This is a genomic window from Streptomyces cinnabarinus (assembly GCF_027270315.1).
Classification (GTDB): Bacteria; Actinomycetota; Actinomycetes; order Streptomycetales; family Streptomycetaceae; genus Streptomyces; species Streptomyces cinnabarinus.
This window is the reverse complement of sequence record NZ_CP114413.1, coordinates 397,416-453,228: the sequence shown is the minus strand read 5'-3', so window position 1 is coordinate 453,228 and position 55,813 is coordinate 397,416. Positions and strand designations below refer to the sequence as shown.

53 protein-coding genes and 1 pseudogene (2 of these 54 only partly in view) are annotated in these 55,813 nt (G+C 72.3%); 19 read left to right on the top strand and 35 right to left on the bottom strand.

The genetic code is table 11. The annotated features are described in order from the left end of the window. The 4 genes from STRCI_RS02100 to STRCI_RS02085 form a co-directional block, all read right to left on the bottom strand. Positions 1-224 carry the beginning of a geranyl diphosphate 2-C-methyltransferase gene (locus STRCI_RS02100; RefSeq protein WP_269657061.1) on the bottom strand. Its footprint begins 652 nt before the window's first position, so the window shows 224 of its 876 coding nt (coding positions 1-224); the start codon lies at positions 222-224; its stop codon lies off the left edge, out of view. Positions 225-268: 44 nt separating this feature from the next. After that, positions 269-1,312 (bottom strand): family 2 encapsulin nanocompartment cargo protein terpene cyclase, encoded by a 1,044-nt coding sequence (locus STRCI_RS02095; RefSeq protein WP_269657060.1) that lies wholly within the window; start codon positions 1,310-1,312, stop codon positions 269-271. Positions 1,313-1,334: 22 nt separating this feature from the next. Then, positions 1,335-2,765 carry a family 2B encapsulin nanocompartment shell protein gene (locus tag STRCI_RS02090; protein WP_269657059.1) on the bottom strand — a complete coding sequence of 477 codons (1,431 nt, stop codon included), beginning with the start codon at positions 2,763-2,765 and terminating at the stop codon, positions 1,335-1,337. A 281-nt stretch (positions 2,766-3,046) separates the two neighbouring features. Beyond that, the gene (locus STRCI_RS02085) at positions 3,047-4,054 is read right to left on the bottom strand and encodes a zinc-binding alcohol dehydrogenase family protein (RefSeq protein WP_269664471.1); all 1,008 of its coding nucleotides are present in this window, start codon (positions 4,052-4,054) and stop codon (positions 3,047-3,049) included. A 145-nt stretch (positions 4,055-4,199) separates the two neighbouring features. Between STRCI_RS02085 and STRCI_RS02080 the strand changes: the two genes are divergently transcribed. Both STRCI_RS02080 and STRCI_RS02075 read left to right on the top strand, forming a co-directional pair. Further along, positions 4,200-5,000: a VOC family protein gene (locus STRCI_RS02080; protein WP_269657058.1), complete on the top strand. Its 801-nt coding sequence runs from the start codon at positions 4,200-4,202 to the stop codon at positions 4,998-5,000. A 34-nt stretch (positions 5,001-5,034) separates the two neighbouring features. After that, entirely contained in the window at positions 5,035-5,715 is a 681-nt protein-coding gene (locus tag STRCI_RS02075) for a ribonuclease H family protein (RefSeq protein WP_269657057.1), read from the top strand. Between the two features lie 6 nt (positions 5,716-5,721). Here STRCI_RS02075 and melC2 read toward each other — a convergent pair whose 3' ends face one another. Continuing rightward, the gene (gene melC2, locus STRCI_RS02070; RefSeq protein WP_269657056.1) at positions 5,722-6,546 is read right to left on the bottom strand and encodes a tyrosinase MelC2; all 825 of its coding nucleotides are present in this window, start codon (positions 6,544-6,546) and stop codon (positions 5,722-5,724) included. 35 nt (positions 6,547-6,581) lie between these two features. After that, a complete protein-coding gene (melC1, locus tag STRCI_RS02065) occupies positions 6,582-6,956 on the bottom strand; it encodes an apotyrosinase chaperone MelC1 (RefSeq protein ID WP_269657055.1) in 375 nt (124 codons plus the stop codon). Positions 6,957-7,301: 345 nt separating this feature from the next. On the opposite strand from melC1, the gene STRCI_RS02060 reads away from it, so the two are divergent. Genes STRCI_RS02060 through STRCI_RS02050 form a run of 3 tightly spaced genes read left to right on the top strand, consistent with a single transcriptional unit; the run spans position 7,302 to position 10,072 of the window. After that, positions 7,302-8,546, top strand: a complete 1,245-nt coding sequence (locus STRCI_RS02060) for an FAD-dependent monooxygenase (RefSeq protein WP_269657054.1) — start codon at positions 7,302-7,304, stop codon at positions 8,544-8,546. 13 nt (positions 8,547-8,559) lie between these two features. Further along, positions 8,560-9,543 carry an aldo/keto reductase gene (locus STRCI_RS02055; protein ID WP_269657053.1) on the top strand — a complete coding sequence of 328 codons (984 nt, stop codon included), beginning with the start codon at positions 8,560-8,562 and terminating at the stop codon, positions 9,541-9,543. 37 nt (positions 9,544-9,580) lie between these two features. After that, entirely contained in the window at positions 9,581-10,072 is a 492-nt protein-coding gene (locus tag STRCI_RS02050) for a DUF6328 family protein (protein ID WP_269657052.1), read from the top strand. Here STRCI_RS02050 and STRCI_RS02045 read toward each other — a convergent pair. Continuing rightward, entirely contained in the window at positions 10,054-11,079 is a 1,026-nt protein-coding gene (locus STRCI_RS02045) for a hypothetical protein (protein ID WP_269657051.1), read from the bottom strand. The genes STRCI_RS02050 and STRCI_RS02045 overlap by 19 nt on opposite strands. A 149-nt stretch (positions 11,080-11,228) precedes the next feature. On the opposite strand from STRCI_RS02045, the gene STRCI_RS02040 reads away from it, so the two are divergent. Next, positions 11,229-12,629: a serine hydrolase domain-containing protein gene (locus STRCI_RS02040; RefSeq protein ID WP_269657050.1), complete on the top strand. Its 1,401-nt coding sequence runs from the start codon at positions 11,229-11,231 to the stop codon at positions 12,627-12,629. Here STRCI_RS02040 and STRCI_RS02035 read toward each other — a convergent pair. From STRCI_RS02035 to STRCI_RS01985, 11 genes are all read right to left on the bottom strand, one after another. Next, on the bottom strand, positions 12,621-14,144 hold the full coding sequence (locus tag STRCI_RS02035) for a serine/threonine protein kinase (RefSeq protein WP_269664470.1): 1,524 nt from the start codon (positions 14,142-14,144) through the stop codon (positions 12,621-12,623). The genes STRCI_RS02040 and STRCI_RS02035 overlap by 9 nt on opposite strands. Positions 14,145-14,276: 132 nt before the next feature. After that, complete coding sequence (locus STRCI_RS02030; protein ID WP_269657049.1) at positions 14,277-15,305, bottom strand: polyprenyl synthetase family protein; 1,029 nt, start codon at positions 15,303-15,305, stop codon at positions 14,277-14,279. Further along, positions 15,302-16,336 (bottom strand): tetratricopeptide repeat protein, encoded by a 1,035-nt coding sequence (locus STRCI_RS02025; protein ID WP_269657048.1) that lies wholly within the window; start codon positions 16,334-16,336, stop codon positions 15,302-15,304. Before STRCI_RS02025 ends, STRCI_RS02030 begins: the two co-directional genes overlap by 4 nt. Before the next feature lie 178 nt (positions 16,337-16,514). Further along, positions 16,515-17,192 carry an AIM24 family protein gene (locus STRCI_RS02020; protein ID WP_269657047.1) on the bottom strand — a complete coding sequence of 226 codons (678 nt, stop codon included), beginning with the start codon at positions 17,190-17,192 and terminating at the stop codon, positions 16,515-16,517. A 55-nt stretch (positions 17,193-17,247) separates the two neighbouring features. Further along, the gene (locus STRCI_RS02015) at positions 17,248-18,549 is read right to left on the bottom strand and encodes a CAP domain-containing protein (protein WP_269657046.1); all 1,302 of its coding nucleotides are present in this window, start codon (positions 18,547-18,549) and stop codon (positions 17,248-17,250) included. An 87-nt stretch (positions 18,550-18,636) separates the two neighbouring features. After that, entirely contained in the window at positions 18,637-19,839 is a 1,203-nt protein-coding gene (locus STRCI_RS02010) for a serine hydrolase domain-containing protein (protein WP_269657045.1), read from the bottom strand. Positions 19,840-19,976: 137 nt separating this feature from the next. Continuing rightward, on the bottom strand, positions 19,977-22,916 hold the full coding sequence (locus STRCI_RS02005) for a helix-turn-helix transcriptional regulator (protein ID WP_269657044.1): 2,940 nt from the start codon (positions 22,914-22,916) through the stop codon (positions 19,977-19,979). A 44-nt stretch (positions 22,917-22,960) separates the two neighbouring features. Further along, the gene (locus STRCI_RS02000; protein WP_269657043.1) at positions 22,961-23,311 is read right to left on the bottom strand and encodes a UBP-type zinc finger domain-containing protein; all 351 of its coding nucleotides are present in this window, start codon (positions 23,309-23,311) and stop codon (positions 22,961-22,963) included. Further along, on the bottom strand, positions 23,308-24,780 hold the full coding sequence (locus STRCI_RS01995; RefSeq protein WP_269657042.1) for an ATP-binding protein: 1,473 nt from the start codon (positions 24,778-24,780) through the stop codon (positions 23,308-23,310). Before STRCI_RS01995 ends, STRCI_RS02000 begins: the two co-directional genes overlap by 4 nt. Beyond that, positions 24,777-26,453 carry an NAD(P)/FAD-dependent oxidoreductase gene (locus STRCI_RS01990; protein WP_269657041.1) on the bottom strand — a complete coding sequence of 559 codons (1,677 nt, stop codon included), beginning with the start codon at positions 26,451-26,453 and terminating at the stop codon, positions 24,777-24,779. The genes STRCI_RS01995 and STRCI_RS01990 overlap by 4 nt, the downstream gene beginning before the upstream one ends. A 264-nt stretch (positions 26,454-26,717) precedes the next feature. Next, positions 26,718-27,071, bottom strand: coding sequence for a VOC family protein (locus STRCI_RS01985; protein ID WP_269657040.1), 354 nt, complete (start codon positions 27,069-27,071; stop codon positions 26,718-26,720). Between the two features lie 61 nt (positions 27,072-27,132). Here STRCI_RS01985 and STRCI_RS01980 point away from each other — a divergent pair, with 61 nt between their 5' ends. Then, positions 27,133-28,011 carry a universal stress protein gene (locus STRCI_RS01980; protein WP_269657039.1) on the top strand — a complete coding sequence of 293 codons (879 nt, stop codon included), beginning with the start codon at positions 27,133-27,135 and terminating at the stop codon, positions 28,009-28,011. A gap of 1 nt (position 28,012) precedes the next feature. On the opposite strand, the gene STRCI_RS01975 is transcribed toward STRCI_RS01980, so the two are convergent. From STRCI_RS01975 to STRCI_RS01960, 4 genes are all read right to left on the bottom strand, one after another. After that, complete coding sequence (locus STRCI_RS01975) at positions 28,013-29,254, bottom strand: DUF4032 domain-containing protein (RefSeq protein ID WP_269657038.1); 1,242 nt, start codon at positions 29,252-29,254, stop codon at positions 28,013-28,015. Between the two features lie 40 nt (positions 29,255-29,294). Next, entirely contained in the window at positions 29,295-30,041 is a 747-nt protein-coding gene (locus STRCI_RS01970; RefSeq protein WP_269657037.1) for an MBL fold metallo-hydrolase, read from the bottom strand. 68 nt (positions 30,042-30,109) lie between these two features. Continuing rightward, positions 30,110-30,520, bottom strand: a complete 411-nt coding sequence (locus STRCI_RS01965; protein ID WP_269657036.1) for a hypothetical protein — start codon at positions 30,518-30,520, stop codon at positions 30,110-30,112. A 94-nt stretch (positions 30,521-30,614) separates the two neighbouring features. Further along, positions 30,615-31,241, bottom strand: a complete 627-nt coding sequence (locus tag STRCI_RS01960) for an alpha-ketoglutarate-dependent dioxygenase AlkB (protein WP_269657035.1) — start codon at positions 31,239-31,241, stop codon at positions 30,615-30,617. Between the two features lie 115 nt (positions 31,242-31,356). On the opposite strand from STRCI_RS01960, the gene STRCI_RS01955 reads away from it, so the two are divergent. Continuing rightward, positions 31,357-31,983: a TetR/AcrR family transcriptional regulator gene (locus STRCI_RS01955; RefSeq protein WP_269657034.1), complete on the top strand. Its 627-nt coding sequence runs from the start codon at positions 31,357-31,359 to the stop codon at positions 31,981-31,983. A 16-nt stretch (positions 31,984-31,999) separates the two neighbouring features. Next, a complete protein-coding gene (locus tag STRCI_RS01950) occupies positions 32,000-33,673 on the top strand; it encodes an FAD-binding dehydrogenase (protein WP_269657033.1) in 1,674 nt (557 codons plus the stop codon). Between the two features lie 8 nt (positions 33,674-33,681). Here the strand turns inward: STRCI_RS01950 and STRCI_RS01945 are convergent, their stop codons facing one another. Continuing rightward, positions 33,682-34,029 carry a DUF488 domain-containing protein gene (locus STRCI_RS01945; RefSeq protein WP_269657032.1) on the bottom strand — a complete coding sequence of 116 codons (348 nt, stop codon included), beginning with the start codon at positions 34,027-34,029 and terminating at the stop codon, positions 33,682-33,684. Between the two features lie 60 nt (positions 34,030-34,089). Here STRCI_RS01945 and STRCI_RS01940 point away from each other — a divergent pair, with 60 nt between their 5' ends. From STRCI_RS01940 to STRCI_RS01930, 3 genes and pseudogenes are all read left to right on the top strand, one after another. Continuing rightward, positions 34,090-34,824 (top strand): L,D-transpeptidase family protein, encoded by a 735-nt coding sequence (locus STRCI_RS01940; RefSeq protein ID WP_269657031.1) that lies wholly within the window; start codon positions 34,090-34,092, stop codon positions 34,822-34,824. A gap of 17 nt (positions 34,825-34,841) precedes the next feature. Next, positions 34,842-35,535: pseudogene (locus tag STRCI_RS01935) on the top strand (response regulator). After that, positions 35,532-37,358: a sensor histidine kinase gene (locus STRCI_RS01930; protein WP_269657030.1), complete on the top strand. Its 1,827-nt coding sequence runs from the start codon at positions 35,532-35,534 to the stop codon at positions 37,356-37,358. Before STRCI_RS01935 ends, STRCI_RS01930 begins: the two are co-directional and overlap by 4 nt. A gap of 11 nt (positions 37,359-37,369) precedes the next feature. Here the strand turns inward: STRCI_RS01930 and STRCI_RS01925 are convergent, their stop codons facing one another. Further along, a complete protein-coding gene (locus tag STRCI_RS01925; protein ID WP_269657029.1) occupies positions 37,370-37,618 on the bottom strand; it encodes a WhiB family transcriptional regulator in 249 nt (82 codons plus the stop codon). Between the two features lie 109 nt (positions 37,619-37,727). Further along, positions 37,728-38,942: a saccharopine dehydrogenase family protein gene (locus tag STRCI_RS01920; RefSeq protein WP_269657028.1), complete on the bottom strand. Its 1,215-nt coding sequence runs from the start codon at positions 38,940-38,942 to the stop codon at positions 37,728-37,730. Positions 38,943-39,063: 121 nt separating this feature from the next. Between STRCI_RS01920 and STRCI_RS01915 the strand changes: the two genes are divergently transcribed. Further along, the gene (locus tag STRCI_RS01915) at positions 39,064-39,765 is read left to right on the top strand and encodes a TetR/AcrR family transcriptional regulator (protein ID WP_269657027.1); all 702 of its coding nucleotides are present in this window, start codon (positions 39,064-39,066) and stop codon (positions 39,763-39,765) included. On the opposite strand, the gene STRCI_RS01910 is transcribed toward STRCI_RS01915, so the two are convergent. Continuing rightward, a complete protein-coding gene (locus tag STRCI_RS01910) occupies positions 39,762-40,664 on the bottom strand; it encodes a LysR family transcriptional regulator ArgP (protein WP_269664469.1) in 903 nt (300 codons plus the stop codon). The two genes, STRCI_RS01915 and STRCI_RS01910, sit on opposite strands and share 4 nt — an antisense overlap. A gap of 69 nt (positions 40,665-40,733) precedes the next feature. Here STRCI_RS01910 and STRCI_RS01905 point away from each other — a divergent pair, with 69 nt between their 5' ends. After that, complete coding sequence (locus STRCI_RS01905) at positions 40,734-41,348, top strand: LysE/ArgO family amino acid transporter (protein WP_269657026.1); 615 nt, start codon at positions 40,734-40,736, stop codon at positions 41,346-41,348. Between the two features lie 104 nt (positions 41,349-41,452). Next, positions 41,453-42,733, top strand: a complete 1,281-nt coding sequence (locus STRCI_RS01900; protein WP_269657025.1) for an MFS transporter — start codon at positions 41,453-41,455, stop codon at positions 42,731-42,733. A 32-nt stretch (positions 42,734-42,765) separates the two neighbouring features. Here the strand turns inward: STRCI_RS01900 and STRCI_RS01895 are convergent, their stop codons facing one another. The 3 genes from STRCI_RS01895 to STRCI_RS01885 form a co-directional block, all read right to left on the bottom strand. After that, the gene (locus STRCI_RS01895; protein ID WP_269657024.1) at positions 42,766-43,221 is read right to left on the bottom strand and encodes a cyclic nucleotide-binding domain-containing protein; all 456 of its coding nucleotides are present in this window, start codon (positions 43,219-43,221) and stop codon (positions 42,766-42,768) included. Between the two features lie 268 nt (positions 43,222-43,489). Further along, positions 43,490-44,965: an aminotransferase class I/II-fold pyridoxal phosphate-dependent enzyme gene (locus STRCI_RS01890; protein WP_269657023.1), complete on the bottom strand. Its 1,476-nt coding sequence runs from the start codon at positions 44,963-44,965 to the stop codon at positions 43,490-43,492. A gap of 46 nt (positions 44,966-45,011) precedes the next feature. Further along, entirely contained in the window at positions 45,012-45,233 is a 222-nt protein-coding gene (locus STRCI_RS01885) for a hypothetical protein (protein ID WP_269657022.1), read from the bottom strand. Between the two features lie 146 nt (positions 45,234-45,379). On the opposite strand from STRCI_RS01885, the gene STRCI_RS01880 reads away from it, so the two are divergent. The 4 genes from STRCI_RS01880 (at position 45,380) to STRCI_RS01865 (ending at position 48,023) form a co-directional block, all read left to right on the top strand. Continuing rightward, entirely contained in the window at positions 45,380-45,781 is a 402-nt protein-coding gene (locus STRCI_RS01880) for an ATP-binding protein (protein WP_269657021.1), read from the top strand. Positions 45,782-45,845: 64 nt separating this feature from the next. Further along, the gene (locus STRCI_RS01875; protein ID WP_269657020.1) at positions 45,846-46,682 is read left to right on the top strand and encodes an ANTAR domain-containing protein; all 837 of its coding nucleotides are present in this window, start codon (positions 45,846-45,848) and stop codon (positions 46,680-46,682) included. Between the two features lie 56 nt (positions 46,683-46,738). Next, positions 46,739-47,569 (top strand): DUF1206 domain-containing protein, encoded by an 831-nt coding sequence (locus STRCI_RS01870; protein WP_269657019.1) that lies wholly within the window; start codon positions 46,739-46,741, stop codon positions 47,567-47,569. Positions 47,570-47,597: 28 nt separating this feature from the next. Next, entirely contained in the window at positions 47,598-48,023 is a 426-nt protein-coding gene (locus STRCI_RS01865) for a hypothetical protein (protein WP_269657018.1), read from the top strand. Between the two features lie 17 nt (positions 48,024-48,040). Here the strand turns inward: STRCI_RS01865 and STRCI_RS01860 are convergent, their stop codons facing one another. The 6 genes from STRCI_RS01860 to glgB form a co-directional block, all read right to left on the bottom strand. Beyond that, positions 48,041-50,254 carry an FUSC family protein gene (locus STRCI_RS01860; protein ID WP_269664468.1) on the bottom strand — a complete coding sequence of 738 codons (2,214 nt, stop codon included), beginning with the start codon at positions 50,252-50,254 and terminating at the stop codon, positions 48,041-48,043. A gap of 23 nt (positions 50,255-50,277) precedes the next feature. Further along, entirely contained in the window at positions 50,278-51,651 is a 1,374-nt protein-coding gene (locus tag STRCI_RS01855) for an NAD(P)/FAD-dependent oxidoreductase (protein WP_269657017.1), read from the bottom strand. A gap of 161 nt (positions 51,652-51,812) precedes the next feature. Beyond that, positions 51,813-52,217: an ATP-binding protein gene (locus STRCI_RS01850; protein WP_269657016.1), complete on the bottom strand. Its 405-nt coding sequence runs from the start codon at positions 52,215-52,217 to the stop codon at positions 51,813-51,815. Between the two features lie 73 nt (positions 52,218-52,290). Beyond that, on the bottom strand, positions 52,291-54,189 hold the full coding sequence (locus STRCI_RS01845; protein ID WP_269657015.1) for an AMP-dependent synthetase/ligase: 1,899 nt from the start codon (positions 54,187-54,189) through the stop codon (positions 52,291-52,293). A gap of 184 nt (positions 54,190-54,373) precedes the next feature. Continuing rightward, entirely contained in the window at positions 54,374-55,465 is a 1,092-nt protein-coding gene (locus STRCI_RS01840; protein WP_269657014.1) for a glutamate--cysteine ligase 2, read from the bottom strand. Between the two features lie 106 nt (positions 55,466-55,571). Beyond that, a protein-coding gene (glgB, locus tag STRCI_RS01835; RefSeq protein WP_269657013.1) for a 1,4-alpha-glucan branching enzyme crosses the window boundary here: on the bottom strand, positions 55,572-55,813 show its end. It continues 1,966 nt past the right edge of the window; 242 of the gene's 2,208 nt are visible here — the last part of the coding sequence; its start codon lies beyond the right edge, outside the window; it ends in the stop codon at positions 55,572-55,574.

Below are 55,813 nucleotides of genomic sequence, written 5' to 3'. Positions count from 1 at the left end.
AGTTCGGCCGTGATCCGCTCCTCGCGCAGCTCGGGGTCGGCGTCGTCGAGCACCGACCAGTCGACGTCACCGACGCCGTAGTGGTGGTGATACAGGTCGTCGATCTTTCCGAGTTCGAGGTTGACCGGGTTCTCCTCGGCGTTCCAGTAGTCCGCCACACTGTTCTGGTACCTGGACTGGGGCGGCACCGCTGCGGACACGGTGTCGACGTGGGGGGAGCTCAACGCGGATTCCTCCTGGTGCTTCTGACGTGCTGTCAGGGTGGGGGTTACCAGTAGTCGGGCAGGTGGTAGCGGTGGGTGTTGGTGGCGTGCCATTCGTGGTTTCCGGCGACCCAGGCCGCGAGGCCCTCGGTGTAGCGGCCGACGAGGGGTGACAGGGCGGCGACGACTTCGGCCTCCTCCTCGAAGGCGGCCATGACCCGGTTGTGGATCTCGACGGACTCCAGATAGGCGTCCTTGAGACCGCACCGCTCGTTGGCGGCGACGACCACGGGCAGATTCAGATGCGTCGGATCGCTCGCCAGCTCCTTGGTGAACGAGTACAGGTCGTTGACGATCGTGGTGGCGTTGCAGGCCAGCGCCGTCACCCGCTGGATCTCGGGCCGGGCGTACAAGGGCTCGGGCAGCTCGTAGCCGTCGACGGCGTCGACGAGCGAGAGACACGGACGGAAGTTGTTGAACTGCCGCATCGTCAGGTACTCCCACACCCGCGGCATGTACCCGGTCTCCGCCCAGGCGGCCTCCCCGAGATACCCCAGGTGCAGCCGCGCGATGTCGTGCACGAACCGGGAGGTCTGGCTCGGGGTGGCGAAGGCGGCGTAGTCCTTCAGGGCCCAGTGGTAGGAGCGCAGCGGCCCGTCCGCCTGGACGCCGAGCCGCCAGCGCTCCTCATGCTCGGGGTCGCCGTGGTAGGGGTCGAGCGCCGACTGGGCGATGACGAGCCGTCCGCCCAGACCGCGCGCCGAGGCGCCCCGGCCCTCGGAGACCTCGCAATAGCAGCTGTCGACGACGTTCTCCGCGAGCAGCAGCTTCCCGGCCGCCGTGAGGCGCTCCAGGTCGGCGGCGCCCGGATGCTGGAGCACCACGGCCCGGCCGAACTGGAACCCCGCGAAGTCACCCGACCACGCCGTGGGGAACAGATCCAGCTCGCGGGCCCATGCCTCCAGCCGTACATCCACCTCCTTCACCTTCTCGGGGTCCGCCGGAACCGCGGGCCGGTACAGCAGGCCGGGCACGGCTGTGCCGCGCCGGTCCCGGACGGAGCGGGCGAGGTTCGGCGGGCCGGGCGCCCGGAACGCAGTGGAAGTCATGTGGGTATTCCGTTCCGTCCCGTCAGTCGGCCGTCCGGCCGATCTGGACGTTCTCCAGGATTCCGGCGGCGTCCGGCACCAGGATCGCCATGGAGTAGTAGGCGGTGACCAGGTAGCGCAGGATCGCGGCGTCGTCGATGCCCATGAACCGCACGTTCAGGCCCGGCTGGAACTCCTCGGGGATCCCGGTCTGGTACAGCCCGACCACGCCCTGGTCGGCCTCGCCGGTGCGCAGCGCGATGATGCTGGTGGTGTGCTGCGGGCCGATCGGGATCTTGCCGCACGGCAGCAGCGGCACACCCCGCCAGGCGGGCACCTCGTGTCCGTCGAGGTTCGCCGTGCCGGGTACGAGTCCGCGCCGGTTGCACTGGCGGAAGAAGGCGGCGATGGCCTTGGGGTGGGCCAGGAACAGCTTGGTCTTGCGGCGCATGGAGAGCAGCTCGTCCATGTCGTCGGGGGTCGGCGGCCCGGCGAAGGTGCTGATGCGCTGGTCGTAGGCGGTGCTGTGAAGCAGGCCGAACTCACGGTTGTTGACCAGCTCCCACTCCTGGCGCTCGCGGATCTCCTCGACCGTGAGCCTGAGCTGCTGCTGGGTCTGGTCCATCGGGTCGTTGTAGAGGTCGGCGACGCGGGTGTGCACCCGCAGCACGGTCTGGGTGAGGGACAACTCGTACTCGCGCGGGGCGAGGTCGTAGTCGACGAAGCCGCCGGACAGCGTCTGCTCGCCGACATGGCCGGCCTGCATCGGCACATCGGCCTCGCCCTTGCGGTTCATGGGCTTGCTCTGCCGCTGAGCGAAGGCCTCCAGCTGGGCGGCGAGCGAGGGCGCGCGGTCCACGTAGTCCATGAGCGAGTCCCAGGGCAGCACCAGGACCACGCCCGCGGTCTCGGCGCGTACCGAGCTGAGCCAGAGCGGGTCGGCGCGGCCGACGGCCTCGTCGCCCATGCCCTCGCCGCCGGTGACGACCCCGATGACCTCCTCCTCGCCGTACTTGCCGGCCGTGTATCGGGTGAAGCGGCCGTGCACGACGAGATAGGCCTCGGTGACCGGCTGCCCGGCCTCGAAGAGGACCTGCCCGGCCCGTACCTCACGGACCCGGAACCGGGAGGCGACCTGCTGGAGCACCTCGGTGTCGGAGTAGCCGCGCAGCACCGGGAGTTCGGTGAGCGTCTGGGGGATGACCCTCACGTCGTCGGCGCCGTTCTGCTCGAACTGCACCCGGCCGCGGCCGATCCGCAGCTGGAGCCGCCGGTTGACGCGGTAGGTGCCGCCCCGGACATCGACCCAGGGGAGCATCTTGAGCAGCCATCGTGAAGTGATGGCCTGCATCTGGGGTTCGGACTTGGTGGTCGTGGTGAGCTGGCGTGCCGCTCGCGTGCTGAGGCTGGTGAACGAGGGAGCGGGGGCGGAGTCGTCGACGGCGGGATCGGCGGCGCTTTCGGGTGCGGACACAGTCCCTCCCTGGAGGGTGTTTCAGGGGTGAGCGGTGTGGTCGGCGGGTGGCGGCAACCGCGTGGCGCGGGGTGGACAGCGGGCGCTGTCTGTACACAAGGCAAACAGCGGCGGGTGATCGCCGGGAACCGCGTGAAGGGGGCGGTTTCACGCGCCGGATGTGCCAAACATCCGGTTGCGGCGGATGGGGCACGATGGTGTGATCGCGCGCCGGTCGATGTCGCCCGAACTGGCGGCGCGCGAGGGGCGCGCGGGATGGGCGCGGGGAGCTTCGCGCGCGGTCAGGTCACGTCGTTCACCAGTACGGCCGCTCCGTCGAACCGGCCTGCCTTGAGATCGCGCAGCGCCTGGTCGGCCCGGGACAGCGGATAGGTGTGCGTGGTCGCGCGGACCCCGTAGCGGGCGGCGAGGGCGAGGAACTCCCGCGCGTCCGCACGGGTGTTGGCGGTGACGCTGCGCAACTCCCGCTCGTAGAACAGCTCCCGCTCGTAGCGCAGCGCCGGGATGTCGGTGAGGTGGATCCCGGCGACCGCGAGCACTCCGCCCCGGTCCAGCGCCCGCAGGGCCACCGGGACCAGCTCCCCGGCGGGCGCGAACAGGACGGCGCTGTCCAGCGGCTCCGGCAGCGGCTCGTGCGTCTCGCCCGCGGACGCCGCCCCCAGCTCCAGCGCGAGGCGCCGGGCCGCCGCGCCCCGGGTGCGCACATGCACGCGGGCGCCCTCCGCCAGGGCCACCTGGGCACACAGATGGGCGCTGCCCCCGAACCCGTACAGACCGAGCCGCCCGCCCGGCGGCAGCGCGGCCCGGCGCAGCGCCCGGTAGCCGATGATCCCGGCGCACAGCAGCGGCGCGAGCGCCACGTCGGCCAGGTCGCCGGGCAGCGGGTGGGCGAAGGCGGCCGGCACGGTCGTGTACTCGGCGTAGCCGCCGTCCGCGTCCCAGCCCGTGTACCGCGAACCGGGGCACAGGTTCTCCGCGCCGCGCAGACAGTGGCCGCAGGTGCCGTCCGTCCACCGCAGCCAGGCCACCCCCACCCGGTCGCCGAGCGCGAACCCGCTCGCCCCGGCGCCCAGCCCCGCCACCACCCCGACGACCTCGTGCCCGGGAGTCACCCCACGCCGGTGCACCGGCAGATCACCCTCCGTGACATGGAGGTCGGTGCGGCACACCCCGCAGGCCCGCACCCGCACCAGCAATTCACCGTCCCCGGGCACCGGCACGGGCCTGTCCACGAACCGCAGCGCCCCGCCCTCCACCGGCCCGGGGGCCGCCACCGACCACGTGCGCATCGTCCTGTCCGCCATCGCGCTCCCCGTCCCGCCGTACACCCTTCCTCCCAGTCTGGGACGGACTGAGTCGTTCGGCGCGCGGTTGGCCCGGGGGATGGCTAGCGTGTGGAACCGGACCCACCACCGATTCGGAGAGGCCGCAGTCATGGCCGTACAGCCAGAGGGAACCCCCTGTTGGGCCGATGCGATGTTCAGCGACGTCGAGGGAGCCAAGAGCTTCTACGGCGACGTCCTGGGCTGGACCTTCGGCGAGTCGTCGTCGGAGTACGGCAACTACACCCAGGCGTACGCGGACGGCAAGGCGGTCGCCGCCGTCGTCCCGCCCATGCCCGGGCAGGAGGGCCAGTCCCAGTGGTGCCTCTACTTCGCCTCCCCGGACGCCGCCGCCACCGCGGGCCGGATCCGGGACAACGGCGGCGAGGTGCTGATGGAGCCGATGCAGGTCGGCGACTTCGGCACCATGTGCCTGGGCCGCGATCCGAGCGGCGTCGTCTTCGGGGTGTGGCAGGCGGGCGAGCACGAGGGCTTCGAGGCCCCGCCCGAGCAGCCCGGCGCGTTCTGCTGGGCCGAGGTCTTCACCCGTGAGCCGGAGAAGTCCGACACCTTCTTCCCCGCCGTGTTCCCGCGGTACACGGCGCAGCAGATGGAGGACGACGGAGTCGACTTCCGGATCTTCAACATCACCGACGCCCCCGTCCTCGGCCGGATGAAGATGACCGAGGAGTTCCCGCCCGAGGTACAGGCGTACATCAACGTCTACTTCTCGGTCCCCGACTGCGACGAGGCCGTGTCGAAGGCGACCAAGCTCGGCGGTGTGCTGCGGTTCGGGCCGATGGACTCGCCGTTCGGCCGGTTCGCGGCACTCAGCGACCCGCAGGGCGCGAACTTCTCGGTGATCGACGTCACCTCCACCCAGGGCGAGATGCCCAAGCTCACCGACGTCTGACCGGCACCCCTTCGGCCCATGGCATGATCGGCGCATGCGTGAACGAGTAGTGGCCGCGTGCGACGGGGCTTCGAAGGGAAACCCCGGACCCGCGGGCTGGGCCTGGGTGGTGGCCGACGAGAGCGAGACCCCGGCCCGCTGGGAGGCCGGGCCGCTCGGCAAGGCCACCAACAACGTGGCGGAACTGACCGCTCTGGAGCGCCTGTTGGCGGCGACCGACCCCGGCGTACCGCTGGAGGTCCGGATGGACTCCCAGTACGCCATGAAGGCGGTCACCACCTGGCTGCCCGGCTGGAAGCGCAACGGCTGGAAGACCTCGGCCGGCAAGCCGGTCGCCAACCAGGAGCTCGTCGTACGCATCGACGAGCTCCTGGCCGGCCGCTCCGTGGAGTTCCGCTACGTGCCCGCCCACCAGGTGGACGGCGACAAGCTCAACGACTTCGCCGACCGCGCCGCCAGTCAGGCGGCCACCGTGCAGGAGCCCGCGGGCAGCGGCCTCGGCTCGCCCGAGCCGCCCGCTGCTGCGGACACCCCCGCCAAGGCGCCGCGCCGCCGCCCCACGGCCGCGAAGAAGAGCGGCGGCTCCTCCGCGCGCACCATCAAGGCGAAGTTCCCCGGCCGCTGCCTGTGCGGCCGCTCCTACGCGGCGGGTGAGTCCATCGCCAAGAACGCGCAGGGCTGGGGCCACCCGGAGTGCCGTTCCGCGGAGGCCTGAGCCGGATCAGGCCGCGTCGAACGTGTAGTGCGGGGTGTGGTCCAGCAGGTCGGCGGGCCGCACGTTGTTCCACGGCTTCATGGTGTCGTTGAGGTCGACCACGTTCGGCGTGCCCGCGGCCGGAAGGTAGGCGGAGCGGGGGTGCCGGCGCTGCCAGTCCGCCCACAGCTTGTCGATGTAGGCGTGGTGCAGCCAGAACACCGGGTCGTTGGGGGAGACCCCGGTCGCCATCTGCCCGCCGACCCACACATGCACCCGGTTGTGCAGATTGACCCCGCGCCAGCCCTCCAGATGGTTGCGGAACCCGTCCGAGCCGCTGTTCCAGGGCGCCATGTCGTACGTCTCCATGGCCAGCACCGAGTCCACCTCGGCCGGGGTGGGCAGCTGCCGCCCGCCGGAGCCGAGGGCCCGGCGCAGGTAATCACGGCCGTCCACCCGGACGTTGATGGTCCAGTTGCCGGTCGAGGCGGCGAACGGCCCGTCCATCACCCGGCCGTCCAGGCTGCGCCCGGTGCCGCCGAGGAAGTCCGGCGCCCACAGCGAGGCGCGCGCGGTGCGGTCGGTGCTCCAGTCCCAGTAGGGCAGCGCGACCGAGGCGTCCACCTGCTGGAGGGCGCCCTCGAAGTCGAGCAGGAATCTGCGGTGCCAGGGCAGGAAGGACGGCGAACGGTGGCCCGTGCGCTCGCCGTTGTCCGTGTCGGCGACGATGAAGGCGTTGTGCGTGGTGACGAACTCGTCGTAGCGGCCGCTGCGCTTGAGCTCCAGGACGGCGGCGACCAAGCGGCGCTTCTCGTCGGCGGTCAGGGACGCCTGGTTCTTGCGGACGGTCATGTGCGGTTGCTCCCGGAAGGTGCGTGAGGGGCGGGTCAGTTGGCGGGGAAGGGAAGGAGCGCGGCGCCCTGGAGCTCGTCGACCGCGGCCCGCGCGGCGGCGCGCGGGGTGGCCACCGGGTCGTAGTGGCTGACGACGCTGATCCAGCTGCCGTCGGCGTTGCGCATCACGTGCAGCTCCACCCCGTCGACGAACACGCCGTAGCCGCCGCCGTGGTCGTGGTGGCCGCCGCCGGAGGCGGCCCTGCCCTGTATCCGGCGGCCCTTGTAGACCTCCTCGAAGGGCGCGGGGGAGGAGCCCGGGTGGTGCCCGGCGGCCCGGGCGGCGGGGGCGGCGAGTGTGGCGGCTCCGGAGGCGGCGGCGAGGGCGGCCGCGGCGGTGAGCGCGCGGCGACGGCTGAGTTCCGGCATACGGATCTCCCGGTTCGGTTGGGCTGTTGACTCCGCATGCCTATCGGGCGGGACGAGACCAGGAGAAATCCGGCCGGAGCGGTTGGCTCTGATCCGGACAATTACCTACATGTCATGCAAGGTTGAACCAGGATGATCTTGCTGCGTGCATATGCCGAGATCCACCGGAACGGGCAATTCCTTCTCCCTGGAGTCCTGATTCGGGTGGTCTTTCACTCGGGGGTGCGCTGAGGGTGGCCTGGGTCACGCCCCGAAAGTGACGCGATCCGGAAGCCGGATCCCCGCCGTCCGCACTGCTACCCTCCGTCTCGAAATGATCGCTTTGAGTGATTCCGAGGGGTGCGCGTGAAGGTCGTCTGTGTGGGAGGCGGGCCCGCCGGCCTGTATCTCTCGATCCTGTTGAAGCTGCAGGACCCGTCCCACGACATCACCGTCCACGAACGCAACCCGGAGGGCTCGACCTACGGCTGGGGCGTCACCTACTGGCGCGGACTGCTCGACCGGCTGCAGGAACACGACCCCGTGTCCGCGCAGGCCGTCGCCGACCACTCGGTCAACTGGAACGAAGGCGTGGCCCGGGTCCGCGACCTGACCACCCGGCACGGCGGCGACGAGGGCTTCGGCATCGGCCGCCACCGCCTCCTGGAACTTCTCGCCGCCCGCGCCCGCGCCCTCGGCGTACACCTGGAGTACGAGAGCGAGATCGACGCCGCCGGCCCGCCCGCCGGAGCCGACCTCGTCGTCGCCGCCGACGGAGTGCACAGCGCCCTGCGCACCCGCCACGCCGGGCACTTCGGCACCGAGCTCAGCCCCGGCCGCAACCACTACATCTGGCTCGGCACCCCCAAGGTCTTCGACGCCTTCACCTTCGCCTTCGTCGAGACCGACCACGGCTGGATCTGGGCCTACGGCTACGGCTTCGGCCCCGACCGCAGCACCGTCGTCATCGAATGCGCCCCCGAGACCTTCACCGGCCTCGGCCTGGACCGCGCCGACGAGGCCGACGGACTCGCCCTGCTGGAGAAGCTGTTCGCCGACACCCTCGACGGCCACGCCCTGATCGGCCGGGCACCGGCCGACGGCAGCTCCTCCTGGCTGAACTTCCGCACGCTGACCAACCGGACCTGGTACCGCGACAACCTGGTCCTGCTCGGCGACGCCGCCCACACCACGCACTACTCCATCGGCGCCGGCACCACCCTCGCCCTGGAGGACGCCATCGCGCTGGCCGGCGCCCTGCGCGAGCACCCCCAACTGCCCCGGGCCCTCGCCCAGTACGAAGGCGAACGCAAGCAGGCCCTGCTCCCGCTCCAGAGCGCGGCCCGCTACAGCGCCCAGTGGTACGAGAACCTGCCCCGCTACATCCATCTCCCGCCCGAGCAGATGTTCGCCCTGCTCGGCCAGCGCCACTCGCCGCTGCTGCCCTACGTACCGCCCCAGCTCTACTACCGCCTCGACCGGGCGGCGGGCCGACTGGAGGCGCTGCGCCGGTTCAAGCGCTGGCTCGGCCCGAGGCTCGCGCGCACCGTGCAGGCCCGGACCCTGTCCTCCGGTCGGCAGCCCGAAGAAGTGCCTGAGCGGCGCGGATGACAGACTGACGCCCATGGACGAGCGCACATTCAGCAGGTCGCAACAGCACGCATCAGTGGTCGGTCTCGGCACCTGGCAACTGGGCGCAGACTGGGGAGACGTCGACGACAAGGACGCCCTCAAGGTGCTGGAGACGGCGGCCGAGACGGGCGTGACCTTCTTCGACACCGCGGACGTCTACGGCGACGGCCGCAGCGAGCAGACCATCGCCTCCTTCCTGAGCGGCCGGCCCGATCTGCACGTCCTGGTCGCCACCAAGATGGGCCGCCGGGTCGACCAGATCCCGGAGAACTACGTCCTGGACAACTTCCGCGCCTGGAACGACCGTTCCCGCCGCAACCTCGGCGTCGACCGCATCGACCTGGTGCAGCTGCACTGCCCGCCCACGCCGGTCTACTCCAGAGACGAGGTGTTCGACGCCCTGGACACCCTCGTCGCCGAGGAGCGCGTCGCCGCCTACGGCGTGAGCGTGGAGACCTGCGCCGAGGCGCTCACCGCGATCGTCCGGCCGGGCGTGGCGAGCGTGCAGATCATCCTGAACCCCTTCCGGATGAAGCCGCTGCTGGAGGTGCTGCCCGCCGCGCGGGAGGCGGGCGTCGGCATCATCGCCCGGGTCCCGCTGGCCTCCGGACTGCTGTCCGGCAAGTACACCAAGGACACCGTCTTCCCGGCGAACGACCACCGCACCTACAACCGGCACGGCGAGGCCTTCGACCAGGGCGAGACCTTCTCCGGCGTCGACTACACGACCGGCGTCGAGGCCGCCGCCGAGTTCTCCGCCCTCGCCCCCGAGGGCTTCACCCCGGCCCAGCTCGCCCTGCGCTGGATCATCCAGCAACCCGGCGTGACCAGCGTGATCCCCGGCGCCCGCTCGCCCGAGCAGGCCCGCGCCAACGCCACCGCCGCCACCCTCCCGGAGCTGTCCGAGCAGACCCTGGGGGCGATCCGGGACCTGTACGAGCGGCGGATCAAGGAACAGGTCGAAACCCGCTGGTAGCCGTTTGAACGATCAACGCCGGGGTCACCCGGACGGCATGGCGCAGGCAACGCAGAGAAGCTCGGGCCGTGACGAGACCGAGGAAGAGCGCGCCGACCGGATGTGGTCGGAGCTCATCCAAGAGGTCCGGGTGACCCAGATGGGCGTGCAGATCCTGTTCGGCTTCCTGCTCACCGTCGTCTTCACCCCGAAGTACGACGACCTCGGCAGCACCGAGAAGAACATCTACATCGTGACCGTGATCCTGGGCGCCGCCGCCACCGGCGCCCTGATCGGACCCGTCTCCCTGCACCGCCTGGTGTCCGGCAGGCGCATCAAACCGCGCGCCGTCCAATGGGCGTCCCGGCTGACCCTCGTCGGCCTGTTGTTGCTGCTGGCCACCATGACGGCCTCGCTGCTGCTGATCCTGCGGGTCGCCATGGACGACGGCCCGGTGCCCTGGCTGGTCACCGGGGTCGTGGCGTGGTACCTGCTCTGCTGGTTCCTGCTGCCCGCGTGGGCCCGGCGCCGCTACACCTCGCGGGACTGACCGCCCCGCAGCGCGGCGATGCACGAGGCGATGGCCTGCTGGAGGTCCTCCAGCTGCTGCACCATGTCGTCCTCGGCGAATTCCTGCACATCGTCGAAGGTGAGCTCCTCGAAGACCTTCGTCGCCCGCTGGAGGCTGCTGTAGAACTTCGTCCGCCGCTCCTGGACGCGGAGTTCGGGGTCGGCCTCCACGGTCTCGACGACGAGGTTCTTCAGGGTGTCGTAGGCCTCGGTGGCCCACTCGCCGGTGTCCTCGTCGTCCTCCAGCTCCTCGATCAGCGACAGATGCCGCTCGGCCTCCTGACGCAGGTCGGCGGGCGCGTCGATGGTCTGTCCGGCGGGCGTCCTGACCTGGCCGGACTCGGCGATCTGACGGACGTAGCCGATCCGGTCGGCGGCCCGGCTCTCGCTGGCGACGGCCTTCTTCAGATCGTCGGTGCGTACCACGTCCCGGGCCAGCTCGGCCTGGAGCCCGGGGTCCTCCTTGATCCGGTCGAGCAGCGCGCTGCGGGCCGCGCGGGCGGTGGAGGGGTCGGCGAGGATCGCGGCGCGCAGCGCGGTGGGGTTCTCCGCGACCTCCAGCGCCTTCGTCGGCCGGATGCCCTCGGCCTCGGCGGCCTCGGCGATGGCGGTGCCGCGCTCGGAGGTGGCGCTGTTGCGGGACACGTAGTAGCTCAGCCACACGTCGGCGTCCGGCAGCTCCACCTCGGCGCCCGGCTGGAGCGCCTCGAACTGCGGGACCAGACCGTCGTCGGCGGCCCGGTCCCAGGCCTTGTAGTAGCGCATGACGCGCTCCGGGGAGCAGCCGGCCAGCTCGGCGAACTCCTTCGCGGACACCTTCGGCGTCTCGTCGGCGCCCTGGCCTCCGGGCCGCACGCTGCGGGCCACCATCAGGCCGAAGGCCCAGCCGCCGGTGCGGGCGTACACACCGAACTCACGCGCGTCCCGCGCGACGAGGTCGGACAGCGGAGCGGGGGACGTCTCGGACGGGGCGAACGCTAGGGTCACGGATGACTCTCCTGAGGCTGGGAACCGCACATGGGCAGACCGGCAGCCTATATGCGCCTGCATGCGATGGTTTGACGGCCCGGGGTGTGTCATCCGAAGGCGGCCCAGTCATCACGGGACGGTTTGCCGGACTGGGTAGGGATGCCGTCATGACGACTCGCGCGCTGCCTTCCAGCACCCCCGCCTCCCAGGGCGTCGACGCGTCCGGAGTGCAGTCCTTCCTCGACGCCGTGGAGGCCGACCCCGACATCGAGCCGCACAGCCTGATGATCCTGCGGCACGGCAGGCTGGTGGCGTCCGGCTGGTGGGCGCCGTACACCGCCGGGCGGCCGCAGTTGCTGTACTCCCTCAGTAAGAGCTTCACCTCCGCCGCGCTGGGGCTCGCGGTCGCCGAGGGGCTGGTGCGGCTCGACGATCCGGTGCTCTCCTGCTTCCCGGAGTTCGACGCCGACATCACCGACCCGCGCAGCCGCGCGATGCTCGTACGGCACGTGGCGTCGATGGCGAGCGGCCACGAGACCGACACCCTGGACCGGGCCCATGCGCTGGACCCCGACGATCTGGTGCGCGGGTTCCTGCTGCTGCCGCCCGAGCGCGACCCGGGCACGGTGTTCGCTTACAACCAGCCCGCCACCTTCACGCTCTCCGCGATCGTCCAGCGCGTCTCCGGCCAGTTCCTCACCGACTATCTGCGCCCCCGGCTGCTCGACCCGCTCGGCATCGGCGAGGTGGCGTGGCAGCGGGACCGGACGGGCCGGGAGCTGGGCTTCAGCGGGCTGCACGCCAGCACGGACGCCGTCGCCCGGCTGGGGCAGCTCCATCTGAACGGTGGGCTGTGGGAGGGACGGCGGGTGCTCCCGGAGTCCTGGGTGGCCGAGGCCACCCGCTGCCACACGGCGAACGCCGGCGGACCGATGAGCGGCGCGGACTGGCGGCAGGGCTACGGCCTTCAGTTCTGGATGTCCCGGCACGGCTACCGCGGGGACGGCGCGTACGGGCAGTACTGCCTGGTGCTGCCCGAGCAGGACGCGGTGATCGCCATGACCTCGGCGACCGTGGGGATGCAGAAGCTGCTGGACCTGATCTGGACACACCTGCTGCCCGCCTGCGGTCCGGCCCCGCTGACGAGCCGCGAGCGGGCGGACGCGGCCCTCGCCGAGCGGCTGGCGGGGCTCGCGCTGCCCCCGGCGGTCGGCAAGGCCGCACCCGAGGGGTGGGCGACCGTCTCCTTCGGCTCCGACGGGATCTCCGCGGAGGTCAGCGCGGATCCGGAAGGCCCGGTGCTGGCCCTCTTCGAGGACGGCCAGCGGCTCGAACTGCGGCTCGACCCGGGCCGCTGGAGCATCGCCGAGGAACCGGTCCCCACCGCGGTCAGCGGCGGCTGGACCGACGCCGACACGGTGGAGGCGGAGGTGCTCTTCCTGGAGACGCCCCACCGTCTCGCGGTGACCTGCTCATTGTCGGAGCACACCTGTACGGCACGCTGGCGCACCGAGCCCCTGCGCCCGCGGCCGCTGCGCGCGATGGGTGCGCCCCGGCGGTCAGTCTGACGGTTCCCGGAAGGTGCGCAGGGCGGTGGCCAGGGCCTCGCGGTTGGCGGCGTCGTTCCAGTCGGCCGCGGGCGCCGTCCAGCGCAGCGAGTAGCCCCGGTTGTCGCCGATGAGGAAACCCCGGCCGAGCGTGCGCACCCGGGTGCCGTCGGCGTTCATGAGCCACTCCATCTCGGCGGCCTCCTGGCCGCGGTAGGTCGTCGGCCGGATCTCGCCGATCCGCTTGTAGCCGCCGTCCTGCTTCAGACCGGGCTCCACCTCGCGCCACACATCGACCGGGTCGGGCCCCACCCGCTCGCTGTAGGTGACGGTCAGCGTCCGCGCGTCTCCGTCGGCGCCGAGTACGACGCGGTACGCCAGGTCCGAGACCCGGTCGGTGCTCAACGGCCGCCAGCCTTCCGGGAGCGAGACGGAGTAGCCCTCGGGTGCCGCGTAGCGGCGGTAGGGGGACTCGGTCGGGGTGGGGTCGACCGGGTCCGATGGACTGGGGGCGGAGGAGGCGGTGGCCGACGGGGCCGGTCGGGGCGGTGTGCCCGCGGTGGGGGAGTCGGAGCCGCCCGGCCACTGGTCGGTCACCGCGAGCACGGCGACCGCGACGGTGACGACGGCCAGCGCCGTCCCGGCGACCATGGTCCGTTTGCTCCAGCTCGAACAGTTCGCGTACCTGCCGCGCAGCCGGGGGCTCGGCATCGCCGCCGCGGTCTCCTCGTCGAGGACGCGCAGGAGGGCCTCGCGGACCACCGGCCGGGGCAGCCGTTCCACGGGGTCCTTGCGCAGCAGCCCCTGCACGGCCTGGGTGAGCGGACCGGCGCGCACCGGGGTGCGCAGCGGCAGCCGGTCCACCCCCTTGAGCGTGGCCTCCGGGCGTCCCCGGTCCCGGAACGGCGGGCGTCCCTCCACCATCGTGTAGAGCAGGGCGCCGAGCGCCCACAGGTCGGTGGCGGGGCCGATCCGCTCGTCGCGGGCCTGCTCCGGAGAGGCGTAGGCAGGGGCGGCCAGCCGGGGCGCCAGAGTGGCGCCGGCCAGCCCGAAGCCGGAGACCACGACCGGCCCCTGGTCCCGCACGAACACCTGGGAGGGGCTGAGTTCGCCGTGTGTGATGCCCTGCCCGTGCGCCGCCTCCAGCACATCGAGCACCTCCAGGCCGATGCGCGCCGCCCGCACGTAGTTCAACGTGCCCTGCTGGGAGAGGAGTTCGCCCAGCGGCTGCCCGTCGATCCACCGGTTCACCAGCCACAGCGTGCCCGAGTCCGCGACGGCGTCGACGACTTCGGCGACCCGCCCGGCCATCACCAGCGACATCCGCTCCGAGGTGCGCAGCACCCGCGCGGTGACCCGGCGGGCCTCCTCCCCGCCCGCGTCGTCCGGCAGCCCGATCTGGGTGACCAGACAGGGCCGCTGCGCCTGGCCGTCCTCGGCGTACCAGCAGACGCGATTGGTCTCCTGGTGGACCACCTCGACGAGCCGGTATCTGCCGGCGACCAACACGGGTGTGGAGACGTGCGCCTTGACCATGGTCATCCCTCGCTGAACCCCTGGCTCTCACCTTTCCCACAGGTACGGCGGGTGTGACGGGGTGTGTTCAAGGATTCGCCGAGCGAGATACGCCGATTCCCGTTTGTTCATCCGATGAGTCGAACGCCCGTCTCAGAGTTCTCTGCGCACCAGGAAGTCCACCAGCGCCCGCAACTCCCCACCCGCCCCTGCCTGAAGAGGTACGGCGGCCAGGGCGGCCTCGGCGACGGCGATCCGGCGCCGTGCCTCGCGCAGGGCCGCCGCCCGGCCGCCCGCCCGCTCGATCAGCGCGGCCGCGGTGTCCGGCCGCTCGCCCGATTCCAGCAGCCCCGCCACCTGCCGGGCCACCGGTGTGTCCAGCGCGACCAGCACCGGGAGGGTCTTCTTGCGGGTGCGCAGATCGCTGTGCACGGGCTTGCCGGTGACGGCGGGATCGCCCCAGATGCCGAGCACGTCGTCGACGATCTGGAACGCGATCCCGAGATCCCGCCCGGCCCGGTCCAGCGCGGCGACCGTCGCGGGCGGCGCCCCGCCGAGCGCGGCGCCCAACGCGGCGGCACAGCCCAGCAACGCGCCCGTCTTGTGCTCGGCCATCGTCCGGTACTCCTCGGGCCGCACCCGCTCGGGCCCTGTCCAGGGCCGGGTCGCGAACAGCAGATCGTCCGCCTGCCCGCGCACCAGATCGGCGAGCGCCGCCGACAGCAGCCGTACGGCGCCGCCCGCGCCCGCCGGGGCCTCGGCGAGCGTCTCGACGGCCAGCGCGAACAGGGCATCGCCCGCGAGCACGGCCGGGCCGGTGCCGTAGGCCCGCCAGACCGTGGGGCGGCCGCGGCGGGACACGTCGCCGTCCATGATGTCGTCGTGCAACAGGGAGAAGGCGTGCACGAGTTCCACGGCGACGGCGGCGGTCGGCCCGGCGTGGGCGGGGCCGCCGACCGCCTCGGCGCCGAGCACGGCCAGCGCCTGCCGTACGCCCTTGCCGCCGGAGGCGGTGGCCGGGGTCCCGCCCACCTCGCACCAGCCGAAGGTGTACGCGGCCATCTCTCCCACCCAGGGATGCAGCCGCGCCACGGCCCGTTCCAGCTCCGGGCGGACCAACTCCCGGCAGCGGTCCAGTACTCGGACGGCGCTCGGCGGCGCGGTCGAGGGTGCCGCCGTCACCGTACGACCTCCGTGCCGAGCTCCTGCTGTGCGCGGGCCACCATCTCCCGGGCGTGCCGCAGGCCGATGCGGTCCAGGGTGCGGGCCAGCTCCGCCAGTTCGGCCGCCGTCTCGGCGCGGTCCCGGCCCAGCCGGGCCCGGGACTTGGCCAGCCCCAGCCGGGACAGCGCCTCGCCGCGCGGCTCGCTCATGGCGCGGAACTCGGCGAGCGCCTGTTCGTACAGGTCCCGGGCCTCGGCATAACGCCCCGCGCGGTACAGGACGTTGCCGCGCATCTTGTGGTTGTAGGCGAGCGCGCTGGAGAGCTTCATCGCCCGGCAGGTCGTCTCCGCCTCGGACAGCAGCTCCAGGGCGCGCTCGGTGTCCCCGTCGCGCACCGAGACGATGTCGGCGAGCCCGCGCAGCGCCCAGGCGTGCCCGCGCCGGTCCTCGGCGCGCGCGGCGATCTCGGCCGCCTCCTCGAACAGCGCGAACGCGGTGTCGTAGGAGCCGGTGTTGCGGTGGATCTGCGCGATGCCCTCCAGCGCCCACACCGTGTGCCGCGCCTCGCCGCGCCGCCGGGCCTCGGCCAGCAGCTGCTCGTGCAGCCGGGCCACCGCCGCGTAGTCGCCCTGGATGCGGCCGGTCTCGGCGAGTCCGGCGAGCGAGTAGCCGCGGACGACGACGTCCCCGCCGCGCTCACCGAGGTCGGCGGCGAGCTGGAGGAGGCGCCGGGCGAGCGGGAACTCACCGCGCTGCCGGGCCAGGGTGCCGCCGCTCCACAGCGCCCACGCCATCGCCGCGGTGTCCCCGGCCGCGCGGGCGGCGCGGTAGCTCGCCTTCCACGCCCGGTCCGCCTCCCCGACCTGCCCGAGCCGCCGGTGCGCCTCGGCGACGGCGAGCCCGGAGCGCGCCGCCTCACCGTGGTGTCCGGTCCGCTCCGCGGCCCGCAACTCCTCGGTGCCGGCGGCCAGGACGTCGGTGAGCGAGGAGTTCACGGACAGGGTGGTCAGGGCGCCCTGGTATTCCGGGGCGAATGCCTTGCCGTACATGGATGCCTTTCGGTCCGTATACACCACATCTATACATAGCGCGTATACATGGTGTGTATAGAGCATCGGAAACCAGCCCTGGCCCCCCGTGGGACCAGGGCGGTGTCATCTGTTGTCGATCAAGACGTGGACGGAGCCGACAGGGTTGCCCGTGAGGCGCAGATCACCTCACGGACCGTCAGTGCTGCTGAGCCTTCTGCGGGGTCGCCTCGCTCGGCCGTACGACGACATAGCCCTCGCCGCTCAGCATCAGCTGGACGGCCTCACCCGAGCCGCCGCGCAGCATCGAGCCGATGGACTGCGAGCGGTGCAGCGAGGTCCCCAGGCCCGCGCTCCAGCCGACCACCGCGTCGGTGTCGACGTAGACCGGATACTGCGCGGACACCGGGATCACCAGCGGACTGCCCTCGCAGACCAGCCCCAGCCGGCCCTGCCCGGTGAACACACTGTTGAACAGCCCGCCGCCGGTGATGCCCGCCCCCTTCACGGTCGCTATCCGGTACGAGAGCGTGGCGTCGAAGCACAGCACGTTGCGGCCGTTGACGGTGAACTCGTCGCCGGGGTCGAGCTCGACGACGAAGCAGTTCTGCGCCTCGTGCGCGAACCATGCCTCGCCCTGGCCGCGCACCGCCATCAGCGGCAGCCCCTCCCCGGTGACCGCGCGCTTGAGCAGGCCGCCCACGCCCTGGCCCTTGCGCTCGAACTGGAGACTGCCGCGATAGGCGATCATCGCGCCCTGACGCGCCAGCATCTCGCCGCTCACCGCGTATCTGATGCACTTGGCGTTCTCGACCGTCATGCCCGGCGCGGTAGCGGGCTGGACCATGTGCTCACTGGAAAACAGATCACCCTTCATAACGGCATCGTGTCGCGGACGATGTCCTTCCGCCTAGATCGCGTCGGACGGTCCGTCAGGCGCCGAACAGCTGGGTCCAGTACGTGCCGGCCGGGCCGCCGCCCGCGAAGCCGATGCCGATGTGGGTGAAGTCGCGCTTGAGGATGTTGGCGCGGTGGCCGGGGCTGTTCATCCAGCCCTCCACGACCTCGGCGGGGGAGCGCTGGCCGCAGGCTATGTTCTCGCCGATCGAGCGGTGCCGGGAGCCGGCCGCCGCCGCCCGGTCCCAGGGCTGCGTGCCCTCGGGCGAGGTGTGGGAGTAGAAGGCCCGCGCGACCATGTCCGCGCTGTGCGCCTGCGCCGCGGTGGTCAGCACCGGGTCCACGGACAGGGGGCGCAGACCGGCCCGGACGCGCTCGCGGTTGGTGAGGTCGACGACGTCCCCGGCGGTCCGGGCCAGGTCCCCGGCCGTCAGGGGGCGGGCCCACAGCGCCGTCCAGTACAGGTCGCCGGAGCGGGCCGCGGGAGCGTACGCCAGTCCGGCGTGGGTGAACACCGGGTCGTGCAGGGTGCGCCGGGCCCGGTCGGTGCGCAGGCAGTAGTCGATGAACTCGGCGGGGGTCCGCGGGCCGGAGACCAGGTGCTCCCCGATGGTGAGATACGCGAATCCGGCGGCCGTGACGCGCTGGTGGACGGAGACGCCGTCCCGGCCCTCCGCGCCCAGACGCCCGGCCGCGGCCATGGCGCCGGCGTGTTCCCGGGCGGCGGAGCAGAGGCGGGCGTCCAGGGTGACTGGTGGCGAACCGGCCCTCGCGCGAGCGGAGTTCACCAGGTCCGCGAAGCCGTCGGGGTCGGCCGGGGGCGGGAGCGGGGCTTGGGCCGGGGCCGTGGTGGGCGCGTCGTCGGTGACGTCCACCCCGAAGTCCCGGGCGAGCCCCGCCAGCCCCTCGGCGTACCCCTGGCCCAGCGCCCGGAGTTTCCAGCCGCCGCCCCGCCGGTACAGCTCCGCGAGCAGCAGCACCCTCTCCTGCCGTGGACGGGGCGGCGCGAACCGGGCGAGGGTGCGGCCGCCCGGGCCGGTGACAAGGAGCGTCGGGGCGGGCAGGGTGCCCAGGGCGGTGCCGGGGTCGGCGGGACTGACGACGACGGTCACGCGGGTGGCGCCCGTGCGCAGCCGCGCCGGATCCACGGTCAGCGTGTCGCCGTGGAGGCGGGCGCCGGGGACGGCCGGCTGGTTGTAGAAGACGAAGTCCGCGTCGCCGCGGACCTTGCCGCCGTCGTCCGTGATCAGTGCGGACACATCGAAGGGGCCGGGGACCCGGACGGCCACGGCGCCGCCCGGGAGGGGCAGATTGCCCCCGGGGACCAACTCGCTCATCGGGCCGTCCTGGTGTCGTCGTACGCGTTCCGGTGGCAGGTGTCCGGACAACGCGCGCCGCGCCGACAGGGTTCCCGGCCCGCGACCTCAGCGCATGGCCGGGCCGGGACCGGCGGCTTCGGGGCGCTCGCCGGCCGAGGAGCCGCGCGGTGCTTTGCCGGGCTGGGTCTGCTTGCCGCAGAACGCCGACTCCAGTGTCCCGAGCATCGTGGTGTGCACGGCGCCGTTGTTGGAGGTGTTGACGAATGCCGCCAGGCTGCGGCCGCCGTCCTTGGAGGCGAACGCGTAGGTGTAGAAGCCCTGTACGGCCCCTGTGTGCCCGTACACCGAGACCCCGCACGGCAGGTCCCGGCGCCGCAGCCCGAGCCCGTACGCCTGCCCCGGCCCCGCGGGCACCCACTTGCGCATCTGGGCCAGTTGCGCGGGCGAGGTCAGCCTGCCGCCGAGCAGCGCCGACAGGAAGGTGTTCAGGTCCCGTGCCGTGGAGATCACCGCGCCCGCGCTCTGCGCCCAGGACGCCGTCTGCTCGGTGGCGTCGACCAGCGGCCCTGAGGTGTCCGGGGTGAGATAGCCGCGCGCGTACCGCCCCGGGATCTTCTTGTCCGGGTGGACGTAGAAGGTGTCACCGAGCTCCAGCGGGCCGAAGATGCGGTTCTGGTACTCGATGCCCACGGGGTTGCCGGTCAGCTTCTCGATGAGCATCCCGGCGACGACGAAGTTGGTGTTGGAGTAGCGGTACGGGCCGCCCGGCGCGGTGGTACGCGGCTTGCGCAGGGAGCGGTCCACCAGCTGGCGGTAGGTGAAGACCTTCGAGCGGACCGCCTCGAACCCGGGAACGGTCCTGGCGAACATGTCGTTGGTGTAGTCGTACAGGCCGCTGCGGTGGCTGAGCACATGGCGCACGGTGATCCGGTCGTCCGGCAGCAGCCCCGGCAGATAGCGGTTGACCGAGGCACCGAGCTTCAGCTTCCCCTCGTCAACCAGCTGCAGCAGGACGACGGCGGAGAAGGTCTTGGTGACGCTGCCGATGCGGAACCGGTCGGTGGTGGCCAGCGCCCGCCGGGTGGTGCGGTCGGCGATGCCCGCGGCCGTCCTGGCGACGTTGCCGTGGTCGTCGACCCGTGCGACCGCGCCCGGCGCGCCCTGCCTCATCGCCGTGCTCAGGACCCCGCGCAACCCGGCGAGATCGGGCTCGGGTTCGAGCGGTGCCGCGTGGGCCGGGACCGCCAGGAGCGAGAGGAGGACCGCGGTCCCCAACGCCGTTGACCTGCCCACCGTTGCCGAGTCCATCCGGGTCCTCTCTCCCTGCTGACACACCGTCACGGTGACGCACGGTAGTGCCAGAGAGAGAAAGAAAGATGGTCATTCAGGACATATGGGGGCGTGGGTCGCCCGCATGGGGGACGCCCATGACAGTCGGCCGACGGTCAGCCGGAGGCGCTGTGCTCCGGTGCGATCAGCCCCTCGCGATAGGCCACGGCCACCGCCTCGCCACGGCTCGCGGCGCCCAGCTTGGCGAGGATGTTGGAGACATGGACGCTCGCCGTCTTGCCGCTGATGAAGAGCTCCTCGCCGATCTGGCGGTTGCTGCGGCCCTGGGCCAGCAGACGCAGTACGTCCTGCTCCCGGGCGGTCAGCGGCGAGGTGCGGTCCGCGGCGGACCCGCTGTCCGCGAGGCGGCCGCGCCGGATCAGGGCGTCCACCCGCTCCAGCAGGGGCCGCGCGCCGAGCCGAACCGCCGTCTCCCGTACCGCGGCCGCCTCCACCGCAGCCTCCTCGCGCCGCTCGGCCGTCAACAGGGCCTCGGCGAACCGGAGTCGGCAGCGCGCCAGCTCGTAGGGGTCGCCGTAGTCGAAGGCGGCCACCGCCTTGCCCCAGGCCGCCGCGTCGGGACCGGACGTGGCCCGCAGCCATTCGGCCTCGGCGCGCGCCAGCCAGGCCATGCCCTCCGGCCCCTGCGGCGACTGCTCGCCCCCGCGCACCGCCGAGTCCCGCGCCGACTCCACGAGTTCCGTCGCCATGTCCGCCCAGTGCCGGGCCCCGGCCCCGTCCCCGCCCAGCCGCAGCTCGGCGGCCCGGTCGGCCACGGCGGACAGCGCCAGCGCGGCGAGCCGCACCGTCACATCGGGGCGCGTCCCCGCCTCGTCGGTGAGGACCGCGACCGTGGACCGCATCCGCTCCACCGCCGCCTCCGGATCGCCCGCCAGCGCGGCGGCGTCGGTCCGCACGATGCCCGCGACCAGCGTGCCCATCCAGTCGAAGGGCCCCTCCAGCAGCACCCGTGACCTGTCGGCGGCTGCCAGGTCGCCGCGCGCGACCGCCACGTACCAGGCGGGCCCCGAGGTGAAGGCGCCCGAGGCCGGAAGCACCTCCGCGTCGGCCGTGGCGGCCCGCACGCACTCGTCCCAGCGGCCCAGTGTGTACAGCAGCACCAGCCGGAGATAGCGCATCTCCAGCGGATACGCCGAGGACAGCAGCCCGGCGCGGCGGGCGCGGTCCAGGCCCTCGGTCAGCCAGGGCAGGGACTCCTCCAGCTCGCCCGCCTCGAAGTGGCCCATGGCGAGGCTGAACAGGGCGCGCAGCTCCACCGGCGCGTTGCCCGAACTCCGCGCCAGCTCCCGGGCCTCGCGCAGCCGGGCCCGGTTCTCCGGGCTGCGTCGGCCGGTGCCTTCGAGAACCGCCAGCGAGATGAGCAGATCCGCTCTGGCGTCCGTGATCGCCAACTGTTCCGCGACCTTGAGGGCCCGGCGCGCCATCTTCAACGCGGTGCCCTTCTCCCCGACCTGACGTGCCGCCAGGACATGGGTGGCCGCCGCCCACACCCACGTCGGCGTCGGCGGCTCGGCGGGGATGAGCGCGAGCGCCTCGTTGCTGTGGGCGTACGCCGCGCTCAGGTTGTCGACGGTGATCAGATTGCCCGCGAGGGTGTAGCGGACCCGGGCGGCGAGTTCCGAGTCCGCCTCCTGGTCGACGCCCGCGAGCGCGGACCGGGTCAGCGCGACCGCGCGGTGCGCCGCACCGGCGTGTGCCGCGGCCGAGGAGGCGCGCAGGGTGAGGGCCACGCGGTCGCCGTGCTCGCCCGAGGGCCGCGCGGACGGATCCACCGACGACCACAGATCGAGCGCGGCCTCCAGATGCCGTAGCTCCTCGGCCGGTGCGCCGACCCGGCCGGCGTGGTCGGCGGCCTCCAGGGAGGCGGTGAGCGCCTCGGCCAGGTCATGGCTCTCGCGGTAGTGGTGGGCGCGCTCGGCGGCGGTCTCGGCGCGCCGCGGCCGGGCGGCGAGCAGCCGGGCGAACGCGCCGTGCAGCCGGGCCCGTTCGCCCGGCAGCAGATCGGCGTAGACCGCCTCGCGGGCCAGGGCGTGCCGGAAGGCGTAGGTGTTGCCCTCCCCGGGTACCAGCAGTTGCCGTCCGAGGGCCTCGCGCAGCGCCGACTCCAGCTCCTCCTCGGGCAGCCCCACGGTCTCCCGCAACAGATCGTGCTCCACCCGGCGCCCGGCGACCGCGGCGGTACGCAGCACCTGCTGAGCCGTGTCGGACAGTTGCTCGAAGCGGATCAGCAGGACGTCGGCCAGACCGCTCGGCACCCCGCCGGCCTCGGTGTCGGTGGCCGCGAGGAGTTCCTCGGCGTAGAAGGCGTTGCCCTCGGCGCGCTCGACGATCCGGCGGACCGTGGTGTCCGGCAGCGGCCGCTCCTCCAGCGCCCGCACCAGCCGGGTCACCTCGGAGTCGGCGAGCGGCCGCAGCTCCAGGCGCTCCACCGAGGGCAGCCGGACCAGCTCGGCCAGCAGTGGGCGCAAGGGGTGCCGGCGGTGCAGATCGTCCGCCCGATACGAGGCCACCACGGCGACTCCGCCCGCCGGGCGCTGGAGCACTCCCCGGCTGAGCAGGAACCGCAGCAGATCCCGGGAGGACTGGTCGGCCCAGTGCAGATCCTCCAGGACCAGCAGCAGCGGGGCCACGTCCGCGAGGTCGGCCAGCAGCCCGGCCATCCCCTCGAACAGCTGGAGCCGTGAGTCCCGCGCCGCGTCCGTACCGCCGCCCAGCATCCGGTCGACCACCGGATGAGCCGCCAGCACCTCGGCGAACCGTGCATCACCGGCCAGCACCCCGAGCACCTCGGTGAACGGAAGATACGGCAGCCCGACATCGCCCAGATCGACACAGTGCCCGGTCAGCACGGTCATCCCGTCCCGGGCGGCCCGAGCAGCCACCTCGTCCAGCACCCGGGTCTTACCGACCCCCGCGTCCCCGGCGACAAGCACAGCCCGGGCTTCCCCGGCGCGGGCCCGCGACAGCACACCGAGCAGCCGGTCGAGTTCTTGATCCCGGCCGATGAGCGGAGCGGAGAATATGTTCTGCGTCACCGCTCAATCCTAGGCACGCTGGTCCCGCCTCTGAGAGGCGCGGCTCAGGCGCCTCGCAATACCTGAGCCCAGTCATCAGGCACCCGCCCCGCGGGTCCTGGCGAAGGCTGATCCACCGGATGGCTGTCCGGCGCGGTCAACTCCGGCCCCGACTCGTACAGGTCAGAGCTGCTGTAGTCCCAGAACCACCCCTCACCCGGCTCAAAACTCTGCACGATGGGATGCCCCGTGGCCTTGAAGTGCGCGGTGGCGTGCTGCGCGGGCGACGAGTCACAGCACCCGACATGCCCGCACTGCGCGCACCGCCGCAGATGGAACCACCACCCCCCGGCCTCGTCGCACTCCACGCACCCCGTGCCGCTCGGCGGGACGCTGGGATCGATGCCGTCGGTCATGCGGTCTCCTCAGTGTTCTCGTTCCCCGCGGGGCTCTCGTTCTCCGCGGCGGTGAGCGGCAGCAGCACCTGGAATCGCGTGTCGCCCGGCTCGGACTCGACCTGGAGCGAGCCGTGGTGCTTGTTGACCACGATCCGCCAGGAGATGTCCAGGCCGAGCCCGGTGCCCTCGCCCACCGGCTTGGTGGTGAAGAAGGGATCGAAGATCCGGCCGCGGATGTCCGCCGGGATTCCCACGCCGGTGTCGCCGAACTCCACCAGCAGCCGGTCGTGGTCCCGTGCCGTCCGCACGGTCAACGTCCCTTCGCCGCCCGCGCCCTTGATGGCGGAGACCGCGTTGTCGATGAGGTTCGTCCACACCTGGTTGAGCTCCGCCGGGTACGCGGGGATCTCCGGGAGAGTGCGGTCGTACTCCTTGACGACCTTGATCGGGCCGATCTTCCCGGAGAGCATCAGCAGGGTGCTGTCGAGGAGTTCATGGACGTCGACGCTGCGATAGGGGGCGCGGTCGAGCTGCGAGTACTGCTTGGCGGCGTCGACCAGGTGCGAGATCCGGGTGGTGGAGTCCTCGATCTCGCTCATCAACAGCTCGGTCTCGACCGTGTAGTTGAGCCAGCCGATCGCCCCCGCGAGGACGTCCGCCTCGACGGCCGCGGCGACCTGCTCCAGCCAGTCAACGTCGAGACCGGCCTGGACGAAGGTCGGGGCGAGCCGCCAGCCGTCCGGGATGTCGTGGTCGTCGAGCCAGTCGGTGAGCGCGTCCTCGCGGTCGGACGCCTCCAGTGGGCTCAACGCGGGTGCCTTGCCGACGAGTTCGGCGGTGCGCTCCTGGATCTCGATGAGACCGGCCAGGCTCTCCCGCGGATAGGGGCCGGAGGCGATCATGGCGAGCTTGTGTCGCATCTTCGCCACCCGCTCGCGCAGGGTCGAGGTGGCGCGTACGGCCGCCGCCGCGGGGTTGTTCAGCTCATGCGTGAGCCCGGCGGACAACGAGCCGAGCGCCAGCAGGCGTTCGCGCTGGCCGATGACCCGCTGGGTGTTCTTCGAGCCGAAGAAGAGCCCCTCCAGCAGATGCACCGCCATCGGGAACCATTCCTGCATGATGGCCGCGAAGGTGTCGGAGGGCAGCACGAAGAACCGTGTCGGCTCGGTGACCCGCATGGAGTTGTTGTAGGCCTGCCGAGCCCGGTCCCCGAGATAGGCCTGCATCGCCCCCGAGTACACCCCGCGCTGGGAGCTGCGGATGACCTCGACGTCGTCCCCGCCGACCCGGCGGGACAGCACCACGGTGCCCTCGACCATGACGTAGAAGCAGGTCGCCGGATCGCCCTCGGCATAGACCGGGCCCGGCTCGAACCGCTCCACCCGGCCCTCGGCGCACAGTCTGCCGAGCTGCTCGGGGGTGAGCTTCTCGAACAGGAACAGCGAGCTGATCTCCGCCGGGCTGCACGGCATGGGCTGTCCGCTCACGACTGCTCCAGATAACGGTGGACGAGCATCACGGCCATCGCTCCCTCTCCGACCGCGGAGGCGACGCGCTTGGCGGACTCGGCGCGCGCGTCACCGGCCACGAACACGCCGGGCACATTGGTCTCCAGGTGGTACGGCGGCCGGTCCAGCTCCCAGTCCGCCGGGGGCCGTCCGTCGGGGGTGAGGTCGGGTCCGGTGAGGATGAAGCCGTTGCCGTCGCGCAGCACGGTGTCGGCCAGCCAGTCGGTCAGCGGGGCCGCGCCGATGAACACGAACAGCCACTGGGCGTCGACGAGTTCGCTCTCGCCGGTCTCCGTGTCCCGCAGGCTGAGCTGTTCGAGGTGGCCGTCGCCATGGGCGGCCTCGACGACCGTGCGCGGACGGACGGAGATGTTGGGCGCCTCGTTGATCTGCTGGATCAGGTAGTGCGACATCGACGCCGACAGATCGGCCCCGCGCACCAGCAGCGTCACCGACTTGGCGCCCTTGGACAGGTACATCGCCGCCTGGCCGGCGGAGTTGGCGCCGCCGACGATGTACACGTCGTGCCCCTGGCAGGAGGGCGCCTCGGTCAGCGCCGAGCCGTAGAAGACCCCGCAGCTGGTCAGTTCGGCGCAGCCGGGCGCCTGGAGCTGGCGGTAGGAGACGCCGGTCGCCAGGATCACGCTGTGCGCGGCGATCGCCGAGCCGTCGGAGAACCGCACGACGCGCGCGGCGCCGCTGACCTCCAGGCCCGTGACCTCGCGCGCGGTGAGGACCTCGGCGCCGAACTTGGCGGCCTGCCGGCGCGCCCGGTCGGTGAGCTGGGCGCCGGAGACACCGTCGGGGAAGCCCAGGTAGTTCTCGATGCGCGAGCTCTGCCCGGCCTGTCCGCCGGTCGCGGACCGCTCCACCAGCACCGTCCGCAGCCCCTCGGACGCCCCGTACACCGCGGCCCCGAGGCCCGCCGGACCGCCGCCGATCACCACGAGGTCGTAGAAGTCGGCGGTCGGTGTGGTCGCGAGGCCCACATGCGAGGCGAGCTCCGGCACGTCCGGCTCGACCAGCGGCGTCCCCTCCGGTGTGATCACCAGCGGCAGCCGCTGCCCGTCCTGCCCGGCCGCGGCGAGCAGCCGCCGCCCCTCCGGCTCGTCCGCCGAGTACCAGCGGTAGGGCACCTGGTTGCGGGCCAGGAACTCCCGTACGTCCGAGGAGCGGGCCGACCAGCGGTGTCCGACGACCTTGGTGGCGGGCACCGGCCGGAAGTCACTGCACCGCCAGGCCTCCAGCAGATCGTCCAGGACCGGATAGAGCTTCTCCTCCGGCGGATCCCACGGCTTGAGCAGATAGTGGTCGAGGTCGACGACGTTGATGGCGTCGATGGCCGCGCCGGTGTCGGCGTACGCGGTGAGCAGGATCCGCCGGGCGCCGGGATGGATGTCCATGGCCTGTTCGAGGAACTCGATGCCGTTCATCTGCGGCATCCGGTAGTCGGCGAGGATCACGGCCACCAGTTCGCCGCGCAGCTTCAGCTCCCGCAGCGCCTCCAGCGCGGACTCGCCGGACTCCGCGCGCACGATCCGGTACGACTCGCCGTAGCGCCGCCGAAGATCACGGGCGACGGCGCGGGAGACCCCCGGGTCGTCGTCCACGGTCAGGATGACGGTCCGCGCTGATTCGGCGGCCTGTGCCATACGTCTCCCACCCCGAGTGGTCCGTTGCTCCGGCACGGAGACGACCGCCGCCGTGCCGACAGGTGCCATCGTATGTTCGATCGTGTCACTTCGCTCAGGTATGCCGGAGGCGGCCCAGGCCGCGGCTGTCACAGACCCGCACACTGTCCGGCCCTTCTGGCGTGCGCGACCGCGCACGGCGAGAACGGCTGACGGCGACAGTGATGAAGATCGTGGAAGACATCCGCGGCCGCGGCGAGTGAGTCCCCGGTGACCTCGTCCGGGTCAGCGGCGGCGCGAGGACAGCACGCAGAACTCGTTGCCCTCGGGGTCCATGAGCACCGTCCACGACTGCTCGCCCTGGCCGACGTCGGCGTGCCGGGCGCCGAGCGCCAGCAGGCGGTCGACCTCGGCCTGGTGGTCGTCGGGACGGAAGTCGGGGTGGAGCCGGTTCTTGACCGTCTTTCCCTCCGGCACCGGGACGAAGAGCAGTCCCGGCAGCCGGTCCGGAGCGGGCCGGATCTCGTACTCGTCGGGCGAGTCGTTCACGACCACCCAGCCGAGGGCGGCCGCCCACCAACTCCCCAGGGCCACCGGATCGGCCGCGTCGACGTTGATCTGCTCCCACTCCAAGGTCATGAATGCAGCGTAGTGAAGACTGGGGACCCGGACGTGACCACGACCCAGGGAGGCACCCGCAATGACGCGCCCGATCACGGCAGGATTCGACGGAACCGACGAGAGCCTTGCCGCGCTGGGCTGGGCGGCCCGTGAGGCGGTCCGGCGGGGACTGGCGCTGCGCGTCGTGCACGCCTGGCGGTTCCAGCCGTTGGAGGCGGTCGAGGGCGCCGACCCGGACGCGCAGGCGAAGTGGGCGGGGGAAGCGGTGGCGCGGGCCGCCCGGGACCTCGCCGAGCGGCATCCCGGGCTCGATGTGACGGCCGACGCGCCCGAGGGCGGGCCCGTCGACACGCTGGTCTCCGCGGCCGTGGACGCCGAGATGCTGGTGCTCGGGTCGCGGGGGCACGCCGCCGTCGTCGGCTTCCTGCTCGGCTCCGTCGGACAGCAGGCGATCGTGGCGGCCGAGCGGCCGGTCGTGCTGGTGCGCGCCGGGGACCAGCCCTCCGCCGAGGTCGCCGGGCACGAGATCGTCGTCGGCCAGCAGGGCGAGCCCGAGGACAGCGCGGCGGCGCTGCGGTTCGCCTTCGAGACGGCCGCGGCGCGCGGCGCCACCGTGCGGGTGGTGCGCGCCTGGACGCTGCCGCCGCTGTTCGCCTACAGCCCGTCCTCGCTGAAGCTGCTGGACGACGCGGGCGGTCTTGAGCCGTACGAGAAGAAGGCGCTGGCCTCAGCCGTGCAGCCGTGGCGTGAGCGGTACCCGGATGTGCATGTGGTGGAGCACGTGGAGATGGGTAGCGCGGGGCAGGTACTGCTGTCGGTGGCCGGGCGGGCCCAGTTGATGGTCGTGGGGCGGCGCGCCCGCCGTACGGCCGTGGGCGCCCGGATCGGCTCGGTCGCGCACGGTGTGCTGCACCACGCCGACTGCCCGGTGGCCGTGGTGCCGCCCGCCGCCGGCTGAGTCAGTCCGCCTCCCGCGAGGTGGGCTGGAGCGTCTCGCGGGCCTTGGGGAGGATCTTCTCGATGTAGTCGGTCACGGCCGTGTCCAGACCGATGTCGTGCTGCGCCCGCTCCGACAAGTACCAGCGGTGTTCCAGGAGTTCGTGGTAGATCTCCGCCGCGTCCATCGACCCGCGCAGTTCGAGCGGGACCGCCCGGACCGTGGGCCGGAAGACGTCCCGCACCCAGCGGTGGGCGAGGACCTCGGGGCGGGCGGCGAGGGGGTCGCCCGGGGCGTAGTCGTCCTGGGTGGCCATCCAGCTCTCCAGGTCGTTCAGCAGCCGTCGGGCCTGGTTCTCCTCGGTGTCCAGGCCCGTCAGGCGCAGCAGTTGGCGCTGGTGGTGGCCGGCGTCGACGACCTTGGGCACGAAGGTGACGCTGTCGCCGTTGGAGGAGTGCTCGATCTGCATCTCCGCGACGTCGAAACCGAGGTCGTGCAGGCGGCGTATCCGGCGTTCTATGTAGTGGTACTTCCCGGCCGGGTACACCGAGCTGCGGGTCAGCTCCTGCCACAGGCCCCGGTAGCGGGCGCAGATCTCGGTGCCGAACTCGATCGGGTCCACCGAGGGGTGCAGCGCGCCGGACGCCTCCAGGTCCAGCAGCTCCCCGCTGATGTTGACCCGCGCGAGGTCGAGGTCGTAGTCGCGCTGCCCGGTGCTGAGCTGGGGGTGCAGATCGCCGGTCTCGGCGTCGACCAGGTAGGCGGCGTAGGCGCCCGCGTCGCGCCGGAAGAGGGTGTTGGACAGCGAGCAGTCGCCCCAGGCGAACCCGGCCAGGTGCAGCCGCACCAGCAGTACCGCCAGGGCGTCCATCAGCCGGTGCATGGTCGCCGGGCGCATCGTCGTCTCGAACATCGAGCGGTACGGCAGGGAGCCGCCGAGGTGCCGGGTGACCAGCACCGGCTCCAGGGGCGCGCCCTCGGTGTCGACGCGGCCGGTGACCACGGCGAGCGGGTCGACCGCCGGGATGCCGAGGCGGTCCAGGTCGCGCAGCAGCTCGTACTCGCGCAGCGCGGGCCGTTCGGCGAGTTCCTTGACCGCGATGACCTCGGTCCCGGCGCGCGCGTAGCGGACGACGTGCCGGGAGATGCCGCGCGGCAGCGGCACGAGGTAGTCCTCCGGCCACTCCTCCAGCGGCAGGTGCCACGGCAGTTCCAACAGGAGCGCGGGGTGCTCGGGGTTGGTCGCGCTGATCTGCAGGGCCATGGGCGGGGATCCTCGTCTCGCGGGTGATCGTCACCTCACCCTAAGCGGCTCGCTCCCGGGCCTGAAGTGCCGCTTCACGTACTGGACCGCGGTGCGCGGGGCCGTGGCCGGGCAGGAACAGGTCGGCGTCGCGCTCGGCGAGGACCTCAAGGGACGCGAGGGCCTGGGCGCGCTCGCGGTGGAACATGTCGAGCAGCAGGTGCGGGCCCTTGATCCGGGACGTCGGATGGCCGCTCACCAGCGCGTCTCCCGTGATCAGTACGCCCCGGTCCGGGAGGTGGAAGGCGCAGTGGCCGTCGGTGTGGCCGGGGGAGTGCACCGGCACCGGACGCCCCGGCAGGTCCAGCGGGGCGTCCGGCGTGAACGCCTCCGGCTCGGTGACCGGGACATGGGTCTTGCCGCCGGAGCGCAGCGCGTGCACCGCCCACGGCAGCACACCGGGCCGCCAGCCGTTCCTCAGCACCTGTCCGACGGTCACCTGGTGCAGGAACTCCCGCCGCGCGTGCGGCACTTCGGCCTCGTGCAGCAGCACCGGCGTCCCGTACCGCGCCCGCAGGAACTCCGCCGACCCCACATGGTCGTTGTGCGCGTGCGTGATCAGCACGGCCGCCACGGCCTCCGGCGAACTCCCCACCTGCGCAAGGGAGGCGAGCACCTGCTCCCGGTCCCCGGGATACCCGGTGTCGACCAGGGTGACGGCGTCCCCCTCGGCCAGGATCACCCAGTTGGTGTTGGAGCCGTGCACCAGATAGGTGCCGTCGGCGACTTGCTGCACATCTGCCCGCATGGTCTCTTCCCACCGTCCGTTGTGGCTGTCCCGTCGGGGGACAGCCAACCAGAACGGCTCGCGCGGGGTCAGCCGGGGTACTTGGGCCTGCTGCACATGTACACGGTCTGTGCCGAGTCGTTGACCGCGCACGCGCTGAACCACCGCCCCGGATACCCGCGGGAGGACCACTCGGTGAAGACGGACGTGCCCTGGGTGATGGTGGCGGACATCCAGGGGTCGTTGTCCAGGAACACGGTCACGCCGTCGCCCACCCGGCCGCCGCTGAGCCTGCCCCAGAGGCAGTCGATGGAGGGGCTGTGGCGCAGTTCGACGAGCATTCGGCCGTAGGTCGCGGACGAGACGGTGACTCCGTCGGTGGCCGTCGGGAGGCCCGAACAGGCGCGCGCCGCGGCGGCGGAGGCGCCGGACAGCGGAAGGAGGGCGGCAGCGGTGATCGTGGCGACGGCGAGGCATACGGTCCTGCGGACATGGATCATCCGGGCTCCTGTCGAAGAGGTGGTGCTGAGATCCTCCGATCACGCACACCTGGGACGAAAGAGCGCATTTGGGTGATCAAGTGCGTTCGGGTGCTCAGTGCACTCCGTGCGGCCGGAACTGGATGCTGATGCGCGGCCCCGCGGCGCGGGAGGTCTTCGGGACGGCGTGCTCCCAAGTGCGCTGGCAGGAGCCGCCCATCACGATGAGGTCGCCGTGGCCCAGGGGGCGGCGCACGGTCTCGCCGCCGCCCGACGGGCGCAGCAGCAGATCGCGAGGGGCGCCGACGGACACGATGGCGACCATGGTGTCCTCCCGCGCTCCCCGGCCGATCCGGTCGCCGTGCCAGGCGACGCTGTCCCGGCCGTCGCGGTAGTAGCACAGGCCCGCCGTGGTGAACGGCTCGCCCAGCTCCCGCGCGTAGTGCGCGGTGAGGGCCGCCCGTGCCTGGTCCAGCACCGGATGCGGCAGCGGGTCGTCCGCGCCGTAGAACGCCAGCAGCCGGGGTACGTCCACGACCTGGTCGTACATCGTGCGGCGCTCCGCCCGCCAGGGGACCTCGGCGGCCAGCCGGTCGAACAGTCCGTCCGATCCGCTGAGCCAGCCGGGCAGCACGTCGATCCAGGCGCCCCGGCCGAGGGTGGTCCGGCGGATCCCGTCGAGCGGGCCGAACCGTAGCTCGTCGGCCTGGTCGAAGAGGGAACCCTGGAGGTGCGTGGTCATGAAGCCAGCGTACTCCTTATTCGAATATATGTTCCCATCGCTTATTCCTGACACCGCGAGCCTTTTGATGCACTGATGTATCGGATACATTCCCGTATCGAACGGAGGGGCGGTCATGGTGGCGGAGCAGGTGACACGGCGTGTGACCAGGCGTCGCGTGCGTACGCGGGCCAATCTCCTCGACGCCGCGTTCGAGGTGTTCGCCGCCAAGGGGTTCGGCCGCGTGTCCATCGAGGAGGTCTGCGACGCTGCCGGCTACAGCCGGGGCGCCTTCTACTCCAACTTCGCCAGCCTCGACGAGCTCTTCTTCGCCCTCTACCGGCAGCGCGCCGACCTGATCGCCGAGCAGGTCACGGACGCCCTGGCGCTGGACGGCCCCGCGCTCGACGTACCGGAGTCCGTGGACCGGGTCACCGAGGTGCTGCTGCTCGACGTGGAGTGGCTGCTGGTGAAGACGGACTTCCTGGTGCACGCCGCCCGTGACCCGGACGTCGCGCAGAGCCTGCTGGAACACCGCGAGCGGCTGCGCGCCGCCATCGCCGACCGCCTCGCCCGGGCCACCGGGCACACCGCACTGCCCGCCGTGTTCGACGGCATCGACGGCGCCGCCCGCGCGGTCGTCGCCGCCTACGACGGGGTCACCACCCAACTGCTGCTGGACAAGGACGTCGACAGCGCCCGCGCCTGGCTCAAGCAACTGCTCACCGCCCTGCTGACCGACGGCAGCGGCACCCCCGAATGAGGAAGGGAACGGTCGCATGGATGCCGACGTCATCGTCGTCGGAGCGGGCCTCGCGGGCCTCGTCGCCGCACACGAACTCACCAGCAAGGGCCGCCGGGTCGCTTTGGTCGACCAGGAGAACGCCCGCAACCTGGGCGGACAGGCCTTCTGGTCCTTCGGCGGGCTCTTCCTCGTCGACTCCCCCGAACAGCGCCGTCTGAAGATCAAGGACTCCTTTGAGCTGGCCTGGAGCGACTGGCAGGGCAGCGCCGGGTTCGACCGGGTCGACGACGAGGACTCCTGGGCGGTGCGCTGGGCACGCGCCTACGTCGAGTTCGCGGCGGGGGAGAAGCGGTCCTGGCTGGAGGGGCACGGCATCAAGTTCCTGCCCACCGTCGGCTGGGCTGAGCGCGGCGACCTGAGGGCGCACGGCCACGGCAACTCCGTGCCCCGCTTCCACATCGCCTGGGGCACCGGCACGGGTGTGGTGGAGCCGTTCGTCGAGTACGCCAAGCAGGCCGCGCGCGACGGGCTGCTGACCTTCCACCACCGCCACCGGGTCGACGAACTCGTCGTCGAGGACGGCCAGGCGCGCGGGGTGCGCGGCACCCTCCTCGCCGAGGACGACGCGGGCCGGGGCGTGAAGTCCAACCGCGACCGCGTCGGCGACTTCGAACTCACCGCGCTGGCCGTCGTCGTCACCACCGGCGGCATCGGCGCCGACCACGACATCGTCCGGCGCTACTGGCCCGAGCGCCTCGGCACCCCGCCCACGCAGATGGTCACCGGCGTCCCCGCCTACGTCGACGGCCGCATGCTCGACATCAGCGCGGCGGCGGGCGTACGACTGGTCAACCGCGACCGCATGTGGCACTACACCGAGGGCATCCAGAACTGGGACCCGATCTGGCCCGGACACGGCATCCGCATCCTGCCCGGACCGTCCTCCATGTGGTTCGACGCGCTCGGCCGCCGCCTGCCCGACCCGTGCCTGCCCGGCTACGACACCCTCGGCACCCTCAAGCACCTGCGCACCACCGAGGACATCGCCGGGTACGACCACTCCTGGTTCATCCTCACCCAGAAGATCATCGAGAAGGAGTTCGCACTCTCCGGCTCCGAGCAGAACCCCGACATCACCGCCAAGGACCGGGCGGCCTTCCTCAAGGAGCGCATCCTGGGCAAGGGCGCGCCGGGACCGGTGGACGCCTTCCTGCGCAAGGGCGCGGACTTCGTGACCGCCCCCAACCTGGAGCAGCTCGTCGAGAAGATGAACGGCCTGACCGACAAGCCGCTCCTCGACGCGGCCGAGGTACGGCGCCAGATCGAGGCCCGCGACCTTCAGCTCGCCAACTCCTACAGCAAGGACGCCCAGGTGCAGGGCATCCGCAACGCCCGCCGCTACATCGGCGACCGCCTCGGCCGGGTCGCCACCCCGCACCGCATCCTCGACCCCTCGGCGGGCCCGCTGATCGGCGTCAAGCTGCACGTCCTCACCCGCAAGACCCTCGGCGGCATCCAGACCGACCTCGACTCCCGCGCGCTGGGCGCCGACGGGCAGCCGATCGGCGGTCTGTACGCGGCCGGTGAGGTGGCCGGGTTCGGCGGTGGCGGTGTGCACGGCTACAACGCCCTGGAGGGCACCTTCCTCGGCGGCTGCCTCTTCTCGGGCCGGGCCGCAGGACGGGCCGCCGCACAGCAGACCGGCTGACCGGGGAGTCAGCCCAGCAGACGTGCCAGGACGGCCGCGTGACTCTCCTCGGGAGTCTTCGCGGCCGTCAGCAGTGTCACGGGCCCCTTCCGGGACAACTCCCGCACATGATCGAGGAGTTCCGCCGCCTCCGGCGCCGACAGTTCCGCCTCGTACCGGCCCGCGAACTCCTCGTACGACCCCTCGCCCGCGTGGTACCAGCGGCGCAGCTCGGTCGACGGGGTGAGGCCCTTGGGCCACTCGTCCACGCGGGCCGCGTCCTTGGACAGCCCACGCGGCCACAGCCGGTCGACGAGGACACGGACGCCGTCCTCCGGCTCGGGCGATTCGTAGACGCGGCGGATGCGCACGCTCACGGTCGGTCCTTCCCACGCGACGCTGACGGGTTCCTCACAAGTGTCCGTCAAGGTCGACGCATGATCACGCCGAACCCCCGGGCCACGGCCCTGCTGGCTGCCGCCCTGTTGCTCAGCGGATGCGGCACCGGCGCCGTGGCGACCACCACGGGCGCCGCCGCCCCCACCACCAGCGCGCCCCAGCCCGAGATCTCCCTCGACCTGGCCCCGCAGCAACTGCCCGGACTCGGCCCCAGGACCTGGGCGCAGGTGCCCTCCGACAGCCGCCAGGCCCTCGTGGTCACCGGACGCGACAAGGACTCCCCGCGCTCCACGGCCGTCCTGTACCAGCGCACCGACGCGGGCTGGGAGGCGGGCCGGGAATGGCCCGCGCACAACGCGCTGAAGGGCTGGACCGACCACCACCGGCTCGGCGATCTGCGCAGCCCCGTCGGCGTGTACACCCTCAGCGACGCCGGCGGCCTGCTGCGCGACCCCGGAACCCGGCTGCCGTACGACCACTCCACCGGATTCACCCTCGGCGGCACCGGATTCGAGGGCGAACCCCTCGCCGGTTCCTTCGACTACGTCATCGCCATCGACTACAACCGCAAGCCCGGCACCACGCCCCTGGACTGGACCCGCCCGCTCGGCGCGGACCGGGGCGGCGGCATATGGCTGCACGTCGACCACGGCGGCCCCACCCACGGCTGCGTCAGCCTCGACCGGGAGCACATGAAGGACCTGCTGCTGGCCCTGGACCCGGACCGCAACCCCGTCGTCGTCATGGGCGACCGGGCCGCCCTCGCCCGCTGACCTTTAGGATCCGCCGAGTGTGCGCACATGTGCTGGTCGCCGAGGACGACGAGATGCAGGCCGAACTCATCCGGCGCTCCCTGCTGGCGGAGGGTCACTCCGCCACGGTGGTCCATGACGGCCCCGCCGCCCTGGACGCCGTCCGCAGGCTCCGCCCCGACCTCGTCGTACTGGACCTGATGCTGCCGGTGATCGACGGCTTCGGGGTGTGCCGGGTGCTGCGCAGGGACGACGACATCCCGGTGCTGATGCTCACCGCCCGCTCCGCCGAGGACGACGTGCTGCTCGGCCTGGAGCTGGGCGCCGACGACTACATGACCAAGCCGTACAGTCCGCGCGAGCTGATGGCCCGGATCCGCACGGTGCTGCGGCGCAGCGGACGCGGCGGACCGGCGGGAGGACCCGGTCGTACGGGCCGCCGGGCTCGCCGTCGATCCGGCCCGGCACGAGGTGACCTGCGACGCGGAGCCGGTGGAGTGCACACCGGCCGAGTTCCAGATCCTGCTCGCCATGACCGCCGAGCCCGAGCGGGTGTTCTCCCGGCGGCAGTTGCTGGAGTGCACCCGGGGCACCGACCGGGCCTCCACCGAGCGGGCCGTGGACGTGCACATCATGAACCTGCGCCGCAAGATCGAGGCCGACCCGCGGCGGCCGGTGCGGTTGCTGACGGTGTTCGGGGTGGGCTACAAGCTGAGCGGCGGTCGCGGATGAGGTCCGGCATACCGCTGCGCAAGCGGCTCCTGGTCCGGCTGCTGATCGCCTCGGTGCTGATCGCCGTGTGCTCGGTCGCGGCGACGGCCTGGCTGGCGGTGGAGACCACCACCCGCGCCCTGCGCGAGGAACAGGGGCAGGTCCTCGCCGACGACATGGACGTGCTCACCCGGCTCAGCGGGTACGCGGCGACCCACGCCGACTGGAAGGGCGTCGAGGGCAGCCTGCGCGAGCTGTCCGGCCGGATCGGCCGCCGGATCGCCCTGACCACCCCCGACCGCAGGGTGATCGCCGACTCCGCGCCGCCCGGCACCCCGCTGCCGCCGCGCGCCGCCGCCACCGTCGACCCGCTGAGCACCGACACCCACACCGACAGCGGCGCCCAGCGCGGCGGCATCGACCCCCGGGTGGTGGGCCCGTACCGGCTCCCCGCCGCCGAGCGCGCCCGGCTGGACGCACTCGCCGAGGAACGGCGCGCGTGCTACGAGAACAACGGCGTCCAGGCGACCGTGGCGCGCACCCCGACCGGCCGCCCGACCCTCACCGACCAGGACGGCAGCGCCGTCGACTACGTGCCGCTGGAGTGCGCCGACGGACGTCTCAACACCCCCACCGCCACCGAGGACAAGGCGCTGGCCGAGCTCACCGAACACGCCCGCGCCTGTCTGGACGTGCGCGGACTGGACTACGTCGAGCCGCTGTTCGTCGGCGTGGACGTCACCGACCGGCGGATGGACACCCGGTACGTGATGGGCAAGCTGAAGGAGCACCCCTACGACCGGGCCCAGCGGCAGGCGGACGACTGCGTCGACCAGGCCCGCCGGGCCCAGCTCGACCCCTATGTCGCCCCGGCCGCCGACCTGTTCCTGGGCGTCGGGGACCGGCCCGCCGCGCGCTTCGACCTGTCCCCGGCGAACTGGACCAAGGTCGTGGGCGCCGCCGGCCTGGTGCTTGCCGTCACCGTGGCCGTGACCGCCGTCGTCGCCACCCGGCTGGTCCGGCCGCTGCGCGCGCTGACCGCGGCCGCCCAGCAGCCGCCGGACCGGCATGTCCGGGTGCCCGTGACGACCCGCGACGAGACCGGCATCCTCGCGGCGGCCTTCAACGAACTCACCGAGCGCCGGGCCCGGTTGGAGGCCCAGCGCAAGGCGATGGTCAGCGACATCGCGCACGAGCTGCGCAGCCCCCTCACCAATATCCGCGGCTGGCTGGAGGTGACCCGAGACGGTGTCGTGGACCCCGACCCGGCCCTGCTCTCCTCCCTGCACGAGGAGGCGCTCGTCCTCCAGCGCGTCATCGACGATCTCCAGGACCTCGCCGACGCCGACGCCGGAACCCTGCGCCTGCACCGCGAGCCCGTCCGCGCCGACGAACTCCTCGACCAGGTCGCCGCCGCCCACCGCGTCGCCGCCGACGCGGCCGGCGTCCCCCTGCGCACCGCCGCACAGGGCACGCCCTGGCTGGACGCCGACCCGGTCCGGATGCGGCAGGCGCTCGGCAACCTGGTCTCCAACGCCCTGCGTCACACCCCGCAGGGCGGCACCGTCACCCTGACCGCGCGCCGCGACGGCGACGACGTCGTCCTGGAGGTCACCGACACCGGAACCGGCATCGCCCCGGACGAACTGCCGCATGTCTTCGACCGGTTCTGGCGGGCGGAGAAGTCCCGCAGCCGCCGCACCGGCGGCAGCGGCCTCGGCCTGCCCATCGTCCGTCACCTGGTGGCCGCGCACGGCGGCACGGCCGAGGCGGACAGCGAGCCCGGCACCGGATCGGTGTTCACGCTCCGGCTGCCGGGCGGTTCCGCACCGGAGGACACCTGACGACAGGGGCCTCAGCCGCCGCGACGCGCCGCCGTCCGCCGCAGCAGCGCCAGCCGTTCGGTCTCGCTCGTGCCGCCCCACACACCAACCGCCTGGTCGGTGTCCATCGCCCAGCGCAGACATCGCTCGCGCACCGGACAGCGCCGGCAGACCGCCTTCGCCTGCGCCGTCTGCATCAGCGCCGGACCGGAGGTGCCGATCGGGAAGAAGAGGTCCGGGTCCTCGTGACGGCATGCGGCACGGCCGCGCCAGTCATCCATCGAAGTCACCTGCACTCGAAGTCGTACGTGCCCTTTCGGATGCTTTTAGTCGCTTTCGGGTCACCTGTCGATACGGGTGTGAAACCACGGAGTTCTGATTCGGACGCGGTCACTGCTCACGCAGGCCCCACGGGGAGCCGTAGGCGGTCAGCAGATCCAGGAAGGGGCGGGCCGGGAAGGCCTCCGGACCGAGCACTCCGGACCCCGACCAGGCGCCGCCGGCGAGGAGTTCGAGCGCGACGACCGGGTTCACGGCCGTCTGCCACACCACGGCCTGGCTGCCGTACTCGGCCATGGACCACTCGTTGTCGACGACGTGGTACAGGTACACCTCGCGCGGCGCCCCGTCCTTCACGCCCCGCACCCACGTGCCCGCGCAGGTCTTGCCGCGCATCCGCTCGCCCAGCGTCGCCGGGTCGGGCAGACAGGCGGCGACCACGTCCCGGGGCGAGACCCGGACCGGCCCTTCGGGGCCCGGCACGGCCACCGGCTCGGTGCGGTCCAGGCCCAGCAGGTGGAGCGTCCTGAGTGTCCCGATGAACTCCTCGCCCAGGCCGTACTTGAAGGTGACCCGGCGCGCGTCGACCCAGCGCGGGACGAGCAGCACCTCCTCGTGCTCCACGTTCACGCACTCCACCGGGCCGATGCCCTCGGGGAAGTCGAACACCTCGGGCTCGCTGAAGGGTTCGGTGGTGAACCAGCCGCGGTCGGCCTCGTAGACGACCGGCGGGTTGAGGCACTCCTCGATCGTCGTCCAGATGCTGAAGGAGGGCGCGAAGTCATAGCCGTCGACGGTGAGGTTCGCGCCGTCGCGGATCCCGATCTCCTCGATCTCGTCGAAGAGCTCATCGGCCGCGTGCCGGGCGAAGACGTCCGACAGGCCCGGCTCCACCCCCATGCCGACCAGGGCGAGCGCGCCGTCCTTCGCCCACTCCTCGGCCTCGGCGAACTGCTCGTCGCCGAGCTTGACCCCGCACTCGGCGTACGGGTGCTCGGAGTGCGGTCGTGACAGGGACATCGCCATGTCGACATAGGTGGCACCGGCCGTCCGGGCCGCCCGGAACAGGGGCATCACGAAGCGCGGGTCGGTGGCGTTGAGCAGCACGTCGCACGAGTGCCGCCGCAGCAGCGCGGTCACCGCGGCCTGGTCACCGGCGTCGACGCGCTCGGCCAGGAAGCGGGGGTCGTCGAGGTGGGCGACGGCCGCATCGGAGCGCGCGGGGTCGAAGTCGGCGACGACCATCGCCTCGAAGAACGGGCGGCGGGCGGCGATCCGGGTGATGGCGGTGCCCACACCACCGGCGCCCACGAGCAGTACACGCATGACGAGAACTCCCTGTTGGAGGTGGAAGAACGCGGGGCCCCTGGCGGAGATACAACGCCCGCGGCTCACGTAAGGTCAATGGCGTTGGCATAAGGGCACTCGTGCGGCGGAGGGAGCGGTCGTGCCGAAGGCGGTGGTCCCCGAGGAGAAGCGGCGCCGACGCCGTCCGACGAAGAGCGGCACGGTGCTGTCCGAGGCGCTGATCGTCGAGACCGCGCTGCGCCTGCTGCGCGAGCACGGCAGCGCGGGGCTCACCGCCCGCCGCCTGGGGCTGGCCCTGGACGCGGACCCGAGCACCCTGTACCGGTACTTCCGCGGCATGGACGACCTGACCCTCGCCATCGGCGACGCGCTGATCGGCCAGGCCCTGCGGGGCTGGCGGCCGACGGGGGAGTGGCGCGCGGACCTGCGCGCGGTGGGGCTGCGGATCCACGCCGCCTACCTCGCCCACCCGCAGGCCGCCCTGCTGACCACCAACCGGGTCACCGGCCGGGCCAACGAACTCGCCGCCGACGAGGCCGTGCTGGACGTCCTGCGCACCGCAGGGTTCCCGCTGCCGGAGACCGTGCGCGTCTACCACGCCTTCATCGACCAGACCCTGGCCTTCGCCGCTCTGGACGCCGCCTCCCTGACCCTGCCCAGCGCCTCGCAGCGTGCCGACGAGGCGATGTGGCGCTCGACGTACGCCCGGCTGCCCCGCGCCACCCACCCGCGCATCGCGGAGGCGGCGCCCCTGCTCGCGACACGCATGGTGACCAGCGCCTATCCGACCGCGCTGGAGATGCTGCTGGACAGCGCGGAGGCGCGGCTGAAGTCCGGTTAGGGGCGCAGCGACTTCGCAGCGGTGCTTGCCACGGCCTGTGCCACCGTCGCCAGCGCGGGGGAGTCCAGCTTCCACTGCTGCCAGTACAGCGGGACGTCGAGGACGCGCTCCGGCGCGAGGGAGACCAGGCGCCCGGTGCGCAGCAGCCCGCCCGCCTGGATCTCCGGGACCATGCCCCAGCCGAGCCCGGCGGCGATCGCCGACACGAACCCTTCGGAGGTGGGGATCCGATGGCGGACGGCACCCGCGGCACCCCGGCCGCGCCGGAGCCGTCGTACGAAGGCGTCCTGGAGCTCGTCGCTGCGGTCGAAGGTCACCACCGGTGCCCCGGGGAGTGCCTCCCGCAGCGGCCCGTCGAGATACCGCTCGGCGAAGTCCGGGCTCGCGGCGGCGAGATACCGCATCCTGCCGAGCAACCGCACGGAGCACCCCGCCACGGGCTCGGCCGCCGAGGTCACCGCCGCCATCACCAGGCCCTCCCTGAGCAGCGCCGCCGTATGGGCCTCGTCCTCGCGGTGCAGTTCGAAGGAGAGGCGGGGCTCGGGCGGTACGGCGGTGAGGGCGTCCAGGAACCAGGTGGCCAGGGAGTCGGCGTTCACCGCGATCGACACCCGGGTCGGCTCCTCCTCGGCACCGCCCATGCCCAGCTCGGCCCGCGCGTCCCGCTCCAGCCGGGCGAGCTGCCGCGCGAACCGCACCACGACCGCGCCCGACTCGGTGGGCCGCACCGGCTTCGTGCGCACCAGCAGCACCCGCCCGGTGCGCTGTTCGAGCGCCTTGACCCGCTGGCTGACCGCCGACGGTGTCACATGCAGCGCGGCCGCCGCCGCGTCGAAGGTCCCCTCGTCCACCACCGCGAGCAGGGTCCGCACCTGGTCCAGCGGCAGCTCCGTCACCATCACGAGCGCTAATGGTACGTAAGAATCTTTAGCTGTACACATGATCCGGGTGTCCCTACCGTCGAAGCCATGTCCACAGCTCTCGCCACGGCCGCCGCCGGATTCGGTACCGGTCTCTCGCTCATCGTCGCCATCGGCGCCCAGAACGCCTTCGTCCTGCGCCAGGGGATCCGCCGCGACGCGGTCCTCGCCGTCGTCGGCATCTGCGCCCTGTCCGACGCCGCCCTGATCACCCTGGGCGTGGCGGGCGTCGGCGCGGTGGTCGTGGCCTGGCCCGGGGCGCTGACCGCGGTGGGCTGGATCGGCGGCGCGTTCCTGATCTGCTACGGCGTTCTCGCCGCCCGGCGCGTGGTCCGGCCGGCCGGGGCACTGCGGGCGGAGGGGCAGGCCGCGGGGTCACGGCGGCGGGCGGTGCTGACCTGTCTGGCGATGACCTGGCTCAACCCGCACGTCTACCTCGACACCGTCTTCCTGCTCGGCTCCATCGCCGCCGACCGGGGCGAGCTGCGCTGGACGTTCGGGCTCGGCGCGGCGCTGGCCAGCCTGTGCTGGTTCGCCGCGCTCGGCTTCGGGGCGCGGCTGCTCGGGCCGTATCTGTCCCGGCCGGTGGCCTGGCGGATCCTGGACGGTCTGGTGGCCGCGACGATGCTGGTCCTCGGGGTGTCGCTGATCCTCGGCAGCTGAGACGTCGCAGCCGCGTTCCGGAAGCTGAGATCCCGCGCCCCGAACTCCCGCCGGGCGGTGCGATAGTGAACCCTGGTTCCGGAAAGATGTATCGAGCAACCAGGATGTCCGTGGATACCGGCGAACAGCAGAAGACACCGCAGCGGGCCCGCCGAGGCGTGCGCCGCTGGGCCATGGACACCCGCCCGCTGCGCCGCCCCGCCTACCGGCGCCTGTGGTCCTCCACGATCGTCACGGCGGTCGGCAGCCAGCTCACCGCGGTGGCCGTGCCCAAGCAGATCTACGACATCACCGGCTCTTCCGCCTGGGTCGGCTACGCGAGCCTCGCCGGTCTGCTGCCCCTGGTGGTCTTCGCGCTGTGGGGCGGGGCGGTCGCCGACAGCATGGACCGCCGCAAGCTGCTGCTGATCACCAACAGCGGGATCGCCGTCACCTCGGTGCTGTTCTGGGTCCAGGCCGCCACGGGACTCGACTCGGTGGCCGCGCTGATGATCCTGCTCGCCGCCCAGCAGGCCTTCTTCGGCCTCAACTCACCGGCCCGCAACGCCTCCATCGCCCGGCTGGTCCCGGCGGACGAGCTGGCGGCGGCGAACGCCCTCGGCTCGACCGTGATGCAGACCGGCCTGGTCGCCGGGCCGCTGCTGGCCGGTGCGCTCATCCCCGTGATCGGGCTGCCCGAGCTGTATCTGCTGGACGCGCTGGCCCTGTGCGTGACGGTGTGGGCGGTGCACCGGCTGCCCCCGCTGCCGCCGTCGGCCGGTGCGAGCAGGCGCCGCGCCGGGGTCCGGGAGATCGGGGCCGGATTCCGCTACATCGCCCTGCACAAGGTGCTGTTGCTGTCCTTCCTCGCCGATGTGATCGCCATGGTCCTCGGCATGCCCCGCGCGCTGTTCCCCCAGCTGGCCACCGAGACCTACACCTCCTACAGCGAAGGGCTCGCGCTGGGTGTGCTGTTCGCGGCGATCCCGGTCGGCGCGGTGCTCGGCGGACTGTTCTCCGGCACCTTCTCCCGGGCGCGGCGGCACGGCTCGATGGTGATCGGCGCGGTCGTCGCCTGGGGCCTCGCCATCACCGGCTTCGGGCTCAGCGGCAGCCTCTGGGTCGCGGTGGCGTTCCTGATCGCCGCGGGCGTCGCCGACATGGTGTCGATGGTCTTCAGGGGCGCGATCCTGCTCTCCGCCGCCACCGACGAGATGCGCGGCCGGATGCAGGGCGTGTTCACGGTCGTCGTCGCGGGCGGCCCCCGCCTGGCCGACGTCCTGCACGGCACCGCGGGCTCCGCGTTCGGCGCCCGCCAGGCGGTCGCGGGCGGCGGCCTGCTGGTCGTGGTGGCGATGCTGGTCCTCGCCCTCGCCGTCCCGGCGCTGCGCCGCTACCGCGTCTGAAGCCCGCCGGCGCCGCCCGCGTCCGAGATCGCCTAGAGCGCGCTGCCCCGGCGCATCCCGTACTGCTCCATCAGCTTGCCCCGGGTGGTCTCCAGCCGGTGGGCGAGGATCTCGGCGACCTGGCGCAGCAGGATCAGGCCGAGCTGTTGGTCCTCCTCGGACAGCGCCCGTACCGCCGCCGCGTCGAACTCGTAGGCGCGCACCGGGCTGAACGCCTCGGCGCCGAAGTCCCACTGGTACGGCGGGAACAGCCAGGACCAGCCGAGCAGGTCCCCGGCGCCGAGGGTGGCCACCGTCACCCGCTGCAGCGAGGTCACCCGCTGGTCGAGCGAGACGGCGCCGGAGCGGATCACCCAGAAGCGGTCGGCGGTGCCTCCGGCCTCGAAGATGCGCGCGTCCTCGGGGAAGGAGACCTCCTTCGCCAGTGCCATGAGCCGCTCGCGCTGCGGCGGTGGAAGGGCGGGCAGCAGTTTCGTTGCTTTGGTCATGACACGGGGCTCCTCGCCGGCGTCGGGGTTCCGGGGCTTTCCCTACGCCCATTTCAGCCGTTGCCGACGCGTAGGGCACCTCGACGGACTACAGAACCGGTGGAGATTTCCGCGGGCATGAAAAAGCCCTGGCTGGACGGGGGAAGCCAGCCAGGGCCGTGTGCGGGGTACGGGGGACGGTTGGCGTCAACCCCGCGACCACGTATGGATGAACCGTAAACCATTTATGGCGACCACGCGAAACCCATACCAGGTCACGTGACCTGATTCACTCCGGGACTGCCGTCACCCGGATCGTCTCCAGATACGGGTCGCTCGGATCCGGCAGATTCATGCCCGCGTCCCGGCCGGTCAGCAGATACCGCAGCACCGGCTCGGTGAGCCGCTCCCCGGGCAGGACGGCCGGGATGCCCGGCGGATACGGCGTGATCATCTCGGCTGCGATCCGCCCGGCTGCCGCACTCGCCGGAACGTCCTCGGTGGGCCCGAAGAACGCGTCCCGTGGCAGCTGCGCCTGTTCGAGGCGGAACTCGGCCGGCGAGGGCACCTCCACCGCCGGGACCGGGCGCAGCCCGGGCGCGGCGTCCGCCAGATCCTTCAGCGCCGCGAGCAGTTCGCCCGTCGTCTCCTCGTCGTCCCCGTGCGTGATCTGCGCCCCGATCCGGCGATGGTCGGACAGCTGGACGTCGATGGCCCGGTACTGGCGCAGCCAGTCCGCCGCCCGGTACCCGGACATGCCGAGCCCGTCGACCTCGATCATGACGATCAGCGGATCGAGATCCCTGGCAAGCCCCGCGCCGCAGAAGTCGTCCCGGTCGTTCACATGCATCCCGTCGATCCCCTCGACGGCCTCCCGCAGCCACGCCGCGCGCTCCAGCGCCCCGCCCATCAGTTCCTTGCCGTGCAGCGCCATCTGCCGCCGCCAGCCGTCCAGACCGGCGTAGATCAGCACCGAAGGGCTGGTACTGCCGAGCAGGTCCGCGCGCGCCTTGAGCACCTGTGGCGGCACAAGGTCGCCCTGGAGATGGAAGACGGAACCCTGCTCCAGGCCGCTGCCCATCTTGTGGATGCTGGTCACACAGACGTCCGCGCCCGCGTCCATCGCCCACGACGGCAGATCCGGATGGAACGGCAGATGCGCGCCCCACGCCTCGTCCACGACCAGCGGCAGTCCTCGTCGGTGACAGACGTCGGCCAGCGCCGCCAGGTCCGCGCAGGCGCCGTACGGCGTGGGGCTGGTGACCAGGGCCCCCTTGGCTCCGGGGTGCTCGGCGAAGGCCCGGTCGAAGTCGGCCGGGGACGGCGGATGCGCCAGATGCCGCTCGGCGTCCCACCGCGGCTCCACCCACACCGGTTCGATCCCGGCCAGGATCAGTCCCGACACCACGGACTTGTGGGCGTCCCGCCCGATGAGCAGCGGCTCGTGCGGCCCCGCGACCGTCATCATGGCCGCCTTGACGGACAGCGAGGAGCCACAGGTGGTGAAGAAGGTGTGGTCGGCGTGGACCGCCTCCGCCATCAGCTGCTCGGCCCGCTGGAGCACCTGGCCGCGCGTGAGCCGGTCGTCCAGACCGCCCGAGGCGAGCACGTCCCCGAGGAACACCGCGTCCCCGAGGATCTCCCGGACCGCCGGGTCCGCTCCCCGCGCCTGTTTGTGCCCGGGCGGCGAGAACGCCGTCCGTCCCTGGCGGTGGTAGTCCGTCAGTGCCTCCAGCACCGGTGCCCGCTCGTGATCACCCTTCATGTGCCACCGGGTTCCCGACGGGGCGGGGACGAATCCGCGCGCCCGCTCAACCGTCGCCGGGATGCGCGCCCGGCGTCAGGATCTCGTCCAGGACCCGGAGCACGGCGCCGTAGGCGAGCATCCTTACGGCGGCGTCCCTTGCACCCTCCGGATCGCTCGACCGCAGTCCGAAACTCCGGGTCCGCCAGGCCTGCTCCTCCTGCTGGGCACAGGTACGCGCACGCTGGATGCGCCGGAGCAGTTCGTCTGAGTCCACGACATCGGCCATGGCATCCGCGTACCCAGATACGGCCGGTTCGAGCGGCCGCACGGGCCGGGGAGGTTTGACCGGCCGATCGGGGGCGAGCAGTTAAGGGAAGGCCCCATGGCGCCCGGGGAACGTCGAAACCGTCTACTTCATCACGGAGTCGAACGATGCGCGGGGAGCACATCACGCCACAGGTGCGCGCACCGGCCGAGGCACGCCGGGCCGTCGCGCACGCGGTCGCCGCACACTGCCGCGCCACCGGCGCGCCCTGCGACCGCGAAGGCGTCCAGGACGCACTGCTGGTCGCCTCGGAACTCACCACCAACGCCATCCTGCACGGGGGCGGAGTCACCGACTTCCGCGTCGACCTGGTCGAACCGGGCGTCCGCGTCTCGGTGAGCGACCGCAGCGAACGGCTGCCGGTGGTCACCAGGCCCGGCGAGGCCGGGCTGCATCACCGCTACGGCGGTCACGGCTGGCCGATCGTGTGCCGCCTGGCCAGCGATGTCCATGTGTCGGTGCTGCCCGCGGGCGGAAAACGCATCAGCGCCGTCGTGCCGCTCGCCTGAGCAGCCCGCAGGTGTGGCGAGCGCAACCGGGGGAAGGTGGGCTCTCACCGAGCTGAGGAGTCCCATGACCGATCCCGAGGGGGAGCACGATCGCGCCGAACTGGAGCGGCTGCGGGCCGAGGTGCGCGATCTGCGCGCCCGCGCCCTGACCCATCCGCTGATCGCCCAGGCTCAGGGCATCGTCCAGGAGCGGTACGCCCTGCGAGACGCCGACAGCGCCTTCGCGCTGATGCGCCGGGCCTCGCAGCACCGCAATGTCCGGATGCGCACGCTGGCCGAGGCGCTGGTGACGCTGCCGCGGCCCGACGAACGCGCGCCGCTGTGGTTTCCCCGCCGCACCCTCACCGCCGAACCCGCCCTGACCTTCCCGGCCGCCCGGGACACCGGAACCGGCAGCCCGGGCGCTGTCCTGCGGGCCGTGCTGAGCCAGACGCTCGCCGTGGTCGACACGCCCATGGGCAATGTGCAGCTCGTGGACCGCGCCCGGGGCGGACTGCGCATGGAGCGGCACGCCGGGCTCACCGAGGACTTCGTCGACTTCTTCGCCCACGTCGGTGTCGAGGGCACCTCGTGCGCCCAGGCGGCGCGGGACATCGCCCAGGTCACCGTGCGGGACGTGGCGAGCGACCCGGTCTTCACCGAGTCGGCCCGGGAGGCGATTCTCGCGGCGGGCAGCAGGGCCTGCCACAGCGTGCCGCTGACCACCGCCGGCGGCCTGTGCGTGGGCATGGTCTCGGCCCACTTCGACCGCCGCGTCGAAGGGATGACGGCGGCCCAGCTGAAGGCCCTGGAGGAGGTCGGCGCGCAGACCGGCCGCTGGCTCGCCTGGCACGACCGCACGGTGCTGCTGGGCGCCCTGGAGTATCTGCACCTCCTCGGCCGCGGGAGCGGGCGGCGCTGACCGGTTGCGGAGTGAGTCCGGCCGGAACCGGGGCATTCGGAGTCCGGGAGGTCGAGATGAATCCGAGCATTCCGACCAGAGCCGGCCGTACCCCGGCCGAGCCGAAGGCCGCCGCGTCGGCGACCGAGGGGGCCGCGCGGGCGGGACTGGCCGCACGAGGAGTGATCTATCTGCTGGTCGGCGCCCTGGCCCTGCAGATCGCGTTCGGTCATCGGGCCGAGGCGGACCGCCAGGGCGCCCTGGCCACGCTCTCCGACCAGCCGTTCGGGACCGTCCTGCTGTGGGCCCTCGGCATCGGCCTGGTCGGCATGGCCCTGTGGCGGCTCTCGGAGGCCGTCTTCGGAGCCGTCGGCCCCGACGGCCGCAAGGCCCACAAGCGCCTACTCGCCGTGGGCAGGTGCCTCTTCTACGGCTTCGTGGCGTACTCCGTGCTGCGCTTCACGGTGAGCGGCGGCGGGGGCGGCTCCGGGGACGAGCAGTCCCGCGACATCACCGCCTCGGCGATGGATCTGCCCGCCGGACGATGGCTCGTGGGCCTCGGCGGGGCCGCGATCGTCGCCGCCGGACTGTGGATCGGTGTCCAGGCGATACGGCGCGAGTACCGCGAGACGCTCAAGCTCGGGGAGATGTCCGCACCCGAGCGTTGGCTGACGGACGTGACCGGTGCCGGAGGGGGCGTGGCCCGCGGGGTGGTCTTCGCGGCGCTCGGCGCCTTCGCCGTCCAGGCGGCCGTCGACCATGAGTCCGACAAGGCCAAGGGCATGGACGACACCCTGCGCTCGTTCGCCGACACACCGCTCGGCCCATGGCTGCTGGCCTGCGTCGCCTTCGGCCTGGTGCTGTTCGGTCTGTTCTCCTTCGTTCTCGCGGTCCGGCGACGCGTCTGAGATTCCGTCTACGGGGAACGCGGGTCTCATGAACGACTACGAGCTCTCGCCCGACGGCCGGCCCGTGGACCTCTACCTCGGCCTGCTGCGATCGCGGATGGAAACCGAGGACTACCAACGCCTGCTCGATGTGGTCGAGCCGGTCCTGCGTGCGATCGACGAGCGGCGCCTGCCGCCCGCCGAGATGGCCCTGGACAGTGACGACGGGCTGCCACAGGAGATGCGCGACCAGGCCGCGCTGGTCATCGCCGCCGCCGTCACCGGGCGGCTGGACAACGAGATCGTCGAGATCGACCTGGGGGCGACCGGCTCGGTCCGGGTGGTCACGGACGCGACCACCGCGGCGGACCCGGTCCGCCTGGGGGAGATCGCGTCCTACCTCCTGGACCGCCGCCACGACGACGAGGAACTGCGCGGCATCGCCGAGGCGAGCGGCCTGCCCAGCGACTTCTGACGCTCGGGCGGGGCCGTCTACGACGCTTCGGCCGGCGCGGGCTCCTTGCCGACCGGCACCCCCAGCGGCCGGGCCAGCCCCATCACCGACTCGTCGAGCCGCTGCAGGTGCCGCAGCACCCGGTCGGTGACCCGGCCGTACCTCGGTGTGCCCGGGACCCGGGGTTCCAGCAGCGAGGCGATGCTGGGGCCGGTCTCGACCCGCTGCGTGGCCCGCTCGTCGGCGACGTGCGCGGCGATGGCCTCGATGTTGTGCGCGATCCGCCGCCCCGCCCCGCGCAGCCGGGGGTCCGCCGCGATCGAGGGATGCGTGGGCAGCAGCTCGGCGGTCGCCGCCAGCGAGCGCGCGTGATAGGCCGCCGTCTCCAGCAGCGCCACCACATAGCGGGCGGTGTCCCGCCGGGTCCGCAGCGGAGTCACCGGATGGGTCAGCGGCTGCACCGCCGCCCGCAAGTCGGCCAGCGCTTGGTCCAGCTCGCGGGCCTGGTCCAGCAGCTCGACCGGAGGGCCGCCGCTGAGCTGGTCCACGGCCGCCCCGGTGACCTCGCCGAGCCGGTCCAGCACGGTCTCCAGCAGTTCGTTGGTCCGCCGGTCGGTGGCCACCGGCAGCACCACGGCCGCCGCGAACACCCCGCACGCCGCCCCCAGCGCCGTCTCGGCGATCCGCAGCACCAGCACCGACAGGCTGTAGGTGTGCAGCAGGGTGTAGAGCAGGCCCAGCGCGGCCGTGACGAAGAACGACATCAGCGTGTACGACAGCGGCGCGGTGTAGAACATCGCGAACACGAACAGCAGCACCAGCGCGAACGCCGTCCAGGTGTGCTGCCCGACCAGCCCCGCGAGCAGGATGCCCGCCACCACCCCGAACACCGTGCCCAGCAGCCTGCGGTAGCCCTTCACCAGGATCTCGCCCGTGGAGGAGGTGTTCAGGAACACGATCCAGCAGGTCAGCACCGCCCAGTACCAGCGGTGACTGGACAGCAGCTCACCGCCGACCATGGCCAGCGACGACCCTACGGCGACCTGCACGGCGGCCCGGGTGGTCGGCCGCCGCAGCCCCGTCGGCTCCTCCCGCTCGGCGTTCTCCGCGGCGTCGATCGCGACGTCCTCGGCATCCAGCTCCTCCCGGGAACGGGCCGTGGCCGGGGTGTCGTCCGACTCGTCCTGCGGCCCGTCGAGCGCGATCCTGAGCCCCAGGACCGCTCGCGCGGCCTCGCCGACCCCGCGGAAGACGTCCTGCACGGCCGGGGCGGCATTGGGCAGGTTCTCCTCCTCCCGGTAGGACAGCAGCCGGTTGCGCACCTGGGCGAGGCCGGTGCCGCGCGGATACCGGACCAGCAGGCGCAGCGCCCGCAGATCCCGCCGCAGCGCCTCGACCGCCGTGTCCCGCACCGGCTGCCGTCCGGCGGACGGCACGGGCGCGCCCGGCAGATGCAGGGTCAGGGTGTCGGTGTTCTCCGCGCTGCGCGCGGTCAGCAGGAGCAGGCCGAGGCGCTCGGCGGCGATCTCGGCGTCCGCCACCCGCCGCTGCACCAGCCGGGCGGTGCCCTCGTCGGCCGTGCCCTCCTCCAGCCGCCCCTGGATCATCAGCGCCGTCTCGTGCAGCCGGGCGGTCCCCTCGCGTACGTTCTCCAGCGCCCGGTCCGCCTCCTCGGGACCGGCGTCGAGCAGTTCGAGCTGTGCCGACACCAGCTGCGCGAACCGGGCCCGGAACGCCCCGCGCAGCCGCTCCAGGGTCCCGGCCGGGGTCTCCGGCACGAGCGCGAACCGCACCACGGCACTGCACACCACCGCCGTCGTGACCGCGCCGTACAGCTCCGGCAGATCGGAGACCGTGGCGCCGACGAACAGGGACACGAAGTACAGCTGGAAGCCGATCATCCCGAGCGCGGTCCCGCGGTCACCGAACCGGCGCCCGTAGACGGCACCGAAGATCAGCGCGACGAAGAACAGGTCACCGGCGACCACATGGGAGTGCAGCAGGGCGGCGAGGCCGACCGAGGCGAGCGCGACCGGCAGCCCCAGCGCGAGCGTGACGGCCTGCGGGCCGCGCTCCTTCTCCCGTACCGCGAAGGTGGAGACCATCGCAGCCATGGCCCCGGCGACCAGATGCGGCACATCGGCCCCGGCCAGGGCGAGCACGACCAGCGTGAGCGCGATCGCGCCCACCGTCCGCAGCCCCGCGGCCAGCCGCAGCAGACCCGGATCGGAGGCCGCGACCCGGTCCCGCAGCCGCGCCCACCCCGTGCTGGTGCCTATCCCCGACCCTCCGCGCCCGTCACGTGCTCCTGCAGTTGCTCCGGGGTCAGATAGGCGTCCGTGTACTCGAAGTCCTTCAGCCGGGCGGGCTTACGGGCCTGGAAGCCGGTGCGCACGAAGTCGTCGCCCGCGATGGCGTTGAGCGTCCAGTTCGTCAGCACCCGCACCTTGGCGACATTGGTGCGCAGCGCCGACCAGTGGTAGCCGCGGGCCACGAACTGGGCGGGCAGCCCCTTCAGTTCCACGCCGAGCGGCTTGGACACCGCGTCCGTGCCGCCGAGGTCGACGACGAGCCCGAGGTCCTTGTGCTCGTACGGGCGCAGCGGCTGGTTCCTGAGGGTGGCGATGAGGTTGTCGGCGGCCACCTTGGCCTGCCGCATCGCGTGCTGGGCGGTGGGCGGGCAGATGGCGTCCTCGTCCGGCTTGGCCAGGTCGGGCACGGCCGCCGCGTCGCCGAGCGCGAACACCCCGTCCTGTCCCACCAGGCTCAGCTCGGGTGTCACCGTCAGCCGTCCGCGCACCGTCTTCTCGCCGAGCGTGCCGATGAGCGGGCTGGCGACGACCCCCGCGGTCCAGATCAGCGTGCGGGTCGGGATGACCCGGCCGTCGGTGAAGGTGACCTCCTCGGGGCCCGCCTTGGCGATGGAGACCCCGAGCGAGATCTCGATGCCGCGCCGGCGCAGGATCTCCTGGGCGTCCGAGCCCAGCTTGTCGCCGAGCTCCGGCATCAACTTCGGCGCGATGTCGATCAGATGCCACTTGATCAGTGCCGGGTCGAGCCGCGGGTACCGCTTGACCGCGTTGTGGGTGAGCTGCTGGAGACAGGCCGCGGTCTCGGTGCCCGCGTAGCCGCCGCCGACCACCACGAACTGGAGCCGCGCCGCCCGCTCGTCCGGATCGTGGCTGGCGTCGGCCAGATCGAGCTGCGAGATGACGTGATCACGGATGTACGCGGCCTCGGCGAGGGTCTTCATGCCGAACGCGTGGTCCGTCAGACCCGGGATGTCGAAGGTGCGGGTGATGCTGCCGGGGGCCAGCACGATGTAGTCGTACCGCTCGTTGACGATCTCGTCGGTGATCGTGCGGATGACGCACACCTTGGCGGCGAGGTCCACGCCGATGGCGCCGCCCGGGATGATCCGGGTGCGGTACTTGCTGCTGCGGCGCAGGGACAGCGCGATCGACTGGGGCGTCAGCACGCCGGAGGCGACCTGGGGCAGCAGCGGCAGATAGAGCTGGTAGGCGAACGGTGTCACCAGGGTGACGTCGGCCTCGTCGACGGCGAGCCTGCGCTCCAGCCGGCGAACGCACCCCACTCCGGCGAAGCCTGCGCCCACCACCAGGATCCTGGGTCGTGTCACGGTGTTCATCCCTTCTGCGGCTCGCCATCGATCCCACCGCGCTCCCGGCCACGGCGCCAGTCGGGGGCGGCAGGCAGATGAACGACTTGTTCGAGCCATACCGCCTGTTCCGGCCACCCTGCCCCAAAGGATCTGCGTGCACACGGGGTTCCCCGATATCGACGGGCGACTCACCAGGGCAGGAAGACATGGATGTCCTTGCCTCGCTCATGGGTGATGACACCGACCTGGTGGCTCAGGGTCTGCACCAGGTACCAGCCGATGCCGCGGCCCTCCCGCCCGGGGTCGTAGCGACGGGGCGCAGGCAGCTCGGGGCTGGTGTCGCGCAGGACCACGTGGACGCCGTCGAAGGTCCGGCTCAGCCGCAGTTCGAAAGGACCCGGCGCGTACTCCAGGGTGTTCGCCACGAGCTCCGTGATCACCAGCAGGATGTCGTCGCGGCGGTCGGGCGCGGCGGGCGGCAGGACCCGCGCGAGGTCACGCAGGTACGCCTCGGTGGCCAGCCGCGCTCCGGTCACGTCCCCGAGCGCGCCGGGGAAGCGGACGCGACGGTCCGCGATCTCCTGTGCACCCAATGCGTCGTCGCCCGTCTCTCCCCCCGGACCCCTTGGCTGTCCGGCTTCCCCGCTCGCCGCGATCCACGCGTGCTCACCGGAAGACGTTGTCGACGTCGTCCCACGCGGCGAACTCGTCCGGCATCGGCCGGCTCCGGGTCTGCGCGCGGGCCTGGTACATCGCATCGATCTCCAGCGCGTAGTGGCGCACGATCACGTCCCGGCGCAGCTTCATCGACGGCGTCAGCAGGCCGTTGGCGGAGTCGAACGGCTCCGGCAGCACCCGGAACACCCGGATCGACTCCGACCGCGACACGGTGCTGTTGGCGGCCGCCACGGCGCGGGTGATCTCCTCCCGCAGCGCGTTCTCCTCGCGGGCGTCCCGGGCGTCGCGGCTGCGCGGTTCCAGAGTGCCGCGCCAGTACGCCAGGAAGTCCGGGTCCAGGGTGAGCAGCGCCCCCACACAGGGGCGGTTGTCGCCGACGACCACGGCCTGGTGGATCAGCGGGTGCATCCGCAGCCGCTGTTCCAGCGCGGCGGGGGCCACGCTCTTGCCGTTGCTGGTGATGATCACGTCCTTCTTCCGGCCGGTGATCGTCAGATAGCCGTCGGGGTCCAGCACCCCGAGGTCCCCGGTGGCCAGCCAGCCGCCGCGCAGCGCGTTCCGGGTGGCCGCCTCGTCGTTGACATAGCCCTGGAACACCGACGGACCGCGCACCAGGATCTCGCCGTCGTCCGCCATCCGGACGTCCATCCCGGGCAGCACCTTGCCCACCGTCCCCGAGCGCTCCCGGCCCGGCGGCTGCGCGGTGACCCCGCCCGCGGTCTCGGTGAGCCCGTACCCGTCGTTGAGGTAGATGCCGATGCCCTCGTAGAAGAGGGAGATCTCCCGGTTCAGCGGTGAGCCGCCGGACGTCGCCCGGCGGATCCGGCCGCCGAGCGCGCCCCGCAGCCCGCGGTACACCGTCCGCTCGTACAGGGCGTGCTGGAGCCGCAGATCGAACCCGGGCCCGGGCCCCTCCCCGAGCCGGTGCCGTTCCACGGCCAGGGCGAAGTCGCGTGCCGTGTCCGCCGCCCGCTCGAACAGGGTGCCGCGGCCCGTCTCGCGGGCCGTGCGCAGGAAGTTCTTGTAAATCTTCTCGAAGACCGACGGGACCGCGCAGAAGTACGTCGGCCGGAACGACTGCAGCGCCGCCGCCAGGGCGCCCCCGCTCGGCTCGGACTCATGGCCCATCAGCATGCCGCCGCGCAGGCACAGACCCTGCACCATCAGCCCGTACACATGGGAGAACGGCAGGAAGGCGAGGACCGACGCCTGTCCGCCCGGCGGCACCACCAGATGCCCCCAGCCCTCCAGGAGCGTGTCGACCGGGCTCGCCAGGCTCCGGTGGCTCAGCGCGCAGCCCAGCGGGCGTCCCGTGGAGCCCGAGGTGTAGGCGATCACGGCCGTGGAGTCCGCCAGCACGATCCGGCGCAGCGAGTCGACCGTGGCCAGCGGCACGAACGAGCCCCGCTCCACCAGCTCGGCCAGTGCCCCGGCGTCCAACTGCCAGACATGCCGCAGCATCGGCAGCGAGGCGCACACCGAGCCGACGGTCATGACCGACTGCTCGTCCTCCACCACCACGCCCACGCATCCGGAGTCCCGCAGGATCCACTCCACCTGCTCGCGCGAGGACGTGGGGAACACCGGCACGACCTCGGCGCCCACCGCCCACAGGGCATAGCTGAGGACCGTCCACTCGTACCGGGTACGCGCCATGATCGCCACGCGGTGGCCCGGCGAGATCCCGGAGGCGACCAGGCCCTTGGCCAGTTCCACCACCGTGTCCCGCAGCTCCACCGCGGTGATCTCCGTCCACTCCGCGGAGCCCTCCAGACGGCGCGCGAGCACCGGCAGGGTCGGTTCGATCAGGGCCCGTTCGAAGACGCTGTCGGCGAGGCCACCGGCGGGCGGCGCGGCGACCGAGGGAGCCAGGGCGAAGTCGCGCATGCGCAGCTCCTGTGATGTACGCGGTGTGACGCCACCGACGAGCAGGGTTATCGGCGGTGCTCGAATCTAGCCGAGGTACGAGCGAACCGTGCCGGAATCCGACAAGCCGACCGCTCTGATGATCTCGCCGGGTCCGGGGGACCTCAGCACAGGAGCCGTGCCCGGGGTGCGAGCGGCGTCGGCCTCACTCCAGCGTCCGCCGCACGCACTCGGTGACGACGTCCCGCAGACCGCCGGTGTGCCGGAACAGTTCACGCTGGGTCCGGGCGCCGTTGCCGCGGGCCAGCAGGTGGGCGACCCGCTTGCGGGCGTCGTCCAGGTCGCCGCTGTCCGCCAGCGCCTCCCCGACATGGTCGAGCAGCGCGCGCAGCACGGCCGGGGCCGACCTGCGCCGCATGGTCTCGGGGTGCAGCAGGGTGTCGGTGACACCGGCGCGGGCGGCCTGCCAGGCGGCCAGCCGCAACACGCTCACCCCGTGCTCCGCCGGCTCGACACCGGCCCGCCACTCCCGTGCGGCGGTCTCGACCAGACCGCGGGCCAGGGTGGCGAGCAGTACGGGGGTGTCGGCGTGCAGACAGACGTCCGCGACCCGGATCTCCACCGTCGGATAGTTGCGGCACAGCCGGGCGTCGAAGTAGACCATCGCCTCGTCGAGGATCACCCCGGTGTCGATCATGTCCGCGACGACCTCGCGATACCGCTCGGGCGACCCGAACACCTCGGTCGGACCGGCCGACGGCCAGCGCTGCCACACCCGGCTGCGATAGCTGGCGTATCCGGTGTCCTTGCCCTGCCAGAACGGCGAGTTGCAGCTCAGCGCCGACAGCACGGAGAGCCACGGGCGTATCCGGTCGATGACCGCGACACCCTCGTCGTCGGAGTCCACGGCCACATGGACATGGCAGCCGAGGACGAGCTGCTCACGGGTGGCGATGCCGTACTGCTCCGCCATCCACTGATAGCGCTGGTGCGGTCCGACGCTAGGGCTGACCGGGAGCGGGGAGGTGGCCAGCGCGGCCACCGCGCAGCCGAGCTCCCCGGCGTGCCGCGCCGCCTCCTTGCGGCAGCGGACTATCTCCCTGCCCAGGTCGTCCATGTCGGACTGCGGAGCCGTCGCGTACTCCAGCATCTGCTCGTGCAGTTCCTTCTCGAACAGGTCCTTGCCGTCCGCGTTGTCCCGCGCGGCGCGGGCGAGGATCGCGGCCGACAGGGGCCGCGCCTCGCCCGACTCCGGGTCGACCAGGAGGAGCTCTTCCTCCACTCCGACGGTACGCACCTGAGGCACCCCTTCTGTGGCCCGATGCGAGGACGACGAGGGTTTCGCCGTACGCCCCGACTGCCCATTTGAGGGCATTCGGACACCTCGCACCGACTTGCGGGCCTCAGCAGGGGTACGGCGTCAGCCACACCGTGGCCAGTGGGGGCAGTGTGATCCGGACCCCGTCGTCCTCCGGCTTCAGCGGGCCGGGGTTGGTGACGTCGCCGCCGCCGTACTTCGCCGCGTCGGTGTTGAGCGTCTCCTCCCACACCGGGCCGTCCTCGGGCACCCAGAGCCGGTAGTCGTGCCGCACGACGGGGGAGAAGTTCGACACCGCGAGCAGGGGAGTGCCGTCGGCGGCGTACC

Excerpts from the sequence above, each read along its gene's own strand:
- STRCI_RS02095 (WP_269657060.1), bottom strand. The coding sequence starts at position 1,312 with ATGACTTCCACTGCGTTCCGGGCGCCCGGCCCGCCGAACCTCGCCCGC.
- STRCI_RS02085 (WP_269664471.1), bottom strand. The coding sequence starts at position 4,054 with ATGCGCACGTGGTCGGTGGCGGCCCCCGGGCCGGTGGAGGGCGGGGCG.
- STRCI_RS02080 (WP_269657058.1), top strand. The coding sequence starts at position 4,200 with ATGGCCGTACAGCCAGAGGGAACCCCCTGTTGGGCCGATGCGATGTTC.
- STRCI_RS02075 (WP_269657057.1), top strand. The coding sequence starts at position 5,035 with ATGCGTGAACGAGTAGTGGCCGCGTGCGACGGGGCTTCGAAGGGAAAC.
- melC2 (WP_269657056.1), bottom strand. The coding sequence starts at position 6,546 with ATGACCGTCCGCAAGAACCAGGCGTCCCTGACCGCCGACGAGAAGCGC.
- melC1 (WP_269657055.1), bottom strand. The coding sequence starts at position 6,956 with ATGCCGGAACTCAGCCGTCGCCGCGCGCTCACCGCCGCGGCCGCCCTC.
- STRCI_RS02055 (WP_269657053.1), top strand. The coding sequence starts at position 8,560 with ATGGACGAGCGCACATTCAGCAGGTCGCAACAGCACGCATCAGTGGTC.
- STRCI_RS02050 (WP_269657052.1), top strand. The coding sequence starts at position 9,581 with ATGGCGCAGGCAACGCAGAGAAGCTCGGGCCGTGACGAGACCGAGGAA.
- STRCI_RS02040 (WP_269657050.1), top strand. The coding sequence starts at position 11,229 with ATGACGACTCGCGCGCTGCCTTCCAGCACCCCCGCCTCCCAGGGCGTC.
- STRCI_RS02035 (WP_269664470.1), bottom strand. The coding sequence starts at position 14,144 with ATGGTCAAGGCGCACGTCTCCACACCCGTGTTGGTCGCCGGCAGATAC.
- STRCI_RS02025 (WP_269657048.1), bottom strand. The coding sequence starts at position 16,336 with ATGTACGGCAAGGCATTCGCCCCGGAATACCAGGGCGCCCTGACCACC.
- STRCI_RS02020 (WP_269657047.1), bottom strand. The coding sequence starts at position 17,192 with ATGAAGGGTGATCTGTTTTCCAGTGAGCACATGGTCCAGCCCGCTACC.
- STRCI_RS02015 (WP_269657046.1), bottom strand. The coding sequence starts at position 18,549 with ATGAGCGAGTTGGTCCCCGGGGGCAATCTGCCCCTCCCGGGCGGCGCC.
- STRCI_RS02010 (WP_269657045.1), bottom strand. The coding sequence starts at position 19,839 with ATGGACTCGGCAACGGTGGGCAGGTCAACGGCGTTGGGGACCGCGGTC.
- STRCI_RS02000 (WP_269657043.1), bottom strand. The coding sequence starts at position 23,311 with ATGACCGACGGCATCGATCCCAGCGTCCCGCCGAGCGGCACGGGGTGC.
- STRCI_RS01990 (WP_269657041.1), bottom strand. The coding sequence starts at position 26,453 with ATGGCACAGGCCGCCGAATCAGCGCGGACCGTCATCCTGACCGTGGAC.
- STRCI_RS01985 (WP_269657040.1), bottom strand. The coding sequence starts at position 27,071 with ATGACCTTGGAGTGGGAGCAGATCAACGTCGACGCGGCCGATCCGGTG.
- STRCI_RS01980 (WP_269657039.1), top strand. The coding sequence starts at position 27,133 with ATGACGCGCCCGATCACGGCAGGATTCGACGGAACCGACGAGAGCCTT.
- STRCI_RS01975 (WP_269657038.1), bottom strand. The coding sequence starts at position 29,254 with ATGGCCCTGCAGATCAGCGCGACCAACCCCGAGCACCCCGCGCTCCTG.
- STRCI_RS01970 (WP_269657037.1), bottom strand. The coding sequence starts at position 30,041 with ATGCGGGCAGATGTGCAGCAAGTCGCCGACGGCACCTATCTGGTGCAC.
- STRCI_RS01965 (WP_269657036.1), bottom strand. The coding sequence starts at position 30,520 with ATGATCCATGTCCGCAGGACCGTATGCCTCGCCGTCGCCACGATCACC.
- STRCI_RS01960 (WP_269657035.1), bottom strand. The coding sequence starts at position 31,241 with ATGACCACGCACCTCCAGGGTTCCCTCTTCGACCAGGCCGACGAGCTA.
- STRCI_RS01955 (WP_269657034.1), top strand. The coding sequence starts at position 31,357 with ATGGTGGCGGAGCAGGTGACACGGCGTGTGACCAGGCGTCGCGTGCGT.
- STRCI_RS01950 (WP_269657033.1), top strand. The coding sequence starts at position 32,000 with ATGGATGCCGACGTCATCGTCGTCGGAGCGGGCCTCGCGGGCCTCGTC.
- STRCI_RS01940 (WP_269657031.1), top strand. The coding sequence starts at position 34,090 with ATGATCACGCCGAACCCCCGGGCCACGGCCCTGCTGGCTGCCGCCCTG.
- STRCI_RS01930 (WP_269657030.1), top strand. The coding sequence starts at position 35,532 with ATGAGGTCCGGCATACCGCTGCGCAAGCGGCTCCTGGTCCGGCTGCTG.
- STRCI_RS01925 (WP_269657029.1), bottom strand. The coding sequence starts at position 37,618 with ATGGATGACTGGCGCGGCCGTGCCGCATGCCGTCACGAGGACCCGGAC.
- STRCI_RS01920 (WP_269657028.1), bottom strand. The coding sequence starts at position 38,942 with ATGCGTGTACTGCTCGTGGGCGCCGGTGGTGTGGGCACCGCCATCACC.
- STRCI_RS01910 (WP_269664469.1), bottom strand. The coding sequence starts at position 40,664 with ATGGTGACGGAGCTGCCGCTGGACCAGGTGCGGACCCTGCTCGCGGTG.
- STRCI_RS01905 (WP_269657026.1), top strand. The coding sequence starts at position 40,734 with ATGTCCACAGCTCTCGCCACGGCCGCCGCCGGATTCGGTACCGGTCTC.
- STRCI_RS01900 (WP_269657025.1), top strand. The coding sequence starts at position 41,453 with ATGTCCGTGGATACCGGCGAACAGCAGAAGACACCGCAGCGGGCCCGC.
- STRCI_RS01895 (WP_269657024.1), bottom strand. The coding sequence starts at position 43,221 with ATGACCAAAGCAACGAAACTGCTGCCCGCCCTTCCACCGCCGCAGCGC.
- STRCI_RS01890 (WP_269657023.1), bottom strand. The coding sequence starts at position 44,965 with ATGAAGGGTGATCACGAGCGGGCACCGGTGCTGGAGGCACTGACGGAC.
- STRCI_RS01885 (WP_269657022.1), bottom strand. The coding sequence starts at position 45,233 with ATGGCCGATGTCGTGGACTCAGACGAACTGCTCCGGCGCATCCAGCGT.
- STRCI_RS01880 (WP_269657021.1), top strand. The coding sequence starts at position 45,380 with ATGCGCGGGGAGCACATCACGCCACAGGTGCGCGCACCGGCCGAGGCA.
- STRCI_RS01875 (WP_269657020.1), top strand. The coding sequence starts at position 45,846 with ATGACCGATCCCGAGGGGGAGCACGATCGCGCCGAACTGGAGCGGCTG.
- STRCI_RS01870 (WP_269657019.1), top strand. The coding sequence starts at position 46,739 with ATGAATCCGAGCATTCCGACCAGAGCCGGCCGTACCCCGGCCGAGCCG.
- STRCI_RS01865 (WP_269657018.1), top strand. The coding sequence starts at position 47,598 with ATGAACGACTACGAGCTCTCGCCCGACGGCCGGCCCGTGGACCTCTAC.
- STRCI_RS01855 (WP_269657017.1), bottom strand. The coding sequence starts at position 51,651 with ATGAACACCGTGACACGACCCAGGATCCTGGTGGTGGGCGCAGGCTTC.
- STRCI_RS01845 (WP_269657015.1), bottom strand. The coding sequence starts at position 54,189 with ATGCGCGACTTCGCCCTGGCTCCCTCGGTCGCCGCGCCGCCCGCCGGT.